This is a genomic window from Cupriavidus sp. 09_S30 (genome assembly GCF_056930435.1).
In genome coordinates this window covers 2,947,726-3,004,156 of the sequence record NZ_JBXOWI010000002.1, presented here as the reverse complement: position 1 = coordinate 3,004,156, position 56,431 = coordinate 2,947,726, and the positions used below count along the sequence as shown (strand labels likewise).

Sequence of the window (56,431 nt, the reverse complement as noted above, 5' to 3'; positions counted from 1 at the left end):
ACGGTCAACCAGATCCTCAAGGATCTGGAGGCCCAGGGTTTGCTGCACCGCGCAAGGGGCTCCATCGAAATCCTGGACATCGCGCAATTGCGCAAGTTCGCCGGGTCACGCTGAGCACGCCGCCGCGCCACGATGCCCGGCAGGCATTTACCTGTAGCATGTGCCGGCGCCTTCACGACGGCGCATCCAATCTAGGGAGAATGCATGATCAGAGGTCGGGTATTGCTCATCGCCGCGATGTCGGCGCCATTGCTCGCGGCCTGCGCGAATGGCGTCAGCGCGGACTACATCCAGGCCCAGGAGCCCAAGCGCATCCATTCGGACGCCAGTGTCAGCGACCTCGTGCTGTGCCTGAAGGCCAGGCTCAAGGAAGACGCCAATGTCGTCGCCTATCCCGAGCCGGGCAAGGTCGATGTCCGCGTCGGCTACGCGGAGAGCGCCGACTACCGTTACTTCTACCTGATCAACCTGCGCCGGGCGCCGCAGGGCACCAATGTCGAGATCCGCAGCTCGGGGGAATGGCGCCCGCTGATGAGCCCGAGCCGCGTGGCGGGCATGGTTGAGGATTGCAAGCCGGGCACGGCGCATTGAGGTGCGTGGGGCGGGGCTGTGCGCCGGCATTTCCCCGCCGGCGGTGAGGACCGGCGCTCAATGCCTGCACCGCGCCGGCCCGCTGGCCCGTGCGGCGTATTGACGGCATGAGACGGATCAAATGATAATACGTCGCATTTGCAATTGTGCGCGTCAAGCGCTTCCTCCGCCAGGGAATGCCATTGTCCGGCCAGCTCCTCCTGCATCCTCCGCTCGTCCCCCGACGTGCGCGCCGCACCCGCGCCAGCGCAAGGGGGAGGGGACTTGCCTGAGCCGCGCCCGTCATGCCGTCCCCACCCCTGCGCGCTCTGGGCCTGTTCGCCTACTACGAAGAGCTGGTGAACACCTGGACCCGCAAGCTGAGCAACCGCCACGAAGCCGAGGACCTGACGCAGGACGCGTTGCTGCGGGTGCTGGAGGCCAAGGCCGTGCCGGCGCAACCGCGCGCCTACCTGCACCAGACCGCGCGCCATATCGCGATCGATGCCTTCCGGCAGCGGGGCGGGCGGGAGTCCCTGCCGCTTGACAGCGTCGATTCGCATCACGCACCCTGCGGGGATCCCGAGGCGGACCTGCACGCCGTGCAGCTTGCTGCGCGGATCGAACAGGCGCTGGCGGAGCTGCCCCTCAAATGCCGGCAGGTCTTCATCTGGCAGCGCCTGGACGGTTGCTCTCAGCAGGAGATCGCCGAACGCCTCGATATCTCGAAGAACATGGTCGAGAAATACATGATCCGCGCGATGCGGCACCTGCGCGACCGGCTTGGGCCGCTCGCACCGCAATGATGGCCTGTCCTGCCGCCGGCCGCCGCGGCGCCCCACCTGCCTGACCGATGTCCGCCACTGACGATTCCCGTGCCGCCGCCGCGCGTTGGTTCGCACGCTCGCGCGACCCCGCCATGAGCTCGCAGGAGCGTGAGGCGCTGGCCGCGTGGCTGGCCGCCAGCGCGCAGCACCGCGCCGAGTATGCGGCGCTGGAGCGGATCTGGCAGGCTGCCGGCGCCATGGACCCGGCGCGTCTGCGCGCGCTGGCCGCACCCTCGGGGGCAGCGGAGGCAGGCATGCCCCTGCCTGCCAGGACGCATGGCCGGTGGCGGGGAGCGCTCGCCGCCGGGTTGGGCGCGCTGGCGCTCGGGGCGGGCTGGGCGCTGTGGCAGCATGGTGCGCCAGGATCCGTCGCCACGCTGGCAGGCACGCAGGCACAGGCCATGCCGGCTTATGAGGCCGGACTCGACACTGCCCCGGGCGAGCGCCGCAGCGTGAGCCTGCCCGACGGGACCCGGATCCAGCTCAATACACGCACCCGCCTAGCCGTGCGCTTCCACGATGGCCGGCGCACGGTGCAGCTGCTCGAAGGCGAGGCCATGTTCGAGGTGGCGCACGACGCCGCGCGTCCCTTCACGGTCGATGCCGGCGCCGGCAGGATCACGGTCACCGGCACCCGTTTCGACGTGCGCCGCGAGGCGGCCGGCGTGGCGGTGGCGGTCGAGTCCGGTTCGGTCAGCGTGCAGGGCCAGGCGGGCCAGGTGGTCGATAGCGAGGCGGCCGCGGCCAGGCGCGCGACGCGCCTGAGCGCGGGGCTGGGCACCCGCATCCGCGCTGACGGAGAGGTAGCGCCGGCCGTGCCGGTGGACCTGTCCACCACGCTCGCCTGGCGCGATGGCAAGCTGGTGTTCAGGGACGAGCCCCTGTCGGCTGTGGCAGCGGAAGTCTCGCGCTACCGCCGCCAGCCGGTGCGTGTGGCCGACGCCGCCACCGGCCGGCTGCGCGTCAGCAGCGTCTTCAATGCCGACGACACGGACGCCCTGCTGGCCGCCCTGCCGCAGTTCCTGCCGGTCGGCGTCAGGCGGCTCGCCGACGGCAGCACAGAAATTTTTTCCCGATAGATTCAGGTTTCTCCCTCGGATTCCGTCTTCTCCACGACCGTGCCCCGTGCAAGCCATGCGGGCCGTCGTGTTCAGACCTGAATCCGATACAAACCTGACGTGATACCGCACCAGCCTTCCCAACCCCTCGCCGCCCGCGGCCTGCCCGCCGCGCCGTGGCGCCGGGTGGTCCTGGCGACCGTGGCCGCCGCCCTGGTCGGCGCCGCCGCGGCGCCCGCAGCGGCCCAGAGCGCCACTGCCGCACCCGTAGCCATCGATATCCGCGCCCAGCCGCTCGCCGACGCGCTGGCACAGCTCGGCCGCCAGACCTCGCTGCAGCTCTTCTTCCCGCCGGCCCTGGTGGCCGGCAAGCAGGCGCCTGCCGTGCGCGGCAGGATGTCCTCCGAGGCGGCCCTGGACGCGCTGCTCAAGGGCAGCGGCATCCAGTACCAGCGCAGCGGCGGGCAGGGCTTCGTGCTGCAACCCGCGCCGCAGGCCGGCACCGCTGCCGGCGCCACCGTGGCCGCAGCGGCCACGGGGCCGGGCTTCGATCCGGCCACAATGCTCGCGCCGGTGGAGGTGACCGCGTCGCGCACGTCCAGCGACCTGGTGCGCCCCACCCGGCAGGTCACCGTGATCGAGCGCGCCGAGTTGGAGGAACTGAAGACCGGCTCGGACAGCCTGGCCACGGTGCTGGCAAAGGTGGTCCCGGGCATGGCCGACTCCAGCCATACCGTGACCGACTTCGGCCAGACGCTGCGCGGGCGCGGCATGCTGGTGCTGCTCGACGGCATCCCGCTGAATACCAACCGCGATTCGGCGCGCAACCTGGCCAATATCGACCCGGCGCTCGTGGAGCGCGTCGAGGTGCTGCGCGGCAGCAGCGCCATCTACGGCAGCGGCGCCACCGGCGGCATCGTGTCCATCACCACGCGGCCCGCGGGCGGCCCGCCGCAGGCGGACACCACGGTGTCGCTGAGTTCGCCGCTGACGCGCCTGCACGCCGACGGCCTGAGCGCCAATGTGCAGCAGCATTTCTCCGGCAGCGAAGGCATCGTCGACTACGCGCTCGACGTGGGCGCGCGCCGGATCGGCAGCAGCTACGACGCGCGCAGCCGGCGCATCGCGCCCGAGCCCAGCCAGGGCGACCTGTTCCAGTCCGACAACTACAACATCGGCGGCAAGCTCGGGCTGCGTTTCGCGCCGGACCAGCGCGTGCAGATCGCGGTCAGCCATTTCAATGCCAAGCAGGACACCAGCTTCGCCTCCGATCCCAGCGTCGCCAGGCTGCCGGCCGGCAGCGTGCCGGCACGCGCCATCGGCGGATTGCAGTTGGCCGACCAGAACCAGATCCGCAACACCCTGGTCAACCTGGAGTACGAACACCGCGACCTGCTGGGCAGCACGCTCTCGGCGCAGTTCTACTACCGCGACTACTACAGCCGCTTCACGCCCTTCGATGCACGCGCCGTGGCCACGCGCGGCGGCAACATCGACCAGGCCATGCAGAACTCGCAGGTCTTCGGCAGCCGCCTGACCATCAAGACGCCCTTGGGCAGCGACAAGCGCACGCGCCTTGTGTGGGGCATGGACTTTGAGCAGGAGCGCAGCGACATGCCGATCGATATCTTCGATCCAAAGGCATACGACGCCAGCGGCGGCCGCGTCTTCAACAAGATCGGCACGCTCACCTACATGCCGCCGATCACCACGCGCAGCCTGGGCGGCTTCGCCCAGCTGCAGCACAAGTTCAACGAACAATGGTCGGCCGAAGGCGGCCTGCGCTACCAGTACGCGCGCGCCAGCTTCGACGACTTCGTGCCCTTGTCGCAATCCAAACTGGCCAATCCCGCTACAGTCAGCGGTGGCTCGGTGGACTACAGCGCGGTGCTCGGCAATATCGGCGTCGCCTACAAGCCGGTCAAGGGACACGAGTTCTATGCCGCCTTCAGCCAGGGCTTCAGCCTGCCGGACATCGGACTGCAGGTGCGCAATGCGCGCGCCGGTTTCAATATCGGTTCGTCCGACCTGCAGCCCGTGAAGACCAACAACTACGAACTCGGCTGGCGCGGCGCCTTCGGCAACACGCTGGCCTCGATGGCGGTCTTCTACACCACCTCCGACCTGGGCGACGTGCAGAGCTTCAACAACGGCCTGATCCTGACCCGTACCGCCGAGCGCATCTTCGGCGTGGAAACTGCCGCCGACTACCTGTCCGACGACGAGCAGTGGGGCGCCGGCGGTACGATCACCTGGATGAGCGGGCGCGAGACGCCGCAGGGCGGCAGCAGTCAGCAGATGAGCGGCTACCGCATTCCGCCGCTGAAGCTGACCGGCTATCTGCAGTACCGCCCCGTGCCCAAGTGGAACAATCGGCTGCAGGCCATCTTCTTCGCCGGCTACGATTACCGCCTGAACGGCGTGGACAGCTTCGGCCGGCGCGAGGTCAGCAGCTACACCACCCTCGACCTGATCAGTAGCTACCAGGTGAGCAAGAAAGACACCGTGACGGTGGGCGTGCAGAACCTGCTCAACCGCGACTACTACCCGCTCTACAGCCAGCTGCTGCGCAACAGCAACAACACCAGCCACCTGCCGGCCGCCGGCATCACGCTGACGGCGATGTACCAGCATCGCTGGTAGGGGCGACGGGCGTCGCCGCCAGTGGACTAGGGATGGATGACAACCTGCGGGCTGATCACAAGCGCAGGGGCGGGCTGGTACATGACGGCAGGCGGCATGGTGGCGTAGCCGCCCTTGCACTTGCGCTTCTCCTTGTACTCACCGTTGCTTTTCCACTTGCGTTCGATCTTGCAAGGGCCGTCCCAGTAGGTTTCCTTGTAGGACCCGCGCTTGTACCTGCCGCCGTAGCCGTCTTTCCAGGAATCGGCGCAAGCGGCGGAGGCGGCGAACAGGAGCGGCAGCGACAGGAGGAACAGGGAAGGCGGCGCGAGCATGCGGGACGGGGAGAATGATGTGATGTCCCCGAGGGTAGCAAATTGCCGGGCCCGGAGCCGTCTCAAAGGGTTACGATTCGTAACGTGTGCTGCGCTGCAACATACGAGGAGGTGATGGAAGCTTTCGCACCGCTTCATCGGGATTGACGACTTTCCACCCGCCAATCCGGGAACTCCCGGATAGGTTCGCCGAGCGCCTGGTGCTATTTATTCTATTTATCATCATAAATAGCCCAGCAAGCGATGCCCACTTCCCTCAAGCCCCGGCTGCCCGCCAGCAAGAGAGTCAAGCGCTCGGACCAGGTGGTGGCCGGCATCAAGCGCTGGATCGTCAAGACGCAGCAGCAGGCTGGCGACAAGCTGCCGCAGGAGGCCGCGCTGATCGAGCAGTTGGGCGTGTCGCGCGGCACCGTGCGCGAGGCGCTGGCGGCGCTGCAGGTGCAGGGCCTGGTCTCCGTCAGCACCGGGCCCAACGGCGGCGCCACCCTCACGCCGCCCAGCTATGAGCGCTGTTTGGACGTGGTGTCCAACTACCTCTATTTCCAGCCCATCGACATCAGGACGCTTTACGCCTTGCGCCGCGCCGTGGAGCCCGAGCTGGCCGCCAACGTGGCCACGCGCCTGACCGATGCGGACCTGGCCGACCTGGAAGCGCTGATCGGCTTGAGCCATCCGGCCCACGGCGGCAGCGCCGACTGGAACGCGCGCCGCGAGGCGGACCTGCTCTTCCATGACCGCCTCGCCGACGCCTGCGACAGCCCCATGCTGGCGCTGTTCTGCCGCTTGCTGAACGACATCATCCGCCGCGTCATCATCGTGCGCCATGCGCAGGATGACTTCGCCCGTTTCGACGAAGACATCGTGCACAGCCACACGGAGCTGATGGACGCCTTCCGCGCACGCGACGCCGGGCGCGCGCGTGAGCTGATGCGCCAGCACATGGAATGCGCCGAGGCGCTGGCGCTGGAAGCCGAGTCGCGCGTGGACCGCGGGAGCCTGCTGATGCAGCCCGAACCCGGCGACTGAGCCACCCGTTTCACCGCGCGGGCAACCGCCCGCCGGACCGTCCCCCGATGCCTGCCGCAGAACCGCCCCAACGTTGACCGACGAGGGCGGCGGGGATCGCTTTTGCCTCAACTTGTGGAGTCCCAACCATGCCTAACCAAGCTGCCCTGTGGTCCCTGAGCGCCGGCGAGATCGCCGCGGCCGTGCGCCGGGGCGATGTGTCCTGCCGCGAGGTCACCGCCAGCGTGCTCGACCATATCCATGACTGCAACCCGCGCATCAACGCGCTCACCGAAGTGCTGGCCGACGAAGCCCTCGCCGCCGCCGATGCCGCCGACCGCGCCCGCGCCAGCGGCGCCGCGCTGGGGCCGCTGCACGGCGTGCCCGTCACCATCAAGATCAACGTGGACCAGGCCGGCCACGCCAGCAGCAACGGCGTGATCCCGCTGCGTGACCACATTGCGCATGAAGATGCGCCGCTGGTGACGCAGTGGCGCCAGGCCGGCGCCATCATCGTCGGGCGCAGCAACACGCCCACCTACTCCTGGCGCTGGTTCACCGACAACGGCCTGCACGGCCGCACGCTCAATCCCTGGGATGCCGCCATCACCCCGGGAGGCTCCAGCGGCGGCGCCGCGGCCGCCGTCGCCACCGGCATGGGCGCGCTCGCACACGGCAACGATATCGGCGGCTCCATCCGCTATCCCGCCTATGCCTGCGGCGTGGTCGGCCTGCGCCCCACCGTGGGCCGCGTGCCGGCCTACAACCCCAGCGCCACCGCCGAGCGCAGCATCACGCCGCAGCTGATGTCGGTGCAGGGGCCGCTGGCGCGCAGCGTGGCCGATGTCCGCCTCGGCTTCCACGCCATGGCCGGCCAGGATGCGCGCGACCCCAACTGGGTGCCGGTGCCGCTGGAACTGCCGCAGCCTCCGGGGCCGATCCGCGTGGCCCTGTTCAAGCACTGCCCTGGCATCCCCGTTGACCCCGCCGTCAGCGCGGCGCTGGACCAGGCCGCCCGCTGGCTGCAGCAGGCCGGCTACGCCGTGGAAGAGGCCGCGCTGCCGGACTTCCTCGAAGCCGCCGCGCTGTGGCGCACGCTCACCACCGACGACGCGCGCCGCAACGTCGTCGCCGGCGTGCACGCGCACGGCGATGAAGGCATCCGCCGCAGCCTGCACAACATGATGGCCGGCATGGCCGAGACCGACCGCGACGGCTTCCTCGACGGCCTGGCGCGCCGCCAGACGCTGGCGCGCAACTGGGCGGTCTTCCTGCAGGACTATCCGCTGGTGCTGATGCCCGTTTCCTGGCAGCGCCCGGTCAAGCAGGACATGGACACCGGCAGCGTGGAAGAAACGCGCGCCCTGGTCGATGCTCAGAGCCCGCTGCTGGCCACCGCCGCGCTCGGCATGCCGGGGCTGTCTGTGCCCACCGGCATGAGCGGCGGCGTGCCCGTGGGCGTGCAACTGATGGCATGGCGCTTCCGCGAAGACCTGCTGTTGCAGGCCGGGCAGGTCATCGAAGACGCCGCGCGCTTCACGCTGTTCACGGCGCGCTGACCAGCGCCGGCCGCCACAGCAAGAGACCACAAAGAGGGAGGAGACATGAACAGCAGTAACAAGCCGGGCGCTGCCCGCATCACGCGCCGTGCCTGGCTGGCCGGTACCGCCGCGCTCTGCGCCGGCGGCATCCTGCCGCGCACCGTGTTCGGCCAGGCGGTGTCGCGCATCATCGTGCCCTTTCCGCCGGGCGGCCCGGCGGACTTCATGGGCCGCCTGCTCGCCGAGAAATTGAAGGACACGCTCGGCCGCACCGTGATCGTCGACAACCGCCCCGGCGCCGGCACCCGCGTCGCCGCCGAGGCGCTCAAGCACGCCCCCGCCGATGGCAGCACCGTGCTGCTGACGCCGGTCGACACCATGGTCATCGCCCCGCTGATCTACAGCAACCTGCGCTACAACCCCGCCACCGACTTCAAGGCCGTCACCGATGTCGCCGGCGTCCAGTTCGGCCTGGCCGTCAACGCCGAGTCGCCCTACAAGACCCTGGCGGACTTCGTCCAGGCCGCCAAGGCCAATCCCAAGGCCCACTCCATCGGCATCAGCACCGTCGGCACGCTGCTCCACTTCCTGGCAGAGGAGTTCGTGGCGCAGGCGCACACCGGCAGCACCATCGCGCCGTATCGCGGCGGCGGCCCGCTCGTCACCGATCTCCTCGGCAAGCAGATTGCCGCCGGCATGGATGCGACCACCACCTTCGTCGAGTACCACCGCGCCGGCAAGCTGCGCGTGTTGGCGGTGGCCGGCGACAAGCGCGCCGATGCCTTGCCCGGCGTGCCGACCTTCGCGGAAGCCGGGTTTCCCAACCTGGTGGCGTCGTCGCGCTATCTGCTCTATGTGCCGGGCGCCACGCCGCAGGCAGCGGTGGGGCAGTGGTACCAGGCCACGCGCAAGGCATTGGCGATGGGAGATGTGCGCGAGAAGCTGGAGCGGACCGGCTATGACCTGCTGGCGGGCGCCTCGGCGGAAGAGGTGGGGCGCTATGTGAACGGCGTGGCGGGGCGGTGGGGGCCGGTCATCAAGGCGTCGGGGTTCAAGGGAGACTGAGCCTCGTCCACTGAATCACTGAAATCTGTCGGTGCCTGCCATGCCATGCGGGCACATCGCGTCGTTGCAAATGCTCGCAATAGCCGTGCTATTGCTGCGCTTTGCGCCTAGCGCTGTATCCCGCACGGCATGTCCTTCACCTCCCATTTCAGTGATTCAGCGGACTAGTCGATTCCCTGGTCGATCCCCTGCGGCAGGCGGCTCGCGCCCGCACGCTCCGTGCGCCGCCTGACGTAGCGCTTCATGAAGTCCACCCAGGCGCGGATCTTCTGCGGCACGTGCCGCGTCGGCGAATAGAGCGCGTAGACGCCCTGCTCGGGGAAGCGGTAGCGCGGCAGCGCGTCGACCAGCGCGCCGCTGGCCAGGTCGTCGCGCACCAGCCATGCCGGCAGCAGCGCAACGCCGCTGCCCTGGCGCGCCAGGGCGCGCAGTACCGAAGCATTGTCCGCGACCAGGCGGGGCTTGGCAGCAGGCCGGAACACCTGCTCGCGGCCCTCGCGGTCCCGCAGCGTCCAGGCCGCAACCCGCTCCAGCCGGCTGTGGCCGAGCTGCGGCAGGCGCGCCAGCGCCTCGGGCGAATCGATGCGCGCGATGCCGGCACGCGCGAGCAGCGCGGGCGCCACCACTGGCCGGACCTCGTAGGTGTCGAGGCAGACGCCGCGGTAGGGCAGGTCCTGGAACTGTTCGAGCCGTCCCAGCCGGATCGCCACGTCGAAGCGCTCGCGCACGAGGTCGACCTGCGCGGTATGGGTTTCCAGCCGCGCCCGCAGCCCCGGGTGTGCCTGCATGAATGCATCCAGCGCGGGGGCGACGACCATCAGCGCGTACTCGACGGTCGACGTCACGCGCAGGGTGCCCTGCATGCCGCCGTGCTCGCCGCGCGCTTCCTCGATCGCCCCTTCGGCTTCGGCAAGCACGCGCAGGCAGCGCTGGTAGAAGCGCTCACCCGCATCGGTCAGTTCGACGCGCCGCGTGGTCCGCGTCAGCAAGGTCACGCCCAGCTCGGCCTCGAGCTGCTTGACATGGAAGCTGACCGCCGCCCGCGCCTGGCCCAGCGCGGCCGCGGCGCCAGTGAACGAGCCCGCCTCGACCACCGCGCGGAATACGTCGAAACGATCCAGGCTCACCATCGCCGTCCCCTTCGATTGGAAAAAATATTCGACCAGTCTAGCCAGATTATCGGGCTTACTGCAGCGAATGCCGGACTCTACACTACGACGTTCGTTCCTGCCCGCCTGCCCGCCGCTGCCATGTCCGATCGTTCGAGAATCGCCACCGTCTATCTGCTGGGCTTCGCCATCGACCTGGCCAATATGTTCGTGATCAACGCCGCCTACCCGGCGCTGCAGCGCGAGCTGGCCGCCTCGGTGGCGCAGCTCGCGTGGATCGGCAATGCGTACATGCTGGGGCTGACCGTGGTGATCCCGCTTGGCGCCTGGCTGGCGCGCCGCTTCGGCGAGCGGCGCGTGCTGCTGGCGTCGCTGCTGCTGTTCGGCGCCGCCAGTGCGGGCGCGGCGGCCGCACCGTCGATCGGCGCGCTGCTGGCCTGGCGGCTCGTCCAGGGACTGGGCGGCGGCCTGCTGATCCCGGTCGGGCAGGCGATGGCCTATCGGGCTTATCCGTCGGAAGCCCGCGCGCGGCTGACCTCGGTGGTGATGATGGTGGCGCTGCTCGTGCCTGCGCTGTCGCCCGCGCTGGGCGGGGTGGCCGCGGACCACGCCTCGTGGCGCTGGATCTTTGCCGGCATGCTGCCGCTTGCCTTGATCACCGGCGCGCTCGCGCTGGCATGGCTGCCCGCCGATGCCGCGGCCGGCGCGCCGCCTGCGCTCGACTGGCCTGGCCTCGGCCTGAGTGTTCTCGCGCTGGCCGCGCTGCTGCTCGGCCTGACCCTGGCCGGCCAGCGCGGTGGCGCCCACCTTGCCGCCGCGCCGCTTGCGCTCGCGCTCATCGCCGGCATTGCCTACCTGCGCCACGCGCGCCGGGTGGCCGCGCCGCTGATCGACCTCGGCCTGCTCGCACAGCCGCTGCTGCGCATGGGCATCGTCATCTATCTGTGCGTGCCGGGTGTCTTCACCGGCGTGAACCTGGTCGCCGCGCTCTACCTGCAGGAGGCGCTCGGCCTGAGCGCGACGCAGACCGGCGCGCTGATGCTGCCCTGGGCGGCCGCGTCCTGCGTCGCTATCGCGGCGGCGCGCCGTGGTTTTCCGGCCTGGGGCGCGAGGCCCTTGTTCGCCTGCGGGATCGCGGTCGACTGCGTGGGCATCGCCTTGCTTGCCACGCCGCTTGCTGCGCACGGCGCAGGCCGGGTGCTCGCCTTCGCCGCGATGGGCTTCGGTGCCAGCCTGTGCACGAGCACCGCGCAAAGCGCCGCCTTCCTCGACGTGCCCGCCGCGCGCATGGGCGACGCGAGCGCGCTGTGGAATATCAACCGCCAGCTGAGTTTCTGTGTCGGCGTGGCGCTGCTCGGCAGCGCGCTGAATTTCCTGCTGCCCGCCGATGCGGCTCGCGCGGCGCCGCTGGCCTACCGCCAGTGCTTACTGCTCGGCGCCTTGCTGACGCTGCTGCCGCTGCCGCTGGTGGTGCGGCGCGCGCCGTCCCGCGCGGCCGCCGGGCGTGTTGCTTCCCATTGACCTCGACCGAGAACGCAAGCAATCACCATGACCCTTTCGAATCCGTTTTTCCAGGAAGTCATCGACGCACACGTCGATATCGAGCAATGGCTGTCCGGCCGCGCCGAGCCCGGGCGGCTCACCGCGTTGCTGGCGCGCTTCTTGCCGCGTTTCTCGATGATCACGCTGCCCGGCGCGGCACTGGATCGCGCCGGCGTCGAAGCGCTGTTCTCGTCGGGGCACGGCAAGCGCCCGGGGCTGCGCATCGAGATCGACGAGCTGCAGGAGATCGCTGCCTGGCCTGGTGGCGCGGCCGTGGGCTACCGCGAGATCCAGGTCGATGGTGCCGGCAGCCGCACCGTGCGGCGCTCCACCGTGGTGTTCGAGCGCGACGGCGCGGGATGCATCGCCTGGCGCCACCTGCACGAGACGGCGGTGGCTGGCGAGCCGGCGTAGGTGAAGCGGGGCGCGGTCGTCCGGGCCCGCTCAGCCCCGCGACGGGGCCGGATTCCCGGCCCGCGCGGTCAACTGTGGTCTACGGCGGTCTACATGCGGTAGCGGATCGTGGCCATCACGCTGCGCGGTGCGCCAGGCATGTTCAGGTTGGCGTTGGAGCCGTGCGCCGAGACGATGTAACCCTGGTTGAAGAGGTTGTAGAGGTTCAGCTGGGCTTCGAAGGGGCCGTGGCGGTACCAGGCCATCATGTCGGCCGTCACGTAGCCCGGGAGCGTGACCGTGTTGGCCGGGTCCGCCATGCGCGCGCCAACCAGGTTCAGGCCGCCGCCGATGCCGAAGCCATGGCCCAGCGCCTTGGTCAGCCACAGGTTGCCGGAGTGGCGCGGGGTCAGGGTCGGGCGCTTGCCTTGGAACGCCGCGGTCGACTTGGTGACTTCCGCGTTCAGATAGGCATAGCCCGCCAGCACCCGCCAGCCGCTGCCGAGTTCGGCGGCGGCCGTCAGTTCCACGCCGTCGGTGCGCTGCTCGCCGATCGGCATCAGCGCTGTGCCGGTGGCATTGGCCACCTTGACGTTGCTACGCTCCAGGCGGAACACCGACACGGTGGTGCTGGCCTTGCCATCGAGCCAGTCGTGCTTGGCACCCACCTCGGTGTTGTTGGTGGTCTCCGGCGCCAGCTCGGCATTGTTCGCTGCCAGTGAGAACGTCTCGCCCGAGGGCTGGAACGAGCGGCTCCAAGACACGTAGTACGACTGTGCCTTGCCCGGCTGCCACACCAGGCCGGCGCGCGGGCTCCAGGCATTGTCGGTGCGCGACAGGCCGGGCTGGTTCGGACGGCGGTCGATCGTCTCCTGCTCGAAGCGGTCGTAGCGCAGCCCGACCAGCGCTTTCCACTGCTCGCTGAAGGTGATCATGTCCTGGGTGTAGAACGCCAAGGTCTTGAAGATGCCGAGGTTGTTCGCCGCCGGCGCGCCCCCGACAGCCAGTGGCAGGGTCGGCAGCACCGGATTGAACAGGTCGACCGTGGCGATGTTGTTCTTCGAGAAGCTCACCAGGTCCTTGTTCTGCTGGCCGAACTCCATGCCGTACAGCAGCTCGTGCTGCATGCCGAAGACGCTGGCCTTCTGCGTCAGGTCGGTCTGGTTGAACCAGCCGTGCTCTTCGCGATAGACGTTGGAGCGGTTCAGCGAGACCGTCTTGCGCAGTTCATCGACGCTGCCGGGCAAGGTGTTGTTGCGGTCGAGCGAGTAGTGGTAGTAGCGGGTGGCGTTGCGGATCGACCACTGGTCGTTGAAGCGGTGGTTGATGGTCGCCGTGCCGGAGTACACGCGGGTCTGCGTGAAATCCACGTCGCGCGCATTGGCCGCACCGTAGTAGGTGGAGGCCGGCACGTCGACCGGGCGGCCCTTGAAGGCCGGGATGCCGAAATCGGTCACGCGGCGGTCTTCCAGGTAGTCGGCCTGCAGCAGCACCGTGGTCTGGGGCGCCACGCGCAGCTCCAGCGATGGCGCGATCGCCTTGCGGTCCAGGAACTGCTGCGAGCGGTAGCTGTTGGCCTTCTCCACCGCGCCCGTCGCGCGAAAGGCGGCGGCGCCGTCGGCGAACACGCGCCCCACGTCGGCCTCGGCGCGCCGGTCCGCCCACATGCCGTAGCTGAGGGCGAAGTCGGTCACGTCCACGCCGGGCTTCTTGGTTACGCGGTTGATCAGCCCGCCTGACGAGCCGCGCCCGTACAGCACGGCTGCCGGGCCCTTGATGACTTCCACGCGGTCGACGTTGGACAGGTCACGGAAGTACAGCGCATCGTCGCGAATGCCGTCGACGAACTGGTCGGCGATGGCCGAGAAGCCGCGGATGGTGACCTGGTCGCGCTGGCCGTCACCCGTGGAGAAGCCCACGCCCGGCACGTTCTTGAGCACATCCTGGATCGAGTTCGCGTGCTGGTCGCGCATGACCTCGGCGGTGACGACGTTCACCGTTTGCGGCACATCACGCAGCGCCGCCTCGCTCTTGGTGGCGCTGACCGTCTTCGGCGGATTGTAGCCCTCGCCCAGTTCGCTGCTGGTGTCGGCCTTGACCCTGACTTCCGGCAGGCTAGAGACGGTTGCGGCCTGGCCGGCCTCCTGGGCATGCGCGATGCCGGCAAGCATCGGCTGGCAGGCGAACGCGGCCAGCACGGCGCGCTGGACGGTGTGGTGATTTAGGCTCATTCCCTGTAATTTTTTGTAATGAAGAAATGCGAAGCATTATCATTTGCGTTTATGGAAAGGTCAACCGGAATCACTTTCGAGGTGTCGTACGGAGCGCGATCGGCGAATGAGTGCGTCGTATGCGACGCAATTCCACGCCATGTCTGCTTGATGAGAGGGCTTGCGTAATCGGCTTGATCAGCCTGGCAGGCAATGCGCGCGGCCCGGATGCTGGATTTTCGACTTGCTGCTCTGCCGCCGGTCGCCTCGGGAGCCCTTGATCACCTTCCGGGTTGCCAGGCGCCAGGTGTGTGCTCCGGGGCGCACGGCGAGCCTGAATGCCAACCAGGCTTCGCTTGCCAGACAGGGAGATTCGTGACGAAGGCAACATACGGGAATCGTTGCCGGGATGAGAATCGGCTCCCGGTCTCCGCCTGCAGATCTTGCAACCGGAGCGACTCAAGCGGCAGCGGCGGCGGCAACGTCCGTCTATGCGGTCAAGGGAGCGAGACCATGAAGCACTTCGGCGCAAAGGCAGCGGCGCTTCTTGCCGGTGCGGCAGTCTGCATGTTCAGCGCTTGCGCCGATATACCTGGGCAGCATGCAGGACGCGAGGTCGTGCAGCCGTCGGGTATGGCGCGGGGCAGCACCCCCTTTTCTCCCGGTGTCAGGGCGGGAACCACCGTTTACGTTTCCGGCCAGGTCGGGGGGGAGGCGGGGCCCGATATCCGATCGCAGGCCACGGCCGCCATGCGGAAAATCGGGGCGATAGTCGAAGCCGCGGGGACCACGACGGCGAACATCGACAAATGCACGGTATTCCTGACGAAGCAGGCGGATTTCGCCGTGATGAACGAGGTATGGCGCAGCGTGTTTCCGCACGATCCGCCGGCACGCACGACGGTGATCGTAGCCGCCCTGGCCCGTCCCGAGTTCCTGATCGAGATTGATTGCAACGCCCACATGTAGGCGGGCTGTAGGCGGGCCGAGGGTAGTCGTCACATTCCGGCAGGACGGCAGAAGCGGTCTCCCGCCGGGTGCAGGGGCGCTTGCATTGCCGCTGCAGCCTGGCCGTTCCGGCGCATTTGGGCTGCCACGCCGGCTACGGGCTGTACTACTACTTCAATGGAGATGCCTTCGCAAGGCGACGACGTGGCTGCACTGGATCAGCAGACTGGCACTAGGCCTGCCGCGCTGATCCGCTGCGGTGCCGGTCCGGCTACCGCAGCGCCGCGCCAGTTGGCGCGGCGTTCTGGATCCTGAGGTTCAGTCGTCTTCATCCTCATGCCAGCGGTGCCATTCGCGCCGACGTTCGCGCCATTCGTGCTCGCGCCACTTCTGTTCCCGCCATTGCCGCCGTTGCCACTCGCGAGCGCGCCAGTCGTCGTAGTAGCCCGGGGCGACCACGACCGGTTGCGGCGCGACATAGACCGGCTCCGGCTCATAGTAGACCGGCGGCGGCGCGGCCACGACCACGCCGGGAATCCCGATGCCGATTCCCACATCCACGCGCGCCATCGCGCCGCTGGACGCGAGAAGGGCGATGCCGGCGACGATGCCGGCTGCCAGATAACGCTTCATGACCATACCCCCTAGAATCTCCGCTCCTGCCTGCTTGCATCTTGTGCGATGGCATGGGGTTTGGGGGATACGCCTCGGCAACATGGGTTACCGAGTGTAACGGATCATTATGAGAACGTGTTCCCGGCCCTGTCGCCGTCAGAACCCTGTCCGGCAAGGCGTCGGCGCCAGGCCGCCGACCGGCGCGCGGAACGAGAACAGTCCCCCGGCGAGCGGCTGCGCCCGCAGTGCCTCGGAGGAGAGGCCCTTGCGCGCGGTCGTGACATAGACGCTGCGGAGGTCGTCGCCGCCGAACGCCAGCTTGGTGATGTTGTCACAGGGAAAGCGGACCACATCGACCAGCACGCCCTGCGGCGACCACCGTTCGATCCTCGCCCCACCGAAGACGGCGATCCAGAGATGGCCATCGGAGTCGACCGCCATCCCGTCCGGATAGCCCTTGCCGGAGAGCCGGACGAAGATCCGCCTGCCCGACAGTGCGCCATCCTGACCCACGTCGAAGGCATAGACCAGGCGCTGCACCGTGTCGGCATGATAGAGCGTGCGCGCATCCGGACTCATGGCGGGCCCGTTGGTGATGACATAGCCGCCGTCGCGGAGCAGGAGCCGGCCGTCGTCGCCGAGCTGGTAGAGCGAGCCGCTCGCGCTGGCTTCGCTGTCATCCATGGTGCCGAACCAGAGTCGGCCGTGCGGGTCGACGAAGCCGTCGTTGATCCGGTTGCCCGGTAGTTGAGGTTCCACCTCGAGCAGCCTGTGGCAATGCCCCGTTTCGGTGTCGAAGCGATAGAGGCCGTCCTGCATGCCGCACAGGAAGACACGCTCGGTCAGCGGAGCGAGGAAGCCGGGCTGGCCGGCGACGGTCCAGGTGTGTGTTTCGCCCGTCGCGGCAGAGAAGCGATGGATGTGCCGGCGCTTGATATCGACGAAGTAGACCGCGTTCGCGGCGGCGTGCCAGACTGGGCCCTCGCCAAGCTCGGCGCCGAGCTGCCACAGGCAGACTGGATGGTTGTCCTTCATAGGCCGAAGTACCCCGCATCGACAAAGTACTCGCGCCCTGAGCAGCGCGCTGCGTCGTCCGACGCCAGGAACAGCGCCATGCGTGCCACGTCCTGCGGCTCGATGCGCGCGGGCAGGCACTGGCTCTCCAGCAACCGCGCCTCGCTCTCCGGCGTCTGCCAGAGCCGCGTCTGGCGCGGGGTGCGCACCGCGCCCGGAACGATGCAGTTGACCCGGATGCCGTCGCGGCCCAGGTCGCGCGCCAGGCCCCGCGTCAGCCCCTCGATGCCGGCCTTCGCGGTCATGTAGACGGAGAGGGTGGGCACGGCGACATGCCATGACGCCGACCCCATGTTAAGGATGACACCCCTCCCCACCGCACGCATGCCGGCCGCGGCGAGCTGCGCGCAGAAGAACTGGTGGCGCAGGTTCACGGCAAGGCAGTTCTCCCAGTAGGCCGGGGTGACGGCCTCTACCTGATGCCGGTCGTCGTTGCCGGCATTGTTGACCAGCACGCCGATGGGGCCGCTGGCATCGGTGATGCTGGCGAACGTGGCGGTGATGGCATCCACGTCGCGCAGGTCGCATCGATGGAAGTCAGTACGCAGCCCTTCGGCCGCGAGCGCTTCCTGCACCTGCTTGGCGTCGTCCTGCGAGACATCGATGAAATGGACGCGCGCGCCCTGGCGGGCGAATGCGCCCACCATTTCGGCGCCGATGCCTCCGCCGCCACCGGTGATGACGACGGTTCTCTCTTTCAAGCTGGGGTAAATCGCATAGGACATCTGGTTCTCCGGAATCTCCAACAAGTGGTGGCGGGAGGGCGCCGGCCCGCGCGGGTGGCAGTGCGGGCTAGGGGCGGACCGGCACCGCCGCATTGCCGTTCACGTAGTCGATCGCAGCCGGCTTGAACCCGATGCGCATCGCGTTGACATGCAGGATCTCGCCCGGCTTGAGCGGGATGACTTCGCCGCCATAGACGTTCCAGCTTGGCGGCACCGGCCGCTTATCGCCGACCTTGGCAAAACCCTTGCCGAGCAGCTCGCCGGCCAGGCGTTCGTAGTCCCAGCTCTGCACCACGTGGGTGGCGTCCGTGGACGACCCCGCGGTCCGCTCGATCCAGTAGCCGATGGAGGCGCCGGGCGTGGCGCAGGCGATCTGCACGCCGTCCGCACCCTTGCCGGCTCGGCGCACTTCGGGCATCGCCGTCGCGGGCGGCTCACTGCCGCCTTGCCACATCTGCTTGAGCATCTCGCGCTCGGGAATGGCGCCCATGTCGCCGACCTTGGCCGTCCACGCGTGGAAGGCATGCCTGAGCTCGTCGAGCTTGTCCTTGTACTTCGGGTCGTCGGCCAGGTTGTGCTGCTCCCACGGATCCTGTTCGGCGTCATAGAGCTCTTCCACCGGCTTGGTCTTGAACCAGGCGGCGGCCGCAGGCTCGAGCTTGCCCGCGGCCTTCAGCTCCAGGAACTCGCGCATCATCGGCAGCATCAGGCGGAACTTCAGGTTCTGGTAGTACGGTTTGTCCGGCATGTAGTTGTACAGATAGCGGTAGCGCGCGTCGCGCACCATGCGGACCCGGTCGTATTCCGTATCCATGCGGTCGCGCGCGGCGAAAACGTACTGCCGTGGCGAGCCTGCGCGCTGCCCGCCAAGGAAGGCCTGGCCCTGCATATAGGGCGGCACCGGCACGCCCGCCAGCGACAGCACGGTCGGCGCCAGGTCGACCCCGCTCACCAGTTCATCGCTGCGGCTGCCCGCGCGCATGGCACCGGGAAAGCGCACGATGAGCGGCACGCGCGTGCCGCGCTCCAGGATCTCGCGCTTCATCCAGGGCAGGTTGCCGCCGTTGTCGGCGAAGAAGAAGATGATGGTGTTGTCGTAGAGGCCGTCGTCCTTGAGCATGCGGATCAGCTCGCCGACCTGGCGGTCCATCAGCTCGATATTGGTGTACATGCGGGCGATATCGCCGCGCACGGTGGCCGTGTCGGGATACATCGGCGGCACGGGAACCTGGGCGGGATCCGCCAGCAGCGGGTCCTTGCGCAAGGCCACCATGGACTCGTGGGTCAGGAAGAAGTTGAAGACCGAGAAGAAGGGCTTGCCCCTGGGGCGGTTGCGGAAGGAGGCGGCCGGGCCGTTCTCGTCCCAGACCGTCACCGGGGCTTCGAACTGGTAGTCCTGCTTCTGGTTGTTGGTGGTGTAGTAGCCCGCCTTGCGCAGGTATTCCGGGAAGGCCTTGACCTGTTCCGGCAGCACGACGGAGTAGGTGGCGGGAATGCCGTCCGGGCGCGTCGGAGCACTACGGCCGGGCGTCTGTATCTCTCCCGGTCCGGTGCGCATATGGTGCGTGCCCACCGAGGTCGGGTACATGCCGGTGATCATGGCGGCACGCGCCGGCGCGCATACCCCTGCAGTTTGGTAGGCGTGGGTGTAGAGCACGCCCTCCCTGGCCAGCTGGTCGATATTGGGCGTCTTTGCCTCACGATCGCCGTAGGCACCGATGAAGGTCGTGATGTCTTCGACCGTGATCCAGAGGATGTTCGGCTGCGGCTGCGGCTGCGGCTGCGGCTGGGCATGGAGCAGCCCTGCCTGCACGGCCAGCATCAATATGGCGCCGCGCATGAGCTGGCGAATCGTGCCGGCCAGGTGGGTGCGCGGATTTCTTTTGCGATTGTGTCGGTTCATGCTGCATCTCCATTCCTGGCGCAGTCCGTCGCGCCGTGGCCGGGCACTCGCGCCCATGTTGCGAGGCCCACCGCCGTCGGCAGGGCGCACCGGCCCTGCGTGCTTCCGCCAAGGCATCATTCCCCGCCTTGCCCCGGCTTGCCGCGCTCCAGCGTCACGCGGTCGAACTCCGGCGCCGCCGTCGTGATGCCGCGCTCGAATGCCTCGGCATGCTGCTGCAGCCGCTGCAGGATCTCGGGCTCGCTCGCAGCCTTGTCGAACTTCTCGCCGGGATCGCGGCCCAGGTTGTACAGCGTCGGCTTGGCCATTTTGGCTTGCAGGCCGCCCTCCGGATTGCGCCCGCTGACGTCGTAGAAGTTCACCTTCCAGTCGCCCTCGCGCCAGGCCTGCAGGCGGCCGCGGTAGTAGTAGGGCAGCACTTGGCGCGGGCTCGGTGCCTGCTGGCGCAGCGTCTTCTCCAGGTCCATGCCGTCGATGGCGGCGTCGGGCAGCTTCGCCTTCGCCAGCGCGGCGAAGGTGGGCAGGAAATCATAGGTCGCGCCGATGCCGTCCACCACCGCAGGGCGGATGGTGCCCGGCCACCAGAACAGGGCCGGCACGCGCGAGCCGCCCTCATAGGTCGACGCCTTGCCGTCGCGCAGCATGCCGGCCGATCCCACCAGCTCCTCGTACAGGATCCAGGGGCCGTTGTCGCTGACGAAGACCACCAGCGTGTTCTTGGCGTCGGGACTGCGCCGCACCGCCTCCAGCACCCGCCCCACGCTGTGGTCGAGCTCGGCGATGGCGTCGCCCACCGGGCCGCCCTTGCTGCTGCCGACGAACTCGGGGGCCGGCATATGCGGCAGGTGGGGCTTCTCGTAGCCCACCCAGGCCAGGTAGGGCTGGTCGCGCTTGTGGCCGATGAAGTCGACCACCTGGTCGGTTAACCGCTTGTTGTAGGTGGGCTGCTCGACCGGCCGCTCGACCACCCGGTCGCGGTAGTCGGTCTTGCCATTGGCCTCGACCCGCTCGCTGGCGATCAGCGGTGAGTTCCAGTAGCTGTTCTTCGGATCGCGGAAGGCCGCGACCGCTTGCCGGTAGTAGAGCGCGAACAGTTCCTTGGGCGACTCGCCCTTGGCGAAGCGCTGGCGCAGTTCCTTGATGCTGACGCCGCCGGGGATGCCGGCGAAATACGCGTCGTTCGACATCGGCATGCCCCACCAGGTATCGAAGCCGTGCCGCGTCGGATAGGCGCGCGGGGCGTCGCCCAGATGCCATTTGCCGAACAGGGCAGTGGCGTAGCCGGCGTCGTGCAGCAGGCTGGCGACGGTGGTCTCGCGGTCGGGGAAGCCGTAGGGATCGCCTTCCACCTGCACGCTGTTGAGGGCGCCGTACAGGCCGGAACGGGTCTCAACCCGCCCGGTCAGCATGGCGCCGCGGCTGGGCGAGCAGACCGGGGAGCTGACGTAGAAGTTGGTCCAGCGCTGGCCTTCGGCGGCCATCCGGTCCAGGTTGGGTGTGCGGAAGACGGGATGGCCGTAGCTGCCGAGATCGCCCCAGCCGAGGTCATCGGCGATCAGCAGGATGATGTTGGGGCGGGTGCTTGGGCGGGAGTGCGGGCTGCTGTCTGGCGCCGCCTGCGCCTGGGACAGCGGCACGGCGAGTGCCAGGGCTGCCATGGCGTGCAGCGCCCGCCGGTGCAAAACGTGCCTCGCCTGCACTGCGGTCCTGACTTCGGGGCCTGCCGTCTGCGCTCGCTTTTCCACCGCGGCGCCTCTTCCGATTCCGCCATCTTTCATCTGCATCCTCTCTTGTCTGCCCGGTGTCGGCGGTGCGCATGCCGCGCGCCTTGCCGGAAGGCCTGTCATCGCGGGGGACGCCCCGCCCGTTCGAATACTCGTGATCTGTCAGCGCGCCGGCACGGAGGGCGATTCCGCTTGCCGCGCCTGCGCTTCCCGCCGCTGCCGCATGGACTGCCATGTGTCCTGGTCCATCACCAGCCGGAAGCCCAGGTGTGACATGCTGGAATAGGGGTCGGCGCCTCGCCTCGCGCTCGGGCGATAGCTCAGGCAGTAGTCCTGGTTGCAGAGGAAGGAGCCGCCGCGGATCACGCGCCTGGGCGCGTGCACGGGCATGCCGGGCTCCGAGGGATCCCAGCTGTCGGCCGGGCCCTGTGGATCGACTGCCACCGTGCCGGCCGCGGCTTCCCGCTTGAACTGGTCGGCGCGGTACCAGTCGGCCACCCACTGCCAGGCGTTTCCGGTCATGTCGAAGAGCCCGTAGCCGTTGGCGGGGAAGGTCCCCGCGGCGCTCGTGCCGAGCGCGCCGCCAGCCTTGGGGCTCACTACGGGAAAGGGTTGTGCTTGCTGTCCTTGCCAGACATTGGCCATCTGCTTGCCGCCGGGCGTGAACTGATCGCCCCAGGCATAGGTGGCCTGCTCCAGCCCGCCGCGCGCGGCGAATTCCCATTCGGCCTCGGTCGGCAGCCGCTTGCCGGCCCACTTGGCATAGGCCTGCGCATCCTCGTACGAGACCTGCACCACGGGATGATCGTCCTTGCCGTCGATGGAACTGCCGGGACCGTCCGGATGGCGCCAGTCCGCGCCGGGGACATAGCGCCACCAGCGCGAGTAGTCCTGCAGCGGCACCGGCCGATCGGTGCCGGCGAAGACCAGTCCGCCGGGCACCAGCGCGCTGTCGGGCGGACGAGGCGTACCCGGCGGCACCTGCACCTTGATGGTGTCCCAGTCGGGCTTCTTCTCGGCGGTGGTGAGGTAGCCGGTCGCCGCCACGAAGGCGCGAAACTCGGCGTTGGTCACGTGATGGCGGTCCATCCAGAAGCCATGTACGCGGGTCTGGTGCGCCGGCCGTTCGTTTTCCTGCGCGAGCTGGTGGTCGCTGCCCATCAGGAATGCGCCGCCCGGTATCCACGCCATGTCTTGCGGGCCGGTCGAGCCATCACCGACGATGATCCGGGGAGCCGCGGGCAAGGCCGATTGCTTGCTCGCGCCCGCGCGAACGCTCGTGACAACAGCGATGGCAACCGAGGCGATGATGACCACGGCGATCCATAGGGAAGCGCGACGCAAGGGCCGCGCCACGGATTCGGGTGGACGCACCAGGCTCACGTTCGCTGTGGCACCTGACCCGTTTCGCTTCTTGACATGCTTCATGCTGATCTCCGGCGGCCAGCCAGGGTGGCTGGCCGGGCGGTTTCAAGCGCTTTTAGAACTTGTGGCGGATGCCAGCCGCCACGCCCGTCTGGCTGTTTTTTCCCTCGCCAAGGAACGCACCGTTGGCGAAACCGATTGCCGGGGAATCCAGGTTCAATCCGGAATTGCGTGCGTAGCCGACCGTCAGGTAGACATCGGTACGCTTGGAGAAGGCGTAGTCGGCGATGAAGTTCAACTGCCACGGATTCACCGGATTGACGTCCGGCTGCACGGCAGTTGTCTTCAGCGTCTTGCGGTCGTCGTAGTAGTAACCCAGCGTCAGCGTCAGGGCGGGAGTCGCGCTGTAATTGACACCGGTCCACCAGAAGTTGTCGCGCACCAAGGTATTGCCGGCGGCGTCCTTGTTCTGTGCCCAGCGATAGCCGGCCATCCACTTGGTCCGACCCACCTCATAGCTTGCGGCCAAGGCCAGCTTCTTTGACGTGCCCGTGTTTCCCGGTATGACCGCAGGATTCCATTGGTCGTAGGTGGCCGCGAGCCCAAGGCCTGCGCCCAGGTACATCAGGCCGGCCCCGTAGGCCGTATTGTCCCTGGGGTGGCCGGGTGTTTCGCCCGCGCCTCCCCCGGCAACGGGGGTCAGGCCGAACTTGCTCAGTCCTGCGCCAAAGCTGTAGTGCGCCTTCGCCGTGAACGCGCCTGCGACTGCCGTGTACTTCACGGCATTGTCCAGGCCTCCGCCGCTGGCCGTTCCGCCGAGCAAGGCCACCGATGGCTCGAACAGCGGGGCGAACTTGGCCGGCATGAAGTTCCCCAGCGTTTCATACATGCTGGTGTTCTGCCGGCCGAGCGTGATCTGGCCAAGCCGGTCGCTTTGCAGGCCGACGAACGCCAACCTGCCGAACATGGTTCCCGCCCGCGTTATTTGCCCGGAATCGGCCGCAAAACCGCTCTCCAGGACAAACAATGCCTTCAGGCCCGTCCCCAGGTCTTCAACGCCGCGTATCCCCCAACGTGAGCCCGACATGCCGCCGGCCGCCTCCAGGGAGAACTTGTTGGCCCCCGGTTGCCGTGTCACGGCACCGGTGATGGGATTGATCACCGGCGCGCTCGGCGCCTGGTTGTTGACATACTCGACGGGCACGTCGACGACGCCGTAGATCGTCACGCTCGACTGCGCATAGGCCATGCCCGAGCAAGCTGCAGCGAATATCACGGCCGACCTGCCGGCCAGGTGCATCTTCTTTTTCACGCTTCTCCTCCTCCTTCTTCTTTTTTGTGTGTCCCGTCCATCTGTGCAGTGGGACTCCTGTTTCGATTCACCTTGGCCCGTTCTTCCCTGCATCGCGGGTGCGCGCATGCGGCTCGCCGGACCAGCGTCGCGATCGGCGACCTGGGGCTCCCCAGGTCCCTCGACAGGGTGAATTCCTCCTTTCCGCGCGCCGGGCGGTGCGCTGCCCCATCACCGGCAGTGGGAGCATCAGCGCCCGAAATCCCTGCCCTCGAGGTTGGCGTCGCCGCGCAGTACCAGGTCCCCCGCGGAACGCCCGACGGCCAGGCGGTACAGGCCGGAATCGATGCGCCAGCACGCCGCGCCTGTCTGAAAGCGCGCAAGCAGGCGCGCATCGGCGCGCACGCTGACGCGGGCAGACTCGCCCGGCTGGAGGGCGACGCGCTGGAATCCGAGCAAGCGCATGCGGCGCTCGCCGGCCGCATCCGTCAGGTAGACCTGGGGGACGTCGGCGCCTTCGCGCGGCCCCGTATTGGTCACGGTGAATGTCGCGGTGACGGTCTCGCCGGCGCTGACCTGGAGATCCCCGTAGGCGAAGTCGGTGTAGCTCAGCCCATGGCCGAAGCTGAACAGCGGCCGCTGGCCGGTCCTGGCAAACCAGCGGTAGCCCACTTCGGCGCCTTCGTGGTAATGCACCTGGATGGGGGTTCCCAGTGGCACGTCGGCGCCGGGCAGTGCCGGATGCGGTGTCTGTTCGACGCCGGCCGGGAACGTGACGGGCAGGCGGCCGGAGGGATTGACGTCGCCTGCCAGCACTTCCGTGATGGCCTGCGCCCCTGCCTGGCCCGGAAACCAGGCCTGGACAATGGCACGCACCTTGCCGTGCCAGGGCATCGCCACGGGGTTGCCCGTCTGCAGGACCACGATCACGTTCCGATGGGCGCTGGCAAGCGCGTCGATCAAGGCGTCCTGGCCGAAGGGCAGCGTCATGTCGGGACTGTCGAAACGTTCCGCCTCGTGCCGGATGGCATGCACGATCACCACGTCGGCCCGTTTTGCCGCGGCCACCGCCGAGGCGATATGGGCACCGTTGTCGAACTCGATGACGGCATCGGGCAGCCGCTTGCGCAGCGCCGCCAGCGGGGCGGGCCCGAACAGTCGCATGGTGGTGGGCCCCAGCAGGGGATGGCTGCACGATGGCAGCTGCGCGGCGTATCCGCCCTGGGGCATGACCTGGCTCGAGCCATCGCCGGACAGCACGCCGACCTGCGCATAGCCTCCGATCACGGCGATTCTCTGCGTGCCCGCGGCCAGCGGCAGCGCCCCCTCTTCGTTCTTCAGCAGCACGATGCCCTGTCGGGCCGCTTCCAGTGCAACCGTGTGGTGCGTAGCGAAGTCGACAGGCTCGGCCGGTGCCTGCTGGTCGATGCCCGCCGCGTAGTAGGAGCGCAGCATGCGCCGGACCATCTCGCTGATGCGCGCCTTGGGCACCTTGCCTGCCTCGTAGGCCTGTCGCAGCGGTTCGTTGAACCACTCCTGCGCGTCGAGTTGGGCGCCGGAATGCTGGTCGAGGCCGTGCAAGGCGAACTCCCAGCCGTAGACTGCCAGCCAGTCGGACATGATCCAGCCCTGGAATCCCATCGCGTCCTTGACCGTCTCCTGCAGGATGGCGCGGTTGCCGCAGGCATAGGCGCCATTGACCAGGTTGTAGGCGCCCATCAAGGCACCCGGCTGGCTCATCTCGATGGCGAGCTGGAAGGCAAGGAGGTCGCTCTCGCGGTGCGCGGCAGGATCGATGACGGCATCGAGGAAGAACTTGTTCGTTTCGCTGGCATTGAGCGACACGTGCTTGAGCACGGCGATCACGCCTTCCTCCTGCGTGCCGTTGACCATCGCCGCGCCCATCAGGCCGGAAAGCAGCGGATCCTCGGAGATGTACTCGAAGTTACGGCCGTTGCGCACATCCCGCACGAGGTTGATGCCGCCACCCAGTGCCACGTTGAAGTCCCGCGCGCGCGCCTCCTTGCCGACGCGGCTGCCGATGTCACGGGCCAGCGCCGGGTTGAAGGTGGCGCCGAGGGCAAGCCCTGCGGGAAAGGCCGTGGCGACATCGCCCGGCCCGTCCGTATGGCGCAGCCCGAGGCTGGCGTCCGCCATCTTCAGCGCCGGGATGCCGAGACGCGGCACCCCTTGCGTGTAGCCGGCGACGACGGGCAGGTCGGGCGGCACGCGCGGCTCGCGCTCGCTTCTGCCGAATACCCGCACCATCAGGCTGTACAGCATGGAGAAGCGCTCGTCGTCGGTCATGCGCGCCTCGGTCTCGCGGGCACGTTCGTCCGGGTCCGTGTGCTGGGGGGTGGGCGAAGCGGTCGAGAGGACGGCCGCTACGGCGTCCGTAGCGGGAACGGGGCGATCAAGCATCTTTGTCTCCGTGCGTGCGGGTGCTGCGTCACTAGCCATGGCGAGGCTGCGGCCAGGCAAGCGCGGGCTACCTTTAAAATTATCCGAGTGGATAATTTATCAACGGCGATCCGCGTGTGTCAAGCGCTTGTCAAGCGCGACTGGGCGGCGCCGGCTCAGTACAATGCCCAGCGCGGCCGAGCTGCAAGCAGGGGCTGGCTGTGAAGTTCGAGGTGAACCTTCCGAGGAAAATGGAGATGAGCACTGCCAGGCAGGCACAACAGGAGCGAAGCGAACAGACACGCGCCGAGATACTTGGCATCGCGCTCGAGCAGTTCTCGACGCGTGGCTTCGACGCAGTGAGCCTGCGCGAAATCGCGGACACGGCAGGCGTCAATCACGCCATGATCCGCTACTACTTCGGCAGCAAGGAGAATCTCTGGCGCGAGAGCGTGGCGTACTTGTTCGGCCGCTTCGCGGAAGAGAACGCGCCGCCACAGCCCGGCCCGGCCGGCTTTTCGCTGGATGCGGTGAAGGAATACATCCGCAGCTACGTCCGCTACTGCGCGCGCCACCCCGAGCACGCGCGCCTGATGATGCAGGAAGCCAACCGCGACTCGGAGCGGCTGAAGTGGATGGCGCAGACCTTCATCCGCCCGCGCCATGATCTGACGGTGCCGCTGATCAAGGAAGTCCGCGCCTTGGCCGGGGGGCTCGAACGCATCGATCCCGTGATGCTGCTGTACATGGTCACCGCCATCGCGCAGGTGCCGTATCTGCTCACCGCGGAGATGAAGTACGCCCACGGCATCAACGCGATGCGCGACAAGGCGATCGAGGCCCATTGCGACGCGGTGCTGGCGTTTATCTTCCGCTAGGAATCCCCTGCTTCTGAGCAGTCATCGTCGCTTGCGGACCCGTAGCGCCGCTCGGATCTGAATTTCCATCTTGACATTCGGCTTGTCTGGTGCAAAAGTTATCCGATCGGATAATTTATGCGGCAAGGCCCTGCGCCTACCGGCCCGCACCCTACAAAAAAGTGGAGACGACAACCGATGCGGCTGATCTACATCGACATCGACACCTTGCGCCCCGACCACCTCGGGTGCTACGGCTACCATCGCAATACCAGCCCGAACATCGACAAGCTGGCTGCCCAGAGCGTGCTGTTCCGCAACGTCCATGCCTCGGACACGCCATGCCTGCCCAGCCGCACCGCCTTGCTGACCGGCCGCTTCGGCATTCACAACGGCGTCGTCAACCATGGCGGTGTCGACGCCGATCCGGTGATCGGCGGCCCCGATCGGAAGTTCTGGTCGCAGCTCCATTTCGACAGCTTCCCGTTCCGCCTGCAGCAGGCCGGATTGAAGACGGTCAGCGTCAGTTCGTTCGCACACCGGCACTCGGCATTCCACTGGTATGCCGGCTTCGATGAAGCCTACAACGTCGGCAAGTTCGGGCGGGAGACGGCGGATGAGGTCCACGCGCTCGCGTCGGACTGGCTGGCCAGGCATGGCAAGGAGGACAACTGGTTCCTGCATGTGCATATGTGGGATCCGCACACGCCCTACCGCGCGGCGCCGGAGTACGGTGAGCCTTTCGCGGACGAGCCCTTGCCGCCATGGCTGACGGAAGCGGTACGCGCGGACCACTGGCAGAAGTGCGGTCCCCACAGCGCGCAGGAATGCACCGGCTTCGCACCGAATGAGGCGGCCCGCGCCTGGTACCCGCGCCAGCCGCAGAACATTCCTGATATGGCGGCGGTCCGTGCCATGTTCGATGGCTACGACGCCGGCGTGATGGTCGCGGACGAGTACGTGGGCAAGCTGCTGGCGCAGCTCGCGGCACTGGGTATCGCGGACGATACCGCGGTCCTGTTGTCCTCCGACCATGGCGAGACCCTCGGCGAGCTGGGCATCTACGGCGACCACCAGACGGCGGACCAGTTCACCACGAACGTGCCGCTGCTCCTCAAATGGCCGGGCATCGAGGCCGGGCGCGAGTATCGCGCCTTCCACTACCAGATCGATGTCACGGCCACCATCCTCGAACTGCTGGGGCAGCCTGCTCCCGCTAGCTGGGATGGCGTGTCGTTCGCGCAGAGCCTGAAGGCCGGGGAAGACGAAGGGCGCGACCACCTCATCGTTTCGCAAGGGGCATGGACCTGCCAGCGCGGCGTCCGCTTCGGGAACTGGATGATGATCTGCACCCTGCACGATGGATACCATCTGTTCGACGACATCCTGTTGTTCGACCTGGACGCCGATCCGCACGAGCAGCGCAATTTTGCCGGCGATCGGCCCGATATCGTGGAGACGGGCATGGGCCTGCTCAAAGCCTGGGAGGCGGAGATGCTCCCCACGGCGGCGCGCGGCAGGGATCCGCTCGTCAACGTCGTGAGCGAGGGTGGGCCCTACCACATCCGCGGCAAGCTGCAGGCCTACGTGGAGCGCCTGAAGGCAACCGGAAGAGAGGACAAGGCCGAGGCGCTTGCCCTGAAGTACGCGGACGACCTGCAGCGGCCCGCCGAGCCGAGCAAGCCGCCCTTTCCCATCCGCAACCTTCGTCTTGTCTGAGCCCTGAGACGCCGACGCGCGCCGACTCGCGTTCAGCCTGATGGCACGCGGCGCGTGCCATGGCGAAGAGCGCGTTGCTGCAGGGTAAGGACACGAGCAGACCACACGAATATCGGGAAAGTGATGACCGGACTCTCAAATGCATCTCCGTCACCCGGGACGCTGGCCGCCGCGCAGGCCCCGGCGCGTGGCGGCGTTCTTTCGCTGCGACAGAAGATCGGCTTCGGGATCGGCGATTTCGCCTTCAATCTCTACTGGCAGGCGACCACGCTGTACCTGCTCTACTACTACACGGACGTGCAGGGGCTTTCCCCGGTGACGGCCGGCTGGGTGTTCGGCGGGGCGATGCTCTGGGACGCGCTCTGCGATCCCATCGCGGGCTATATCGCCAACCGCACGCGAACGCGCTGGGGGCGCTATCGGCCCTACCTGCTGTTCGGCTGCATTCCGCTGGCGCTCAGCTTCACGGCAATGTTCATCCCCAACGACCTGCAGGGCGCCAGCCTGCTGGCCTTCGTCATCGCCACCCACACGCTGTTCAGGACGATCTACACGGTGCTGTCCATGCCGTACAACTCGCTGATGGCGATGCTGACCGACGACAGCCGGGAGCGCGGCAGCCTGGCCGCCTACCGGATGATCAGCGCCACCACGGCGGGCGTGCTGGTTGCGCTGGCGACCTTGAAGCTGGTCCACTTGTTTGGCGGCGCCGACGCGAAGAAGGGGTTCCTGCTGGTGACCCTGCTGTACGCCACGCTATCCATCCCGGTCTTCCTGCTGACCTTTCTTTCGACCAAGGAGCGCGCGGTGCCTGACACGCACAGGCTGACCTTGCGGGAGGCGGTCATGGTGGTCACCAGGAACCGGGCTTTCATGCTGGTCTTCGGCATCACCATCGCGCAGATGGCGTCCGTGACCTTTCTTTCCAAGACGCTTCCCTATGTGTTCAAGTACGGCGTGGGCAGGGAAGACCTGATCGGGACGGCACTCGGACTGATAGCCGTGCAAGTGTTCATCGCGATTCCGTTCTGGGCCTGGGTCATGCGCCGGACCTCCAAGCGCATGGTCTCCTTGGCGGGCGCATGCATCGCGGTCTTCAGCTTCTGCCTGCTCGGCGCCATGGGAATGCCGAGCGTGGCGGCGCTGCTGACACTGCTCGCCTTCGTCGGCTTTGCCAATGCGGCCGCATCGCTCTCGCTCTGGGCCATGATTCCCGATACCGTCGAGTATGGCGAATGGGCCACCGGCGTGCGCGGGGAAGGCGTCATATTCGGCGTCGTCTCCTTCGCACACAAGGCCGCGCTTGCGCTGGCGGTCGGGGTGGTCGGCCACCTGCTCGATGCGATAGGCTTCGTCGCCAACCACGTACAAGGGCAGCGAACGATCGAAGGCCTGTGGTCCATGCTGTGGAAAGGGCCGTTGCTGTTCTCGGCGGTGGCCGCAGTGCTCGCCTTCCTGTATCCGATCTCCTCCGAGGTGCACGGGAGAATCCTGGCCAGCCTGCGCCAGCGCCGTTCCGGCGCCGGGCAGGGGCATCTATAGACGGTCATCGGACGTTCACATCACGCCGGCAGGCCCCAGCGATCTTCCCGAAGGCTGCGGGCCCACCATTCAGGCAGCCACCTCGCCCGAGATCTGCACCCGCCGGACTTCGTACACGTACATGATGATCAGCGAAACCCAGACGATGCCGTAGAGCAGCATGAAGCAGCTCGAGCGGATCTGGAGCCGGTCGAGCAGGGCGCCGAACAGCAGCGGCAGCAGGAAGCCGCCGAGGCCGCCGGCCAGGCCGACGATGCCGGTGACGACGCCCATGTTCTCTGGAAAATCATCTGCCACGTACTTGAAGGTGGACGCCATGCCGAAGGCGAACACCATGCCAAGCACGAACAGCAGCGCGGTAAACCCCCAGATCGGCAGGTGGATGTGCCAGTCCAGCGTGCCGTTGATCGTGCGGATCGATAGTGTGGTGTCGGGGTAGGAAAGCAGGAACAGGCAGATCCAGGCGACCCAGAGGCACCACCATGTGGTGGCATGCGCGCCGAAGCGGTCGGCCAGCACGCCGCCCACAGCGCGGAGCACGGAGCCCGGCAGCGAGAAGCCTGCAGCGAGCGCCGATGCCAGTGCAAGCGTCAGGCCGAACTCCGCCTTGAAATACTGCGGGATCCACAGCGAGAGCGCGGTAAAGCCGCCAAAGGTGATGGAGTAGTACTGGCAGTACTTCCACACCTTGGGATTGCGCAGCACACGGAACTGCGCAGCCAGGCCGCTGCCTTTCTTGCCTGCGCCGGGATCTGGTGCGGAGGCGAGCCAGAACACGACCGCCGTGGCCAGCAGCGCGACAGCGTAGATGCGCGGGACGGCACGCCAGCCGTAGTGGTTCAGCAGCACCGGCGTCAAGAACAGGTTGACCGCGGCGCCGGAGGTGCCGGCGCCGAAGAACCCCATGGCGAAGCCCCGCCGCTCGGGCGGGAAGAAGCGCGCGACGTAGGGTGTGCCGACGGCAAAGGAGGCGCCCACCAGGCCGAGGAACAGGCCGATCAGCATGAATTGCCACAGCGCAGTCGCGTAGCTGACGATATAGACGGGTATCGCGCAGCCCAGCAGCAGCACCGTCATCACGATGCGCCCGCCGAAGCGATCGGTCCACAAGCCCAGCGGCAGGCGGAAGACCGCACCCGTGAGCACGGGGGTTGATGACAGCAGGCCGAACTCGAAGGCGTTCAGCCCCAGTTCTTCGCGGATCGGGATGCCGAGCACGCCGAACATCATCCAGACCACGAAGCACACCATGAATGCAAAAGTGCTGCCGAACAGCACGGAATAGGCCTTGGCTTGCGCAGGCATGGCTCTCCCTCCCGGTCTTCTTCTTCATTCTTGCGCCGGCGGCCGCCGGCGTCGGCTACTGCACGAGCGGCGATTCGGCGCCCTGGATCTCAATGCCCTCGATGCGCGCCTGGCCTACCAGCCATTGCAGGTACTGCGCCGTCGCACGGCGCTTGCTCGCCTCCTGCAGCCAGGCGGCAATGCGCTCCTGAACCGTCTCGAATGGCTGCAGCATGCCATCGTTCCGGCGTCCAGTGAGGACGATATGAAAGCCGTGGCGGCTGTGTATGAGGCGTTCGCCAAGTTGGTGAGGCGGCATGGCGAACACCGCCTGCTCGAATTCCGGGACCGTGTCGCCGCGGCCGATCTCACCCAGGCGACCGCCGTCGCGCGCCGAGGGGCAATTCGAGTACTGGCTGGCGAACTCGCCAAAGTGCTCGGCGCCGGCTGCATGCAGTTGCTGCAGGATGTCCCCGGCGTGCGCACGCAGGCGCTGCGGGTCCACGCGTGGGGTGATCTGGAACAGGATGTGGCTGGCCTCCACCCGCTCGCCGACGCGGAAGCGCTCCTGGTTCTGCGCGTAGTAGCGCCGGCAGGCCGCCTCGTCGGCCTCGGGCGTCTTCACCTCCGCGGCCAGTACCGCCTGCACACCCGCCTCCGGGTCGCCGCCAGCGGCGGAACCCGTGAGCCCCAGTGCGTCGGCGCGTTGGCGCAGCAGTTCGCGCAGCACCAGCTCGCGGCCGGCGCTGTGCAGCGGATCCTCCATCCCGCTGTGGCGCGCTGCCTCGGCCTGCAAGCGCGCCTCGTCGATGACAATGCCGTTGACGGAAATCATGTCAGCCTCGTGCTCAGTCTGCATCAGCGGGAACGCACGAGCTGCCACGCCCGGCCGAGGTAGGCGACCGAGGCGAAACCGCTCCATACGTGCACCAGCCGGGTGAACGGAAAGATCAGGAACAGCGTCATGCCCAAGACCATGTGGACCTGGTAGACCATAGGAACGGCGGCGGCGATCTCGGCCGTGCCGCCACGGAAGGTGGCGATGCGCTGTGCCCATTCGCCCAGCATCAGCATCACGGCGCCATCCTTGTGCTGCATCGAGGTCAGGATGGAGAGCAGGCCGAGCGCCAGCACGATGAGGATCCACACGAGCGTCAGCCAGTCCGAGAATTTGGAGGTGGCGGCGATGCGCGGCTCGGAGATCCGGCGGTAGATCAGCAGCAGCAGCCCGGCCAGGCACATCAGACCGAGTGCGGCACCGACCACGATGGCCATCATCTGCTTGTACTCCGTGCTGACGCCCAAGGCGTGGTAGAGCGCGGGCGGCGTCAGCAGGCCGAACAGGTGGGTGAAGAACAGCGCGATGATGCCGATGTGGAACAGGTTGCTGCCCCAACGCAGCGTGCCGCGCTTGAGCAGCTGGCTGGAATCGCTCTTCCAGGTGTACTGTGCGCGCTCAAAGCGCGCCAGGCTGCCCAGCAGAAAGACTGCCATCGCGATGTACGGATAGATGGCAAAGAGGAAGTGGTGTGCGTAGGTGGCCATCGTCCGGTCCTCCCAAAGGCTGGCATAGGCTGGCTGGCGTGCGGCGGGTTCAGTGCCGCGCAGGGCCGGCGGTGCGGTTACCCGGCCGGCTTTCATAGAAGTGGACCGGCTGTTCGGCCGCCGCGTGCGTGCGCAGGGCAGGCTCGCCGGTCACTGCCTCGGGCCCGAAATGCACGGCACCCTCTTCCAGCTCGCCGTGCACGGGATCTGGCAGCGGTTCCGGTTCCACCGCGGTCAGGCGGCGCAACACGGTGAAGACGCAGGCGTAGGGGCTGCCTGACTCGGCCAGCTTATCGCCCAGGCGCGCCAGCACATGGATCGCTTCACCGAGCAGCGTCGCGGCGTCCTCCGGCGGGATCTGGCCGAGGAACTCCAGGAACAGCGGCACATAGTCGGGCAGTTCGCTCGCCTGGACCACGAGGCCGTGCCGCAGGTATTCCTCGCGCAGGTCGACCATGGCCTGGCCGCGCTCGCGCGAGTCGCCGTGCACATGCTCGAACAGGTGCAGTGAATGCGTGGGCCGGTTGTCGAAGGTGGCCACATAGCGCTCCTGCAGGGCGATGAGATCTGCGGCGCTGCCTTCCAGCCAGTCGAGCAGCGGGGCCAGCGCGGTGTGCACGTCAGGGGCAAGCGTCGAGCGCAGCGCCGGCAGCGCCGCAACCAGGTCTGCTTCCGGGTAGAGCAGAAGCGATGAGAGCACGGAGAAGAGCCGTGGCTGCGTGGGCGACGCGGGCGACGGTTCGCCTGCCTGTGCCGTCTCGTCCATGATGGACTCGTTGGCTGTCGTTCTCTGGGACATTGTCAGTTCCTCCTGCGAATCGGTTCGTCTTGGAAGGAATCCACCTCAGGTGCCGCGCGGGGGCTGCGCGCTTCCCTGTACCTGCATGAACACCACCGGCCGTTCGCGGCCGCTCGTTTTCTTGCCGAACAGCCCGCGCGGCGCTTCCGCCGGCGCGCATCCATCGCCGAAGGTAAAGCCGCAGCCACCCTTGATGTCGAAGGCGTTCTCGGCGTATTCACGGTGCGTGGTCGGGATGACGAAGCGATCCTCGTAATTGGCGATGGCCAGGTAGCGGTACATGTCTTCCACCTGCGCCACGCTCAAGCCGACCTGTTGCAGGATCGCCGGCCGCTCCTCGCGATCGACGGTGCGTGCACGCATGAAGGCGCGCATCGCCAGCAGCCGCTCCAGTGCCAGCGCCACTGGCGCCTCATCGCCGGCGGTCAGCATATTGGCCAGGTAGCGCAAGGGGATGCGCAAGGACTTGACGTCCGGAATCTCCCCGAAGGCGCCGACGTGGCCACTGTTTGCCGCAGACTGGATCGGCGACAGCGGCGGCACGTACCACACCATCGGCAGCGTGCGGTACTCGGGATGCAGGGGGAAGGCGATCTTCCACTCGACCGCCATCTTGTAGGTGGGCGAGCGTCGCGCCGCCTCGAGCCAGGCGTCCGGCACACCGTCGGCGCGCGCCTGGGCGATCACCTTGGGGTCCGACGGGTCCAGGAAGACGTCGAGCTGCGCCTCGTACAGACCCTTCTCGTCGGGCACGCTGGCGGCCTCGGCGATGCGGTCTGCGTCGTACAGCAGCACACCCAGGTAGCGGATGCGGCCGACGCAGGTCTCCGAGCAGACGGTCGGCTGGCCGGCCTCGATGCGCGGATAGCAGAAGATGCATTTCTCCGCCTTGCCGCTCTGCCAGTTGTAGTAGATCTTCTTGTACGGGCAGCCCGACACGCACATGCGCCAGCCGCGGCACTTGTCCTGGTCGACCAGCACCACGCCGTCCTCCTCGCGCTTGTAGATGGAGCCTGAGGGGCAGCTGGCAACGCAGCTCGGGTTCAGGCAGTGCTCGCACAGGCGCGGCAGGTACATCATGAAGGTGTTCTCGAACTGGCCGTAGATGTCCTTCTGCACGTCCTCGAAGTTATAGTCCTGCGAGCGCTTGGCGAACTCGCCGCCAAGGATCTCCTCCCAGTTCGGGCCCCACTCGATCTTCTCCATGCGCTGGCCCGTGATCAGGCTGCGCGGGCGTGCAGTGGGCGCGGCTTCCAGTTCCGGTGCGCTCTGCAGATGCTCGTAGTCGAAGGTGAAGGGCTCGTAGTAGTCGTCGATCTCCGGCAGGTTGGGATTGGCGAAGATGTGCGACAGCAGCTTCCACTTGCCGCCCTGGCGCGGCTCGATGCTGCCGTCCGCCCGGCGTCGCCAGCCCCCCTGCCAGCGGGCCTGGTTTTCCCAGTCCTTGGGGTAGCCGATGCCGGGCTTGGTCTCGACGTTGTTGAACCAGACGTACTCCATGCCCGCCCGCGAGGTCCAGACGTTCTTGCAGGTGACCGAACAAGTATGGCAGCCGATGCACTTGTCCAGGTTCAACACCATGGCGATCTGTGCGCGCACTTTCATCGTAGGCTCCCTCGGTTCAGGAATGCGACGCGGAACGGCCGGCGGCAGGCCCGTCGAGCCAGTCCACCTTGGCCATCTTGCGCACGATGACGAACTCATCGCGATTCGAGCCGACCGTGCCGTAGTAGTTGAGCCCATAGGAGAGCTGCGCATAGCCGCCGATCATATGGGTGGGCTTGAGCACCGCGCGCGTCACCGAGTTATGGATGCCGCCGCGCGCACCGGTGATCTCGGATCCTGGCATGTTCACGATCTTCTCCTGCGCGTGGTACATCAGCGTGGCGCCCTCGGGAATGCGCTGGCTCACCACGGCCCGCGCGACCAGTGCACCGTTGACGTTGAACGCTTCGATCCAGTCGTTGTCGACGATGCCCGCCTTGGCCGCATCCTTCTCCGAGATCCACATGATGGGCCCGCCGCGCGACAGCGTAAGCATGATCAGGTTGTCGGTGTAGGTGGAGTGGATGCCCCATTTCTGGTGCGGCGTGATGAAGTTGAGCACCACGTGCTTCCGGTCCTTGCCATGGCCCGCGTCCAGCATCGGCTGCACCGACTTGGTATCCACCGGCGGGCGGTAGACGCAGAGCGCCTCGCCGAACGCGCGCATCCAGGGGTGGTCCTGGTAGAGCTGCTGCCTGCCCGACAGTGTGCGCCATGGAATCAGCTCGTGCACATTGGTGTAGCCGGCGTTATAGCTGACATGCTCGCTCTCGACCCCGCTCCAGGTCGGCGAGGAGATGATCTTGCGCGGTTGCGCCTGCAGGTCGCGGTAGCGGATCTTCTCGTGCTCGCGCGGGCGCGCCAGGTGGGTGTGGTCGCGGCCGGTGAAGGCGGACAAGGCCGACCAGGCCTTGACCGCGACCTCGCCATTGGTCTCGGGCGCCAGGGTCAGGATGGCCTCGGCCGCATCGATATCGGTATCCAGCCGCGGCAAGGCGGGCTCCGCGCTGCCGTCCCCGGTTCCTTCCGCCGCATAGTTCAGTTGCGTCAGCAGGTCGCACTCGCTCTGTGCTGGCCAGGAGATACCCTTGCCGCCGACGCCAAGCTGGCGCGTGAGCGGCCCGAGCGCGGTGAACTGGCGGTACAGCGCGGGGTAATCGCGCTTGATCGTCACCATGGATGGCATGGTCTTGCCCGGCACCATCTCCACCTCGCCGCGCTTCCAGTCCCGCACCGAGAAGGGATCGCCCAGCTCGGCCGGGGTATCGTGCTGCAGCGGCACCAGCACCAGGTCCTCGCTGGCCGGCAGTTCGGTCGCCGCAATCTTTGAGAAGGCGGCGGCGATCCCCTTGTAGATCTCCCAGTCGCTGCGCGACTCCCACACCGGATCGACCGCGGCCGACAAGGGGTGGATGAAGGGGTGCATGTCCGAGGTGTTGAGGTCGTTCTTCTCGTACCAGGTCGCCGTGGGCAGGACGACGTCCGAGTACACGCACGTCGTCGACATGCGGAAGTCCAGTGTGACCAGCAGGTCCAGCTTGCCGCGCGGTGCCTCCGGGTGCCACGTGACCTCTTGCGGGATTTCCTGCCCGGTCTCGCCCAGGTCCTTGCCCTGCACGCCATGCTGGGTGCCCAGCAGGTGCTTGAGGAAGTATTCGTGCCCCTTGCCGGAGGAGCCGAGCAGATTGGAACGCCAGACAAAGAGGTTGCGCGGCCAGTTGTCGGGATGGTCGGGATCCTCGCAGGACATCTGCAGCCGGCCGTCGTGAAGTGCCTGCAAGGCATAGGCGGCGGGTTCCTGCCCCGCAGCGCGCGCGGCGCGCGCGATCTCCAGGGGGTTGGTCTGCAGCTGCGGCGCCGAAGGCAGCCAGCCCATCCGCTCGGCCCGCACATTGAAGTCGATCAGCGTTCCCTGGAACTGCTCCGGATCGGCCAGCGGCGAGAGAATCTCCGACACCTTCAGCTTTTCGTAGCGCCACTGGTCGGTGTGCGCATAGAAGAACGAGGTGCCATTCATGTGGCGGGGCGGCCGGTACCAGTCCAGCCCGAAGGCCACTGTGGTCCAGCCGGTTTGCGGCCGCAGCTTCTCCTGGCCCACGTAGTGGCACCAGCCGCCGCCGGACTGGCCCACGCAGCCGCACATCACGACCAGGTTGATGATGCCGCGGTACGCCATGTCCATGTGGTACCAGTGGTTCAAGCCCGCACCCAGGATCACCATCGAGCGGCCGCGCGTCTTGTCGGCGTTGGCGGCGAACTGGCGCGCCACGGTGATCACGTCCTCGCGCTTGACCCCGGTGATGCGCTCCTGCCAGGCCGGCGTGTAGGGCACGTCGTCGTCATAGGAGGTCGCCACATGGCTTCCGCCCAGCCCGCGGTCCAGGCCGTAGTTGGCCATCAGCAGGTCATAGACGGTTGCGACCAGCACTTCTCCTTCCACGGTCTGCACGCGCTTGGCCGGCAGGTTGCGCTCCAGCACCTCGTCGTGCTCGCTGCCCTGGAAATAGTCGTGCTGGCGTCCGCCGAAGTAGGGGAAGGCCACGGGCACCACCGCATCGTGGCTGTCGACGAGCGTCAGCTTCAAGCGCAGCGGCTCGCCGTCGGCATCGCGTGCATCGAGGTTCCAGCGGCCCTTGTCCGCGCCTTCCTGCTGGCCCCAGCGGAAGCCCACCGAGCCGGGCGGCGCCACCAGGCGTCCGCTGGGCTCGTCATACGCCACCGTCTTCCACTGCGGGTTGTTGTCCTGGCCGAGCCGGTCCGGCAGGTCGGAAGCGCGCAGCATGCGGTCCGGCACATAGCGGTCGCCCTGGCGCGTCAGCCGCACGAGGAAGGGCATGTCCGAATACTGCCGGCAGTACTCGCGGAAGTATTCGCTGGCCCCCTCCAGGTGGAATTCCTTGAGGATCACGTGCCCCATCGCAAGCGCCAGCGCGGCATCGGTGCCTTGCTTGGGGTGGAGCCAGATGTCCCCGAACTTCGCGCCCTCGGCATAGTCGGGGAAGATCGATACGATCTTCGTGCCGCGGTAGCGCGACTCGACCATGAAGTGGGCGTCCGGCGTGCGCGTTTGCGGCACGTTGGAGCCCCACATGATGATGAAGCTGGAGTTGTACCAATCCGCCGATTCGGCGACATCGGTCTGCTCGCCCCAGGTCTGGGGGCTGGACGGCGGCAAGTCGCAGTACCAGTCGTAGAAGCTCAGGATGGTGCCGCCCAGCAGCGACAGGTAGCGGCTGCCGGCGGCGAAGGACACCATGGACATCGCCGGAATCGGCGAAAAGCCGACAACCCGGTCCGGTCCGTGGCGCTTGATGGTGTAGACGTTGGCGGCGGCGACCAGCTCGTTGACCTCGTCCCAGCTCGCGCGCACGAAGCCGCCGAGGCCGCGCCGTGTCTTGTAGTCGTCCGCCATGCCCGGCGTGGACTGGATGTACTCCCAGGCCGCCAGCGGTGACATCGTCTTGCGCGCCTCGCGCCAGACCCGCGCCAGCCGGCCGCGGATCAGCGGGTATTTGATCCGGTTGGCACTGTACAGGTACCAGGAATAGCTCGCGCCGCGCGAGCAGCCGCGGGGCTCATGATTGGGCATGTCCGGGCGGGTGCGCGGATAGTCCGTCTGCTGCGTCTCCCAGGTGACGATGCCGCCCTTGACGTAGATCTTCCAGGAGCAGGAGCCCGTGCAATTCACGCCGTGGGTGGAGCGGACGATCTTGTCGTGCGCCCAGCGGTCGCGATAGGAATCCTCCCAGGTCCGGTCCTCTTTGACCACGCTGCCGTGGCCATCCGCAAAGGACGCTTCCTCGCGCCGAAAAAATTTGAGTCGATCGATGAAGTGGCTCACGGCTCCCCCCTGCAGCAGCGTCGGTTGTCAGCGCATGGTTTCCTGGCTGCGGCAGGCATGACGACAAGCCCCCGCGAGGCACGCACCTGATCCAGGCGAAACCATGTCATAACGTGATATAAAACTTTCGGATCGCGGATAAATACTACATAAGGCACATGGGAGATTATTGACCTGGATCAATTTGCATGAAGCCGCAGGGGACGACCGCTGCTGCGAAGGGAAGGTCGAAAGACAGGGAGGCGCAATGTGTGCCACCGATGCTGCGCGCGGACCGCTTGTGCAGCGCGTCATTTGCCGCGGCCCTCGTGGATATTGGCGCCCCGCATGAAGGCCGGAAGACGCCCCCCCCCCCCCCCCAACACCCTTGGTGACATAGGCGCCCTCGATGAAGACGCTGTCGTCGAACCGGCGGTGCATGATCTGGATGACGCGGCCGCCGGCTCACGCTCTGTTCCGGGTGGAACCCCGAGTGACGAGAACGCTTTCGTATAATAGGGGCTCCGCGATCCGGCCACATCCGGCCGCTTGATCGTCTGCATTCGGGTCAGCACGCCGCACGCCAGACAGGCCCGACGGCTGCGCCAGTAGCGGCAGCGTCGCATGGCCTCTTGACCCAACCTCGTGGAAGCGGACCGCCCTTGATGCGGCAGTCGCTTCCGGTGTTCTTCTCCGGTGCCTTGGCCGCCCGGCATCCCGATTGCCATTTCCCTGCGTTCCGCCATGCGGCGAGACGCATGGCGAAACAGATGGCAAGCGGCGAGCCCCACGCTCGATTGCCGCCCGGCCACACCGTCCATTAGACGTTTCCGCTATGAGCAGACTCCGCAGGCTCGCGCTGAGCGTATTCCTGATCTCACTCTTCCAGCTGGTGCCGGCAGTGATGCCGGCAGCCTTTGCCGTCGATGCGGCATCCGCCCCCGATGCGCCGCAGGCACCGCCCCTGACGCACGCCGAAGCGGTGGCCGAGCTGAAGCGCCTGCAGACCGAGCAGGACCGCATCAAGCAGGTGGCATCGACCACCACCAACGGCACCAAGCTTGACGGGTTCGACGACACCATCAAGCAGCTGTCCACCGACCTCGACAAGCTGACCGCCGCGCTGACACCACAGCGCGCGCAACTGCAGGCAAAGCTCGATGTGCTCGGGCCGCCTCCCGCAGCCGGAACCACGCCGGAGACAGCCGCCGTGGCGCAACAGCGGGCAGACCTCAACGCGCGCAAGGTACAACTGGACAGCGAACTCAAGCAGGCTGCCGACGGCAAGGACAACATCGCCAACCTGGAAGGCCAGCTTGCCAAGCTGCAGCGCAGCCACCTGAAGAACCAGCTCGTCCTGCGTTCGGAAAGCATCCTGAATCCGCGCTTCTGGGGGCCCTTGTTCAATCCTTCCGCCGAGGACCGGGCAAGGCTGGGCGGATTCGTGGACCGGGTCGCGCCGATGCTGCAGTCGGCGTGGGAGCCTGGCCAGCGCGCCGTCACCGTGTTGCTCCTGCTTGCGGGCCTTGCCGTGTGGGTGTTCGGCCGCCGGCTCGCCGAGCGGGCCCTGGCGTGGTACTGCCTGACCCGGCTGCCTGAAACCCGCCTGCGGCGCAGCGCACTGGCGCTGGCCACGACGCTGAACACCGTGGTCATGACGGCGCTTGCCGTGAACATCGTGTGCCTCGCGTTCACCGGCCAGTACGACGTGCCTTCGGATCTGCAGGACCTGCTCGGCGAGCTGGCCAAGCTGATGCTGACCAGCGCGCTGATCGCGGGTCTGGGCCGCGCGCTGCTGTGCACGCGCCATCCGTCGTGGCGGCTGCCGGCGCTGGCCGATCCGGTGGCGCGGGCGCTCAAGCCATTTCCGGCCACGCTGGCCGGCCTGCTGTTGCTGGCCGGCACGCTGGAGCAGCTGAACCGGACAGCCGATACCAGCGTGCCATTCACGCTGCTGGGGCGGGGGCTGGTCTCGCTGGTGGTGGTGCTGACTATCGGCACGGCGCTGCTGCGGGCGAACCGCGTGCGCTCGGCGCTGGTTGCGGCGGGCGAGCAGCCCGAGGCGCGTGCCACGCTGGCCGGCCTGATCCACGCCGCCGTGACGATCACGGTGCTCGCCTCGTTCGTTGCGCTGCTGATCGGCTATATCAGCATTGCGCGCTTCCTGACCTATGAGTTGGTCTGGTTCGACATCGTGCTGTGCACGCTGTACCTGCTGACACGGCTGACGCGCGACGGCTGCGAAAGCCTGTTCTCGCCGCAACACACCAGCGGCCGTGTGATCAAGCAGCTGTTCGGCGTCGGCGACAGCCGCCTGGAGCAGGCCTCGACGCTGCTGTCCGGGCTCGGTGCCAGCCTGCTGCTGGTGGTGGCGGTGATCGCACTGCTCACCGGCGGTTTCGGCACCACGCCCAGCGACCTGCTCAACAGCCTGTTGACCGTGTTCGGCGGCGAGCGCTTGCGCAGCTTCAACATCATGCCCGATCGCATCATCAACGCGGTGATCGCGTTGGGCGTCGGCATCTGGCTGTTGCGCACGGTGCGGCGCTGGCTCGATGCGGAGCTGCTGCCCAAGGTCTGCATGGAGGCTGGCCTGCGCGTTTCGCTGGTCACGCTGTTCAGCAATATCGGCTACGTGCTGCTGGTGCTGCTGGTGCTGTCGCTGCTGGGCGTCCGATGGCAGAACCTGGCCTGGATCGTCAGTGCGCTGTCGGTGGGCATCGGCTTCGGCCTGCAGGAGATCGTCAAGAACTTCGTGTCAGGCCTGATCCTGCTGACCGAGCGCCCGGTCAAGGTCGGCGACATGGTCAGCATCGGTACGGTGGAAGGCGATATCCGCCGCATCAACGTCCGCGCCACGGAGATCCAGCTGGGCGACCGTTCCACCGTGATCGTGCCCAATTCGCAGCTGATCTCGCAGAACCTGCGCAATGTGACGATGAGCAACAGCACCCAGGGGGTGGCAACGCTGCAGCTGACCTTTCCGCTCAACATCGATCCCGAAGAGGTGCGCGACCTGCTGCTCGACGCCTATCTGGACAACGAGGCAATCCTTGACCATCCGCTGCCTTCAGTCACGTTCAGCCAGCTCGCGCCGAATGGCATCACGCTGAGCGTGACAGGCTACGTGGCCAGCCCGCGCATCGCCGCCGCGACCAAGAGCGACCTGCTGTTCGAGATCCTGAAGCGGCTGCGCGCGGCCGACATCTCACTGTCCGTGCCGCAGACGCTGCGCGTGGAGAGTCTGCCCTCGCCGGGCGCGGAAGGCGCGGATAGGCCGATGCAGGCGGTGAACTGATGTACTGTTCCGTTGTTGACTGATAACGGCTGCGCGTAGCTCCGGCCCCTGGTGGGCACGATCGGGTTCCCGAGGCAAGCGGCGCACTGGCCCGATGCCGACCTTGGAGACCCGCCATGCACCTGACCGCCCACCAGCTCGCCGAATTTCAAGCCTTTGCCGAGCAGCTTGCCGACGCCTCGGCCGCCGCCATCCAGCCCTTCTTCCGGACGGAGATCGAGGTGGAGGACAAGCGCGGCCGGAAGTTCGACCCGGTCACCGTAGCGGACCGGGCCGCAGAGCGGGCCATGCGCGCGTTGATCCGCGAGCGCTATCCGACGCATGGCATTCTCGGAGAAGAAGAGGAAGCGGTCACCGGGAGCAGCGCGCTGACCTGGGTGCTGGATCCCATCGACGGAACGAAGGCGTTCATCACCGGGCTGCCCCTCTGGGGCACCTTGATTGCCCTCAACGATGGCCGGCGCCCTGTGCTGGGAGTGATGAACCAGCCGTTCACCGGCGAACGCTACGTCGGCACCCGGATTGGCGCCTGGCGCAATGGCGAGCCGATCAGGACGCGTTCCTGCCCCGGCCTGTCTTCGGCGCGATTGATGTCCACCAGTCCGGACATGTTCGACACCCCCCGGACCCAGGCAGCCTTCCAGGCGGTCTCCGCCGGCGCCCAGCTAGTGCGCTTCGGCGGCGATTGCTATGCCTACTGCATGCTGGCATCGGGGTTCGTCGACGTGGTCATCGAGGCCGCGCTGCAGCCCTATGACATACAAGCGCTGATCCCGATCATCGAAGGCGCCGGCGGCGTCATCACCTCCTGGGATGGCGGCTCGGCGCAGAACGGCGGCGCCGTCGTGGCGTGCGGCGATCCCGCGCTGCACGCGCAACTCATCGATATGCTTCGTCACGCGGTTTGACCGAAACCGCCCGTCCCTCGATCACCTGGGCTTTTGCGAAGGCGCCAGCAGGCGCGCCATAGTCAGGCCGCCATCGCGGGCCTGATCAGGCTGAGGCTGGGCGCAGCCCGCTGGACCGTGCCGGCGAGCCGCCCCGCGGCCGGCGCCGCCGCACCCTCCAGCGACGGCGGAAAATCCGCCGCGCGCAGCCATTGCGCCAGGAACCCGCCGAGAGAGTCGAGTAGCACATCCGAACTCAGACCCTGAGCGCCGCCCAAGGCGGGGCTCAGCACCAGCGTGGTCTGCTCGTGCTGGAAGACCTGCAGGCGCCGGGGCATATCGGCCGGCTTCAGGATCGCGTCGGTCCCCTGCACGTCCGGGAAGCCGAACGCGCGCAGGTAGTCGCGCTCGAGGCGCTCGCCCAGGCACAGCACCACGCGCGGCTTGTGCTTCCGGCGCAGGGCCTCGATAAAGCGGAAGCGCGCGCCATGGCGGCACAGGCGAAAGAACTCCGGCTTGGAACGCAGCACCGTTTGATCGCTGAACACCTTGGTCCAGGGCTGCGTGGCATCCAGGCGCTCGGGCAGCGGGAAGAGATTCAGCTTGAATTCCCAGCCGCCCGGCGCATAGAGATAGTGGTTGAAGTACGCCTGCGCATCGATCGGGCTGCGCCCTGGCGGCAAGGCCGTGGCCCGCGCCGCCGCCATGATCCGCGCGATGCGCATATGCGTCTGCCAGCGCGGCAGCACGTCGGCATGGCGGCGGCGGAACGCCGCATCCCAGGCCCCGGGCAGCCACCGTGGCCGCAAGGCCATCGGCAACGGCACGCCGCTGTACAGCGGCGCGGCGTCGCACACCCACACTGCGGCCCCCGGATTGCCCCCCTCCATTCCCGCGAACGACCCGAACGCGAGATCCAGTTCTTCACGGCTCAGCGCCGCGACCCCGTTCTGCTGCATACCATCCGACCTCTGAACCATGACCCTGGATCGCGCGCCGTTGGCCGGCGCGTCGTCCTTGTTATCGCTGCGCTCGGGAGGCTGCGTGGCGCCCCCCGGCGTCATGCGGCTTCCCTTCCCGGGGACAGGCGGACCATGCCGTGTGATCGGGCATCCCGGCACAGAAGGACGGGCTGCCACCACGCAAGCAAGGGGCCCGACGGGATCCCCGCGCCAATGTCGACCCGGGCGGAAACGGGCTTCATGACGGATTACGCATGAGTCGATCCTTCCACCAGGTGCCGGCAGGTGAGTGCCCTTCGAGGATGCAACCCTCGGCCTGCGCGGCTTGACCGTGCGTCTCAGTTTTTGTTGCGGCTTCCTCGAAAATTTCGCGCGCAGGCTCTTGACAATGCAGGCTTGTCTGCATAGCGTCGAGTCTCGTTCACCGTTTCCGGCAGAACCTGCCTCATGGCTTACCATCCGAGCTGGCCCAGCCACCCCCACGCGGTCGCGGACGGTATCGCCTACAGCCACTTCGACGTCGCCGGCGAACCGGCAGACAAGCAGTTGCTGGCGTGGCGAGAGCGGGTGGGGCATGTCATCGATATCGTGCCGTTGCGCGAGCAGCTCGTGCAGCCCTTCCGCGGCGCGATCGCCCGCTTCGATGCCGGGGAGTTCGTCTTTACCGATTGCATCACGGACCAGGTGCGGCTCGAGCGCTCCATCGCCCGCATTTCCCGCGACAACGTCCGTAGCTTCGTTTTCCACGTGTTTCTGACGGGTGGCACCGAGCCGCTGGTGGCGCGCCCCGCCAGGCGCGCCAGTCCGTTCAGTATGGGAGGCATCCTGGCGCTCGACATGGACCAGCCTGTCCAGATGTTGCGCCATGCCTGCCGGGTCATCACATTCTTCGTGCCTGGCGCGGTATTGCAGGACATGCTGGTCGACCCGGCCACCATCCACTGCCGCGCTATTGGGCCTGAGAACCCGATCGCCCGGCTGATCATCGAGCGCGCCGCAACGCTGGCGGGCCGCATCCGGCACATGAATGCGATCGACGCGCGGCATGCCTTGCACGCGATCGTGCAGTTGCTGGGGGAGGCGTACGGCAGGCAGGCGGGCCTGCTCGGCAATGCCCGCGCCGCCGAACGCGCCGTGATGCTCGACCGCGTGCTGCGGCATATCCGCACCAACCTGCACGATGCCGACCTGTCGCCGGAACGTGTGCTCGAGGCACTGGGCCTGCCGCGTCCTTCGGTCTACCGGCTGTTCGAGCACGAGGGCGGGATTGCCAGCTACATTCGCAAGATCCGCCTGCGCAGCGCGGCGAACGAACTCGTCCAGTTCCCGCAGATCCCGGTCAAGGACATTGCCTACGCCAGCGGGTTCAAGACGGCATCGGATTTCACGCGGGCGTTTCGCCGTGCCTATGACATGGCACCGCAAGATCTGCGTATGGCCAAGGTCTGAGCGTCGGCGCGGCCCCGGCGCGTGTGCGGGCCTCAATCGCGCGCCGGCGTGCCTGACCAGCTCACGTTGGTCACGATCGTGCTGATGGCCGCCAGTACCTCCGCCAATACCTGCCTGACGGGAATCCTCCGCTACTTGGCGCTGCGCGAGCGCCCACGCTCGCCATGGTGGAAAATGTATCCGGATGCATTGCGATCGCCGTGATCGCGCCCGCGTTCGTCCCCGGCAAGCCGGCCAAGCTGCTCGCACTGGCCGTGACGCTGCTGGCGGCGATGCGCCCGCCGTTGCTGCCGACCGCCATCATCGGGGTTGCCGCCACGGGATGCCTGCGGCACATGATTGGATAACAAGAGACTATGGACAAGCTGCACCTCACCACGAAGGACCATTGGATCGAGACGGGCCACGGAAGCGGCCTCGGAAGCGGACGCGAAAGCGGCCACGCACGCATCTTCGCGCGTAGCTGGCAGGCGCACGACGCCGCCGCCGCAGGGCAGCCACCCATCCTACTGATTCACGATTCGCTCGGCTGCGTCCGGCTATGGGGCACGTTCCCCGCCACGCTGGCGGAGCACACCGGGCGCCGCGTCATTGCCTACGACCGGCTCGGATTCGGCCAGTCCGATGCCCGTGCGGACAAGCTGGGCCCCGGCTTCGTCCAGGCGGAGTCCCAGCACGTGCTGCCGCGGCTGCGCGAACAACTGGGCTTCGACCGCTTTATCGCGATGGGCCACAGTGTCGGCGGCGGCATGGCGGTGTACTGCGCGGCCGCCTATGCCGACGCCTGCGATGCGCTGATCACCGAATCCGCCCAGGCCTTCGTGGAAGACAAGACGCTGGCCGGCATCCGCGACGCCAAGGAGCAGTTCAGCCAGGCCGACCAGTTCCAACGCCTGCAGCGCTACCACGGCGACAAGACCCAGTGGGTGCTGGACGCCTGGATCGGCACCTGGTTGGGGTCGGCCTTCGCGGACTGGTCGCTGGAGGAAACGCTGCCGCAGGTGAAGTGCCCGACCTTGGCCATCCACGGCAGCGACGACGAGTACGGCTCCAACGTGCACCCCGAAATGATCGCCCGCCTCGCCGGCGGTTCCGCGCAGATGGAGATCATGCAGGGGGCGCGGCATGTGCCGCACCGCGAGCAGGAACAGCACGTGGCACAGCGCATCGCGGCCTTCCTCGATGCCGTGCCGGGCCACTGACGCCAGCCTCTGCCCTCGCGCGTCGGCTCAGTACCCCGCCGCGCGGTCCACCTGATTCAACAGCGGCCGCCCGTCGCGTGCCCGGCGCAGGTTCTCGATGCACTGCTGCGCCACCAGCTCGTAGGACGGATCGCAGGCGATATGCGGCGTGGCCTCGATACGCGGATGGTTCCACACCGGATCGCCGGCCTCGGGCGGCTCCTTGGAAAAGACATCCAGTGCCGCGCCAGCCAGGTGGCCTTCGTCGAGCAGGGCGATCAGGTCGGGCTCGATCACATGCTCGCCGCGGCCCACGTTGATGAAGAAGGCGCCGGCAGGTAGCTGAGACAGCGTCCGCCGGTTCAGCAGGCCGTGGGTTTGCGGCGTCAGCGGCAGCGTGCAGACCAGGATGTCGCTCTGCGCCAGCAGGGCGGGCAGGCCGTCGTCGCCGGTGAAGTCCGCCACGCCAGGGAGGTTCTTGCCGCTGCGGCTCCAGCCGGCCACGGGGTAGCCGATGGCAGCGAAGGTACGCGCCACCGCGCTGCCGATCTCGCCCATTCCCAGCACGCCCACGCGGCACTGCGACAGCGGGCGGCCCGGATGGCGTTTCCACTCGCCGCGGCGCTGCTGCTCCGCATAGGGGCCGAGCGCGCGCACGTGACGCAGCGCGGTGGCCAGCACATAGTGGGCAATGCCCGTCTGCTGGCCGGGGTCCACCACGCGCGTGACCGGCATGGCGGCCGGCAGGTCCGGCGCGGCCAGCAGCTTGTCGACGCCGGCGGCGGCCGCGCACACCAGCCTCAGGTTTCGGAAGGCGGGCACGACGCCGGGACGCAGGCCCCAGGCAAGGAGGGCTTCGACCTGGTCGGCGGGCGCATTCTCGCGCCCCGTCCAGACCGGGATGTCCGGCGCTGCCTTGCGCAGTGCGTCGGTGATGGGGGGCGCCATGAAGGATGGCAGGTGAACGAGGATGGCCATGTCTGTTGCGCTCTCTGATGCTGTGTGATGGGGGCGTTTGGGTTGTGCGGGCAGGCGGATCAGTTGCGGAAGTCCGGCTGGATGCGGTCCAGGCGGCGCAGCAGGCCCGGCCACGCGAGGCCCGAACCCTTGCCCTTGGTGGCCTGGCGCGCCTGCTGGCCCACGTCGGCGCTGGCGGATTCCGGTACCGTCGTCAACGTCGAGCCGCCGCTTTGCGCCAGGATCTGGATGCGGCAGGCCGACTCCAGCGTGTACATCGTCAGGAAGGCATCGGCCACCGTGCGCCCGCAGGTCAGCAGGCCGTGGTTGCGCAGGATCATCTGCTTGCCGCTGCCCAGGTCGGCCACCAGCCGCACCTTCTCGTCCTCGCGCAGCGCCACGCCCTCGTAGTCGTGATAGGCCAGGCCCATGCGCGCGAACATCGCCTGCTGCGAGAGCGGCAGCAGGCCTTCCTGCTGGGCCGACACCGCCACGCCGTGCGCCGTATGGGTATGCATCACGCAGCCGATCTCCGGGCGCGCCTCGTGCACCGCGCTGTGGATGATGAAGCCGGCCGGGTTCACGTCATACGCCGTCTCCAGCACGGGCCGGCCCTCGTGGTCCACCTTGACCAGGCTGGACGCCGTGATCTCGTCGAACAGCATGCCGTAGGGATTGATCAGGAACTGGTCGGGCGCATCCGGCACGCGCGCCGAGATATGCGTGAAGATCAGGTCGTCCCAGCCGAAATGGGCCACCAGCCGGTAGGCCGCCGCCAGATCGACGCGCATCTGCCATTCAGCATCGGAGACGCGGTCCCTTACCGACGCCTCTGCCGCTTCCCTTGTCGATTCCTCTGTCGATTCCACGCCTTGCATCTGTGCCATTTGTCTCTCTCCGAGGTCCACCGTATATCGTGAAGTTGGGGCATTCTGCGCCGCGGCTTGTGCGAAAGTCTGTTAAGTACTGGACAATCTCGTATCTACCGGCAGGAGAGGAACGTGAAGGGGGAAGGCAAGCGTGACGTGAAAGGCGAGGGAAGGGGTGCGGAGCCGGACAAGGCCTTGCCGCGCGGCGTGCTGGCCACCGGCTGGTTGCGCAATGCCCCCGTCCGCGTGCTGGATGCCGTGGCGAAAGCCGCACGCCGGGAGCGCTTCGCCAACGGCGAGATGATCTTCGCGCGCGGCGATCCGCCGACCAATTTCTATATGGTGCTGTCGGGCCGCGCGCGCATGAGCCGCGTCAGCGCGGGCGGGCGCGAAGCGGTCTACGCGGTGGTCGGCCGCGGCCAGTGGTTCGGCGAGATCTCGCTGCTGGACGGCAAGCCGCGCACGCACGATGGCTTCGCGGTGGGCAGCACCGAGTTGCTGGCGCTGGGCTGGCGCGATTTCCAGCGCATTCTGGCGGCCCACCCCGAGGGCATGCAGTTGATCATGCGCCAGATCTGCGCGCGGCTGCGGATGGCCTTCGACCAAGCGGAGAGCGCACAGCAGGCGCCGGTCGACGCCCGCATGGCGGAGCGTTTGCTCGAGCTGGCGGACAGCACCGAGCGCGTGGTGCGCATCTCGGCCGAGGACCTGGGCGACATGGTCAACCGCTCGCGCCAGACTGTGGCCAAGTATCTGCAGGCATGGGAGGACGCCGGCTGGATACGGCGGCGCTATCGGGAGGTCGAGCTGCTGCAGCCGGAGGCGCTCAGGCGGCTGGCACAGACCGGGTCGCCGCGGTAGATCCAAGGGGGGGCGAGCGTGCCGCCCTCGGCCTCATTGCGGCCGCTCCCTTCAGTGCACGCGGTTAGGCCTGCGCAGCGTCGACATACACCTCGTGCCACAGGCTGACCTTGCCCTCGGCGTCGAACCGTAGCAGCAACATGGCCTCGAACTGATCCAGCGCGCCGTGCGTTCGCTGCACGGCCGCGCGCATCGCGAGCACCACGCCCGCCTCGTCGGCAATCGTGTGCATCAACTCGTAGTCGATGGAAGCGATGGTGCGCTTGAACCCTTCCAGGAAGGCCAGGTAGTTGTCGTAGTTCGCGTCGTAGCGCCGCCCGTTCGCGAACACCGTGAAGCGCGGGGCGAAGCGTTGCGCGATCAGGGCTTCGGAAAGTGTGGCGTCGTGCCGGAGATGCCTGCGGTTCCAGTCGAGCAGCGCGTGAGCGAGCTGGATGTTTCGTTCTGCTGCGGGTGTCATCGGCGGGGTGTTCCTGGTTGGGGAGGGCATGGGTATCCGTGTCATCGATCGCGAGGCTTGATGCTGCGGGCGGCGCCGCCTACGGGCGCCGGATCGCGAAGCGTCCGTCTGCATCCACCGACGGCAGTACGAACTGACCGCGTCGAGCGCGTGGCCGCCAGGTTACGCATGTTACAGGGAACGCGGTTGGCGCATCGGTGATGACCGCCTATGCTGCGCAGCACGATCCCATCCACTACAAGACAAACAAACGCCATGACCTACTCATCGCAACGTCGAACCTTGCTGCTGGCCGCCGCGACGGCGCCGCTCGCGCTGACCCTGAACGCGTGCGCGTCGCCGCAGGCGAATGCCGCCTCCGTGGGTTCGGCGACGTCCCTCGAGGCGCTCGAACGTGCCGCCGGCGGCCGCCTCGGCGTGTACGCGCTCGACACCGCGACCGGCCGGCGCGTGCAGCATCGCGCCGACGAGCGGTTCCCGTTCTGCAGCACGTTCAAGGCCATGCTGATCGCGGCGGTGCTCGCGCAGGCCTCCGAGCGTCCGGCGCTGTTCGCGCAGCGCGTGAGGTACCGGCAGACTGATCTCTTGGCGTGGTCACCGGTGACGGAGAAATACGTCGGCGCGGGCATGACGGTCGGCGAGCTGTGCGAGGCGACGGCCCAATACAGCGACAACACTGCCGCGAACCTGCTGCTGAAGCTGGTCGGCGGGCCGTCGGCGTTGACCGCGTTCATGCGCTCGATCGGCGACGATACCTTCCGGCTCGACCGTTGGGAACCCGAACTGAATACCGCGCTGCCGGGCGACGCGCGCGATACGACGACGCCCGCCGCGATGGCGGCAAGCCTGCGCGTGCTGGCACTTGGCGACGCATTGCCGGCGCCGCAGCGCGCGCAGTATGTGGAATGGCTGCACGGCAACAAGACCGGCGACAAGCGAATCCGCGCGGGCGTGCCGGCCGGGTGGCGGGTCGGCGACAAGACCGGCACCGGCGACTACGGGACGCTCAACGACATCGGCGTGCTCTGGCCGCCCGCGCGCGGGCCGATCGTGCTGACGGTCTATTACACGCAGGCGCGCCCCGACGCGAAGAGAAACGACGACGTGATCGCGGCGGCGACGCGCATTGCGATCGCGGCGCTCGGTTGAGCAAGGCGTGATGCAAGGCCGTGCCGCATGCGTGGCGTGTGTGCCGAAGCGTTGCGAGATCAACCACTTACGTCACGCATGCTCAGGATATCCAGGAAATTGCCCTGGCCGTGCTGAAGCAGGTAGGCGCCTTGCCCTGACGGCGAGCGTTGCAGACGTCCGCCTGGATGCCGCACGTAGATCGGGCCGGCCTGCCGGCCACGGCAACCGTACTCGACCCGTGCGCGGAATCGACCTCTACCATTACCGATGAAATCACCGCTTCCTACCCCGGGGCCAGCCACGATGGCAGCGTGTCGGCGTCCCACTGCCGCTGCCATCTTGGCCTTGGCATGCCTGACGGCCGCGCCGGCGGCCAAGGCAGACGATGGGGGCCAGGACTACTGCTTTCCCCAACACCAGCTCGCGCTTGGCGGCCTGCACTATCGTGATCCGAAAGCAACGGTGGATCGCTTGCTGGGGCGGTCGATCATGAGCCAATCCCAGATCGTCCCCGGGACGGCGGGCGCCTATCGGGTGACGAGGCGGCGCTACCGCGATCTATGGCTGGATCTGAAGGATTCCACGCAGGAAGTCGAAACGCTGACGGCCACGGGACCCCGCGCCGAAATGCCGAACGGTGTGCGGGTCGGCTCCACGTTGACGGACGTCTCCCGACGATTGCGCGTTGACATCAAGCGGCAACTGTCCGAGGACCTGATCTGGACCCCTCCCTTGTGCGAACAGGGTCCATACGACCGGATCTTTGTCGGCCCCTTGTTCTACTTCAAGCATGATCGGGGCGAGGTCCGGCTTCACATGATCAAGATTCAGCGCATCTGAGTCGGGCGCGCTCTGCGCATTCGAGCCAGGCGTAGCGCCATAGCCCAACTTCGTCGCGGCGCCTAATCCCGCCGGCCGCCGGCCAATGCCTGCAACTGCCCCGCCGTCACCGTGGCGCCGCCGCACACGATCACGGCCACGCTGGCCGCCTCCGCGAGCGCGGGGGAGGCATGGTCCAGCGCAGCCAACGCAGCGCCGCAGGCGGGCTCGACGAGCAGGCGATGCGTATCCAGGAAGCGTAGCGCCGCCGCCACCGCTTCGCCGTCTGAGACCACCACGTTGTGGATCGGATGCCGCCCGCGCCAGGCGAGCGCGGCATCGCAGGGCTGGCGGGCGCCCAGCGAAGTGGCCACGCTGGTGATGCGCGGCAGCGCCACCGGCCGGCCTTCGGCGACCGAGCGGGCGTAGCAGTCCGCTCCTTCGGTCTCCACAGCGATGACCGGCACATCGGACCAGCCGTTGCGCCACAGCCCCTCCAGCACGCCACACAGCAGCCCGCCGCCCCCCACGGCCAGCACCACCGCGCCCGGCTTCGGCCCTGCCGCCGCCATTTCGTCCACCATGGTCGCGTGGCCTTGCCACAGCAGCGGATCATCGAACGGATGCACGAATGCATCGCGCGGGCCCACCAGCGATTGCGCCAGCTCGTTCGCTTCCGCCCATGCCGAGCCATGCACGCGCAACTCCGCGCCTTCCAGGCGGATGCGTTCGCGGGCCCAGAAGGGCGTGCTTTCCGGCACCACTACCGTCACGGGGACACCCAGTTCCCGGCCGCAATATGCCACCGCGAGGCCGGCGTTGCCGCCCGACGAAGACACGAAGCGCCGCGCCTCCGCCGCCAGCCGCGCTTCGCAGACGGCTCCCACGCCACGCAGCTTGAAGGAACCGGAAGGCTGCAATGCCTCCAGCTTGAGCCAGACGGGTTTGCCCAGCCTTTGCGAGAGGTCCTGGGAGCGGAGGAAGGGCGTGGCGATATGGAGCGGCATCGGATGGAATACGGTGCGGCGGGCGGCGGCCTCGCCGGGAGGACGGAAGGGCAAGAGAACCGGGTGGCATGGTGGCCGGTGAGAAACCATCGTACGCCGCTATGTCGCTGTGGTGCTTGTCGCCGCCGCTTTTGGCGCGCAGTGTTATCCAGCGCCAGCCGGGCGAATATGCGGGGCAGGACGCGTTGGGCCCCGCCTCTGCCGGTCGATGCCGGGGCGCCGCTGAATCATCAACTACACACGGAAAAACGCGGAAGGACGGGGCAAGCAAGCATGCGCAACATCGAGATGCGCCACCTGCGCTACTTCGTGGCGGTGGCCGAGGCCGGCAGCGTGGTGGCCGGGGCCAGGGCGGTCGGCATCGTGCAGCCGGCGCTGTCGCGGCAGATCCGGGAGCTGGAAGCGGCCATCGGCACGCCACTGCTGCTGCGCCGGCCCAAAGGCGTGGAGCTGACCGCCGCCGGCACCAGCTTCCTGCGCGACGCCAGGCAATTGCTGGCCGAACTGCAGGCAAGCCGCGAGCGCGCAGTCCGCAGCGCCGCCGGGCAACTCGGGGAGCTGCGCCTGGGCGTGCTGCCCAACTATCTGACGCTGCCGGTGGTGGCCACGCTGCTGCACCGCTTCCGCGCGGCCTGCCCCGACGTCAAGGTGGCGGTGGAGCCGATGCTTTCGGCCGAGCAGGCCGCGGCCATTGACAGTGGCCAGCTTGACGGCGGCATCCTGGCCTGGCGCGGCGAAGCCGCGCCGCACCTGGCCGGCGTCGTGCTGCTGAGCGACCGCTTCGTGGTGGCGATGCCGGCCGGGACCGCCATGCAGGGACGCCGCAGCAAGGCCCCCGCCCGGCTGGCCGACCTGGCTGAGCAGCCGTGCATCTGGTTCGATCCGCACCGCTCCGCGGCCCATCACCGCTTCCTGACGGCGCAATGCCAGCGCGCCGGCTTTGCGCCCCGCATCGCGCAGACGGGCACCGATATCCCCACCCTGATCGGCCTGGTTGCCGCCGGCATGGGCTATGCCTTCGTGCCGCAGAGCCTGCGGGCGGTGTGTCCGCCGACGGTGCGGCTCGTGGCGCTGGACGAGCTGGCGGAATCCTTCGACGTGGAGTTCGCCTTCCGCGAGGATGCCGTCAATCCGGTCGTGCCGCGCTTCGTGGCGGTGCTGCGGGAGTACGCGGCGGTGCGGTCTGGTCAGGCATAGCCCGCAAGGCTAGTCCGTTGCCACCGGCATGGCGGCAAAGGGGATAGGTGGCCGTTGCGCGCACCCCAACTCCCAGGCGTCGGCATCGGCAGCCACGTAAGGAGGCGGTGCGCAGTGCGCTACCTTGCCCGCCGGACGGTGGCGGGCAAGGCCGTCTTTCCGCTGTACCGCGTCACCGCAGACGGCAACATCGAGCAGCGGGGAGATCTGCTGCCGGTTGCCAGGGTGGCGGGGGCTGGCGGGGCTTTCGTGTGTGGTCAGCCGGCTTGCGATAGGGTGAACCGGTATGGAGGGTCGCTCGCCATGCAGCGCTCGATTTCCTGGCGCAACGTCGAGGACAGCCTATTGCCCTTCCTGCGCCCAGCGCTCCACCAGATCCGCGGGAATCGCCTGGAACACTTCGTGGAAGCGCTTCCCGGTCAGTGTCTCGGCCTGCCTGAGCAGGAGCGCTACCGGGCTACTGGGCTCATGTATTTCGAACCATCGGCGAGCTGCGCGGATGCCGGCCAAGGCAGCATCGCGATCAGGCGGCATTGCGGCTGGAGGATGCTCGGCTGCGGTCTCGGGCGGCAGTGCGTCTGCAGTGTCGCGGCCGCTGGTTTCAACCGGGCTGGCTGCGTGCAGGCCGTCATGCGGTGCGCCTTCCGGCTCGGCGGCATGCATTGCGCTGGCGGGCTCGGTTGCTTCCGCTACCAGGCCGAGGAGCCTTAGCAATGGGCTCAGGTCGGGGCGGTCGCTTGGCAGGTTGGCAGTGGCCCACCGGTCGATGGCAGACGCCAATGTGGCGGCTACGTCCAATGCCAGCAAAGCCGGGCTGTGCTGATGGCGGCTATCCTGCAATTGCAGTCGCACCGATTCCAGCGCCAGGGCATCCGCAGGGCGCGGGACGCTGAGCGCTCGCTCCACGTCTCGAACCTGCAAGCGTAGCGCCGCGTTTCCCGTGATCGGCAACTCCCGTATGTCCTGCATCAACGCTTCGGGATCGGCCAGCGCGGCGAGCGCATTGGCACGCATGGCAGGATCGGGTTCGCCGTCGACCGTCAACTGCGGATGGATCGCATCCGGCCACGTTTCCAGCAGCCGCACCAGCGCTGCAAGGCCATCTCGCAGGCCAGCCGCATGATCCAGGCGTGTCCGGCAGCGCAGCAGGAGTACCAAGACGCGGATGTCGCGCGTACGCAGCAGCAGGCGCCGGCAGTCGCGTTCCAATTCGGCCCAGTTGACTGCCTCCGGCGCGCTGACGAAGTCGCCGTATTGCGCATCGGGCCTGGGGGTTGCCTTCGCTAGCAGCAGGATGAACTCGGGATCGTATTCCAGATCGTCGCCACACGGCTTGTCCGGGGAAATGGGCGCCAGCAGTTCCGGGAAGGGGAAACCGGGCTCCGGTGCCCGCTTGGGTTTGGATTTGGTTGCCATGGTCAGTGTGTCACGTATCGCTCCGGCGCAAACACCATGCCGGCAATGGCGCGGCCGCGCTCGGGCTCGCCCAGCCAGGTGGACCATCCCAGGCGCTCCTCTGCACCCAGGATGGCAGGGGGTGCCGAGTCGGGGGTCAGCCGTAGTTCGACTTCCCAGACGAACTCGTAGCCGACGAAGGCGCGCACCCATTCGACGAGGATGGGAAGTTCCCGCCCATTCGGCGTGAACCTCAGGTATTGCTGCAGTTGCAGCGGCCCGATCACCAGGCGGAACTTGTGCTGCCGGTCGGGTACCATCTCGCCAAGCACCGCGCCTTGAGCCAATAGGCTTGGCGCACCGGGGCGCCCGATCCGACTGTGCTCGGCCGGATCGATGGGAATCCAGTGCGGCACGTACTCTTCAAGCCCGACGCAGACGCCGAAGAAGTGCGAGAGCGTGGCGGCGATGCCATCGGGATTGCGCGCCTCGCGCACCGCGTGCGCACTGGCGGCCAAGCGGGCG

The 56,431-nt window shown here is 67.6% G+C and carries 46 protein-coding genes and 1 pseudogene (2 of these 47 running past the window's edge); 23 read left to right on the top strand and 24 right to left on the bottom strand.

Annotated features, from left to right (window positions below; all coding sequences use genetic code 11):
• From AC1Z3O_RS33655 to AC1Z3O_RS33635, 5 genes are all read left to right on the top strand, one after another.
• A protein-coding gene (locus tag AC1Z3O_RS33655; RefSeq protein ID WP_483521447.1) for a Crp/Fnr family transcriptional regulator crosses the window boundary here: on the top strand, nucleotides 1-114 show its 3' end. Its footprint begins 591 nt before the window's first position; 114 of the gene's 705 nt are visible here — the last part of the coding sequence; its start codon lies beyond the left edge, outside the window; the stop codon is at nucleotides 112-114.
• A gap of 90 nt (nucleotides 115-204) precedes the next feature.
• Entirely contained in the window at nucleotides 205-591 is a 387-nt protein-coding gene (locus AC1Z3O_RS33650) for a hypothetical protein (RefSeq protein WP_483521445.1), read from the top strand.
• 284 nt (nucleotides 592-875) lie between these two features.
• Entirely contained in the window at nucleotides 876-1,376 is a 501-nt protein-coding gene (locus AC1Z3O_RS33645; protein ID WP_483521443.1) for a sigma-70 family RNA polymerase sigma factor, read from the top strand.
• 47 nt (nucleotides 1,377-1,423) lie between these two features.
• A complete protein-coding gene (locus AC1Z3O_RS33640; RefSeq protein ID WP_483521441.1) occupies nucleotides 1,424-2,476 on the top strand; it encodes a FecR family protein in 1,053 nt (350 codons plus the stop codon).
• Nucleotides 2,477-2,641: 165 nt separating this feature from the next.
• A complete protein-coding gene (locus AC1Z3O_RS33635; RefSeq protein ID WP_483522130.1) occupies nucleotides 2,642-5,098 on the top strand; it encodes a TonB-dependent receptor in 2,457 nt (818 codons plus the stop codon).
• Nucleotides 5,099-5,124: 26 nt separating this feature from the next.
• On the opposite strand, the gene AC1Z3O_RS33630 is transcribed toward AC1Z3O_RS33635, so the two are convergent.
• Nucleotides 5,125-5,412 (bottom strand): hypothetical protein, encoded by a 288-nt coding sequence (locus AC1Z3O_RS33630; RefSeq protein WP_483521440.1) that lies wholly within the window; start codon nucleotides 5,410-5,412, stop codon nucleotides 5,125-5,127.
• Between the two features lie 243 nt (nucleotides 5,413-5,655).
• On the opposite strand from AC1Z3O_RS33630, the gene AC1Z3O_RS33625 reads away from it, so the two are divergent.
• The 3 genes from AC1Z3O_RS33625 to AC1Z3O_RS33615 all read left to right on the top strand — a co-directional run bounded on the left by AC1Z3O_RS33625 (nucleotide 5,656) and on the right by AC1Z3O_RS33615 (nucleotide 9,023).
• A complete protein-coding gene (locus AC1Z3O_RS33625; protein ID WP_483521438.1) occupies nucleotides 5,656-6,438 on the top strand; it encodes a FadR/GntR family transcriptional regulator in 783 nt (260 codons plus the stop codon).
• Nucleotides 6,439-6,566: 128 nt separating this feature from the next.
• A complete protein-coding gene (locus AC1Z3O_RS33620) occupies nucleotides 6,567-7,976 on the top strand; it encodes an amidase family protein (protein ID WP_483521437.1) in 1,410 nt (469 codons plus the stop codon).
• A gap of 45 nt (nucleotides 7,977-8,021) precedes the next feature.
• The gene (locus AC1Z3O_RS33615) at nucleotides 8,022-9,023 is read left to right on the top strand and encodes a Bug family tripartite tricarboxylate transporter substrate binding protein (RefSeq protein ID WP_483521435.1); all 1,002 of its coding nucleotides are present in this window, start codon (nucleotides 8,022-8,024) and stop codon (nucleotides 9,021-9,023) included.
• A gap of 164 nt (nucleotides 9,024-9,187) precedes the next feature.
• Here AC1Z3O_RS33615 and AC1Z3O_RS33610 read toward each other — a convergent pair whose 3' ends face one another.
• The gene (locus tag AC1Z3O_RS33610; protein ID WP_483521433.1) at nucleotides 9,188-10,153 is read right to left on the bottom strand and encodes a LysR family transcriptional regulator; all 966 of its coding nucleotides are present in this window, start codon (nucleotides 10,151-10,153) and stop codon (nucleotides 9,188-9,190) included.
• A gap of 120 nt (nucleotides 10,154-10,273) precedes the next feature.
• On the opposite strand from AC1Z3O_RS33610, the gene AC1Z3O_RS33605 reads away from it, so the two are divergent.
• The gene (locus AC1Z3O_RS33605; RefSeq protein WP_483521431.1) at nucleotides 10,274-11,653 is read left to right on the top strand and encodes an MFS transporter; all 1,380 of its coding nucleotides are present in this window, start codon (nucleotides 10,274-10,276) and stop codon (nucleotides 11,651-11,653) included.
• 27 nt (nucleotides 11,654-11,680) lie between these two features.
• Nucleotides 11,681-12,088 carry a DUF4440 domain-containing protein gene (locus AC1Z3O_RS33600; protein ID WP_483521429.1) on the top strand — a complete coding sequence of 136 codons (408 nt, stop codon included), beginning with the start codon at nucleotides 11,681-11,683 and terminating at the stop codon, nucleotides 12,086-12,088.
• Nucleotides 12,089-12,177: 89 nt separating this feature from the next.
• Here AC1Z3O_RS33600 and AC1Z3O_RS33595 read toward each other — a convergent pair whose 3' ends face one another.
• On the bottom strand, nucleotides 12,178-14,298 hold the full coding sequence (locus AC1Z3O_RS33595) for a TonB-dependent receptor (protein WP_483521427.1): 2,121 nt from the start codon (nucleotides 14,296-14,298) through the stop codon (nucleotides 12,178-12,180).
• Between the two features lie 492 nt (nucleotides 14,299-14,790).
• Between AC1Z3O_RS33595 and AC1Z3O_RS33590 the strand changes: the two genes are divergently transcribed.
• Nucleotides 14,791-15,246: a RidA family protein gene (locus AC1Z3O_RS33590; protein WP_483521425.1), complete on the top strand. Its 456-nt coding sequence runs from the start codon at nucleotides 14,791-14,793 to the stop codon at nucleotides 15,244-15,246.
• A gap of 297 nt (nucleotides 15,247-15,543) precedes the next feature.
• Here the strand turns inward: AC1Z3O_RS33590 and AC1Z3O_RS33585 are convergent, their stop codons facing one another.
• From AC1Z3O_RS33585 to AC1Z3O_RS33550, 8 genes are all read right to left on the bottom strand, one after another.
• Entirely contained in the window at nucleotides 15,544-15,858 is a 315-nt protein-coding gene (locus AC1Z3O_RS33585) for a hypothetical protein (RefSeq protein ID WP_483521423.1), read from the bottom strand.
• 138 nt (nucleotides 15,859-15,996) lie between these two features.
• Nucleotides 15,997-16,875, bottom strand: a complete 879-nt coding sequence (locus AC1Z3O_RS33580) for an SMP-30/gluconolactonase/LRE family protein (protein ID WP_483521421.1) — start codon at nucleotides 16,873-16,875, stop codon at nucleotides 15,997-15,999.
• Entirely contained in the window at nucleotides 16,872-17,639 is a 768-nt protein-coding gene (locus tag AC1Z3O_RS33575; RefSeq protein WP_483521419.1) for an SDR family NAD(P)-dependent oxidoreductase, read from the bottom strand. The genes AC1Z3O_RS33580 and AC1Z3O_RS33575 overlap by 4 nt, the downstream gene beginning before the upstream one ends.
• 67 nt (nucleotides 17,640-17,706) lie before the next feature.
• Nucleotides 17,707-19,542, bottom strand: a complete 1,836-nt coding sequence (locus AC1Z3O_RS33570) for a sulfatase family protein (protein WP_483521418.1) — start codon at nucleotides 19,540-19,542, stop codon at nucleotides 17,707-17,709.
• 116 nt (nucleotides 19,543-19,658) lie between these two features.
• Complete coding sequence (locus tag AC1Z3O_RS33565; RefSeq protein WP_483521416.1) at nucleotides 19,659-21,200, bottom strand: sulfatase-like hydrolase/transferase; 1,542 nt, start codon at nucleotides 21,198-21,200, stop codon at nucleotides 19,659-19,661.
• A 228-nt stretch (nucleotides 21,201-21,428) separates the two neighbouring features.
• Nucleotides 21,429-22,694, bottom strand: a complete 1,266-nt coding sequence (locus AC1Z3O_RS33560; RefSeq protein WP_483521414.1) for a formylglycine-generating enzyme family protein — start codon at nucleotides 22,692-22,694, stop codon at nucleotides 21,429-21,431.
• Between the two features lie 52 nt (nucleotides 22,695-22,746).
• The gene (locus AC1Z3O_RS33555) at nucleotides 22,747-23,931 is read right to left on the bottom strand and encodes a porin (protein ID WP_483522129.1); all 1,185 of its coding nucleotides are present in this window, start codon (nucleotides 23,929-23,931) and stop codon (nucleotides 22,747-22,749) included.
• 240 nt (nucleotides 23,932-24,171) lie between these two features.
• Entirely contained in the window at nucleotides 24,172-26,343 is a 2,172-nt protein-coding gene (locus tag AC1Z3O_RS33550; protein WP_483521412.1) for a beta-glucosidase, read from the bottom strand.
• 236 nt (nucleotides 26,344-26,579) lie between these two features.
• On the opposite strand from AC1Z3O_RS33550, the gene AC1Z3O_RS33545 reads away from it, so the two are divergent.
• The 3 genes from AC1Z3O_RS33545 (at nucleotide 26,580) to AC1Z3O_RS33535 (ending at nucleotide 30,440) form a co-directional block, all read left to right on the top strand.
• Nucleotides 26,580-27,200: a TetR/AcrR family transcriptional regulator gene (locus tag AC1Z3O_RS33545; protein WP_483521411.1), complete on the top strand. Its 621-nt coding sequence runs from the start codon at nucleotides 26,580-26,582 to the stop codon at nucleotides 27,198-27,200.
• 177 nt (nucleotides 27,201-27,377) lie between these two features.
• Entirely contained in the window at nucleotides 27,378-28,898 is a 1,521-nt protein-coding gene (locus AC1Z3O_RS33540) for a sulfatase family protein (protein WP_483521409.1), read from the top strand.
• Between the two features lie 123 nt (nucleotides 28,899-29,021).
• Complete coding sequence (locus AC1Z3O_RS33535; protein WP_483521407.1) at nucleotides 29,022-30,440, top strand: MFS transporter; 1,419 nt, start codon at nucleotides 29,022-29,024, stop codon at nucleotides 30,438-30,440.
• Between the two features lie 69 nt (nucleotides 30,441-30,509).
• Here the strand turns inward: AC1Z3O_RS33535 and AC1Z3O_RS33530 are convergent, their stop codons facing one another.
• The 6 genes from AC1Z3O_RS33530 to AC1Z3O_RS33505 form a co-directional block, all read right to left on the bottom strand.
• Complete coding sequence (locus AC1Z3O_RS33530; RefSeq protein WP_483521405.1) at nucleotides 30,510-31,745, bottom strand: MFS transporter; 1,236 nt, start codon at nucleotides 31,743-31,745, stop codon at nucleotides 30,510-30,512.
• 55 nt (nucleotides 31,746-31,800) lie between these two features.
• Entirely contained in the window at nucleotides 31,801-32,559 is a 759-nt protein-coding gene (locus tag AC1Z3O_RS33525; protein ID WP_483521403.1) for a peptidylprolyl isomerase, read from the bottom strand.
• Nucleotides 32,560-32,582: 23 nt separating this feature from the next.
• Nucleotides 32,583-33,269, bottom strand: a complete 687-nt coding sequence (gene narI / locus AC1Z3O_RS33520) for a respiratory nitrate reductase subunit gamma (RefSeq protein WP_483521401.1) — start codon at nucleotides 33,267-33,269, stop codon at nucleotides 32,583-32,585.
• A gap of 49 nt (nucleotides 33,270-33,318) precedes the next feature.
• A complete protein-coding gene (gene narJ / locus AC1Z3O_RS33515; protein WP_483522127.1) occupies nucleotides 33,319-34,035 on the bottom strand; it encodes a nitrate reductase molybdenum cofactor assembly chaperone in 717 nt (238 codons plus the stop codon).
• A 78-nt stretch (nucleotides 34,036-34,113) separates the two neighbouring features.
• On the bottom strand, nucleotides 34,114-35,673 hold the full coding sequence (gene narH, locus AC1Z3O_RS33510) for a nitrate reductase subunit beta (protein ID WP_483521399.1): 1,560 nt from the start codon (nucleotides 35,671-35,673) through the stop codon (nucleotides 34,114-34,116).
• 16 nt (nucleotides 35,674-35,689) lie between these two features.
• Nucleotides 35,690-39,454 carry a nitrate reductase subunit alpha gene (locus AC1Z3O_RS33505; protein ID WP_483521397.1) on the bottom strand — a complete coding sequence of 1,255 codons (3,765 nt, stop codon included), beginning with the start codon at nucleotides 39,452-39,454 and terminating at the stop codon, nucleotides 35,690-35,692.
• A gap of 814 nt (nucleotides 39,455-40,268) precedes the next feature.
• Here AC1Z3O_RS33505 and AC1Z3O_RS33500 point away from each other — a divergent pair.
• Together AC1Z3O_RS33500 and hisN are read left to right on the top strand one after the other, a co-directional pair.
• A complete protein-coding gene (locus tag AC1Z3O_RS33500; protein WP_483521396.1) occupies nucleotides 40,269-42,731 on the top strand; it encodes a DUF3772 domain-containing protein in 2,463 nt (820 codons plus the stop codon).
• 116 nt (nucleotides 42,732-42,847) lie between these two features.
• Nucleotides 42,848-43,639: a histidinol-phosphatase gene (gene hisN, locus AC1Z3O_RS33495; RefSeq protein WP_483521394.1), complete on the top strand. Its 792-nt coding sequence runs from the start codon at nucleotides 42,848-42,850 to the stop codon at nucleotides 43,637-43,639.
• A 62-nt stretch (nucleotides 43,640-43,701) separates the two neighbouring features.
• On the opposite strand, the gene AC1Z3O_RS33490 is transcribed toward hisN, so the two are convergent.
• Nucleotides 43,702-44,682: a transcriptional regulator gene (locus AC1Z3O_RS33490; protein WP_483521393.1), complete on the bottom strand. Its 981-nt coding sequence runs from the start codon at nucleotides 44,680-44,682 to the stop codon at nucleotides 43,702-43,704.
• A gap of 345 nt (nucleotides 44,683-45,027) precedes the next feature.
• Between AC1Z3O_RS33490 and AC1Z3O_RS33485 the strand changes: the two genes are divergently transcribed.
• From AC1Z3O_RS33485 to AC1Z3O_RS33475, 3 genes and pseudogenes are all read left to right on the top strand, one after another.
• Nucleotides 45,028-46,029, top strand: a complete 1,002-nt coding sequence (locus AC1Z3O_RS33485; protein ID WP_483521391.1) for a helix-turn-helix domain-containing protein — start codon at nucleotides 45,028-45,030, stop codon at nucleotides 46,027-46,029.
• Between the two features lie 48 nt (nucleotides 46,030-46,077).
• Nucleotides 46,078-46,376, top strand: a pseudogene (locus AC1Z3O_RS33480) (AzlD family protein).
• A gap of 9 nt (nucleotides 46,377-46,385) precedes the next feature.
• Nucleotides 46,386-47,231, top strand: a complete 846-nt coding sequence (locus tag AC1Z3O_RS33475) for an alpha/beta fold hydrolase (RefSeq protein WP_483521389.1) — start codon at nucleotides 46,386-46,388, stop codon at nucleotides 47,229-47,231.
• Between the two features lie 27 nt (nucleotides 47,232-47,258).
• Here the strand turns inward: AC1Z3O_RS33475 and AC1Z3O_RS33470 are convergent, their stop codons facing one another.
• Together AC1Z3O_RS33470 and AC1Z3O_RS33465 are read right to left on the bottom strand one after the other, a co-directional pair.
• Nucleotides 47,259-48,188: a 2-hydroxyacid dehydrogenase gene (locus tag AC1Z3O_RS33470; RefSeq protein ID WP_483521387.1), complete on the bottom strand. Its 930-nt coding sequence runs from the start codon at nucleotides 48,186-48,188 to the stop codon at nucleotides 47,259-47,261.
• Between the two features lie 59 nt (nucleotides 48,189-48,247).
• Nucleotides 48,248-49,054 (bottom strand): class II aldolase/adducin family protein, encoded by an 807-nt coding sequence (locus tag AC1Z3O_RS33465; protein WP_483521386.1) that lies wholly within the window; start codon nucleotides 49,052-49,054, stop codon nucleotides 48,248-48,250.
• 114 nt (nucleotides 49,055-49,168) lie between these two features.
• Between AC1Z3O_RS33465 and AC1Z3O_RS33460 the strand changes: the two genes are divergently transcribed.
• Nucleotides 49,169-49,897 carry a Crp/Fnr family transcriptional regulator gene (locus tag AC1Z3O_RS33460; protein ID WP_483521384.1) on the top strand — a complete coding sequence of 243 codons (729 nt, stop codon included), beginning with the start codon at nucleotides 49,169-49,171 and terminating at the stop codon, nucleotides 49,895-49,897.
• 64 nt (nucleotides 49,898-49,961) lie between these two features.
• On the opposite strand, the gene AC1Z3O_RS33455 is transcribed toward AC1Z3O_RS33460, so the two are convergent.
• Nucleotides 49,962-50,357: a nuclear transport factor 2 family protein gene (locus AC1Z3O_RS33455; RefSeq protein ID WP_483521382.1), complete on the bottom strand. Its 396-nt coding sequence runs from the start codon at nucleotides 50,355-50,357 to the stop codon at nucleotides 49,962-49,964.
• Nucleotides 50,358-50,612: 255 nt separating this feature from the next.
• Between AC1Z3O_RS33455 and blaPEN-bcc the strand changes: the two genes are divergently transcribed.
• Nucleotides 50,613-51,506: a PEN family class A beta-lactamase, Bcc-type gene (blaPEN-bcc, locus tag AC1Z3O_RS33450; RefSeq protein ID WP_483521380.1), complete on the top strand. Its 894-nt coding sequence runs from the start codon at nucleotides 50,613-50,615 to the stop codon at nucleotides 51,504-51,506.
• 327 nt (nucleotides 51,507-51,833) lie between these two features.
• Nucleotides 51,834-52,328 (top strand): hypothetical protein, encoded by a 495-nt coding sequence (locus AC1Z3O_RS33445; RefSeq protein WP_483521378.1) that lies wholly within the window; start codon nucleotides 51,834-51,836, stop codon nucleotides 52,326-52,328.
• A 62-nt stretch (nucleotides 52,329-52,390) separates the two neighbouring features.
• Here the strand turns inward: AC1Z3O_RS33445 and AC1Z3O_RS33440 are convergent, their stop codons facing one another.
• The gene (locus AC1Z3O_RS33440; protein WP_483522126.1) at nucleotides 52,391-53,314 is read right to left on the bottom strand and encodes a pyridoxal-phosphate dependent enzyme; all 924 of its coding nucleotides are present in this window, start codon (nucleotides 53,312-53,314) and stop codon (nucleotides 52,391-52,393) included.
• 273 nt (nucleotides 53,315-53,587) lie between these two features.
• Between AC1Z3O_RS33440 and AC1Z3O_RS33435 the strand changes: the two genes are divergently transcribed.
• The gene (locus AC1Z3O_RS33435) at nucleotides 53,588-54,511 is read left to right on the top strand and encodes a LysR family transcriptional regulator (protein WP_483521376.1); all 924 of its coding nucleotides are present in this window, start codon (nucleotides 53,588-53,590) and stop codon (nucleotides 54,509-54,511) included.
• A 342-nt stretch (nucleotides 54,512-54,853) separates the two neighbouring features.
• Here AC1Z3O_RS33435 and tssA read toward each other — a convergent pair whose 3' ends face one another.
• Nucleotides 54,854-55,927, bottom strand: a complete 1,074-nt coding sequence (tssA, locus tag AC1Z3O_RS33430; RefSeq protein WP_483521374.1) for a type VI secretion system protein TssA — start codon at nucleotides 55,925-55,927, stop codon at nucleotides 54,854-54,856.
• Between the two features lie 2 nt (nucleotides 55,928-55,929).
• On the bottom strand, nucleotides 55,930-56,431 hold the final stretch of the coding sequence (tssG, locus tag AC1Z3O_RS33425) for a type VI secretion system baseplate subunit TssG (RefSeq protein WP_483521372.1). It continues 539 nt past the right edge of the window; only the last 502 of its 1,041 coding nucleotides appear in the window; its start codon lies beyond the right edge, outside the window; the stop codon is at nucleotides 55,930-55,932.

What these genes read in the sequence shown, in the direction of transcription:
- AC1Z3O_RS33555 (WP_483522129.1), bottom strand. Translation starts at nt 23,931, where the DNA reads ATGCACCTGGCCGGCAGGTCGGCCGTGATATTCGCTGCAGCTTGCTCG.
- AC1Z3O_RS33455 (WP_483521382.1), bottom strand. Translation starts at nt 50,357, where the DNA reads ATGACACCCGCAGCAGAACGAAACATCCAGCTCGCTCACGCGCTGCTC.
- AC1Z3O_RS33465 (WP_483521386.1), bottom strand. Translation starts at nt 49,054, where the DNA reads ATGGCACAGATGCAAGGCGTGGAATCGACAGAGGAATCGACAAGGGAA.
- AC1Z3O_RS33535 (WP_483521407.1), top strand. Translation starts at nt 29,022, where the DNA reads ATGACCGGACTCTCAAATGCATCTCCGTCACCCGGGACGCTGGCCGCC.
- AC1Z3O_RS33590 (WP_483521425.1), top strand. Translation starts at nt 14,791, where the DNA reads ATGAAGCACTTCGGCGCAAAGGCAGCGGCGCTTCTTGCCGGTGCGGCA.
- AC1Z3O_RS33595 (WP_483521427.1), bottom strand. Translation starts at nt 14,298, where the DNA reads ATGAGCCTAAATCACCACACCGTCCAGCGCGCCGTGCTGGCCGCGTTC.
- AC1Z3O_RS33605 (WP_483521431.1), top strand. Translation starts at nt 10,274, where the DNA reads ATGTCCGATCGTTCGAGAATCGCCACCGTCTATCTGCTGGGCTTCGCC.
- AC1Z3O_RS33435 (WP_483521376.1), top strand. Translation starts at nt 53,588, where the DNA reads ATGCGCAACATCGAGATGCGCCACCTGCGCTACTTCGTGGCGGTGGCC.
- AC1Z3O_RS33530 (WP_483521405.1), bottom strand. Translation starts at nt 31,745, where the DNA reads ATGCCTGCGCAAGCCAAGGCCTATTCCGTGCTGTTCGGCAGCACTTTT.
- blaPEN-bcc (WP_483521380.1), top strand. Translation starts at nt 50,613, where the DNA reads ATGACCTACTCATCGCAACGTCGAACCTTGCTGCTGGCCGCCGCGACG.
- AC1Z3O_RS33620 (WP_483521437.1), top strand. Translation starts at nt 6,567, where the DNA reads ATGCCTAACCAAGCTGCCCTGTGGTCCCTGAGCGCCGGCGAGATCGCC.
- AC1Z3O_RS33490 (WP_483521393.1), bottom strand. Translation starts at nt 44,682, where the DNA reads ATGACGCCGGGGGGCGCCACGCAGCCTCCCGAGCGCAGCGATAACAAG.
- tssA (WP_483521374.1), bottom strand. Translation starts at nt 55,927, where the DNA reads ATGGCAACCAAATCCAAACCCAAGCGGGCACCGGAGCCCGGTTTCCCC.
- AC1Z3O_RS33540 (WP_483521409.1), top strand. Translation starts at nt 27,378, where the DNA reads ATGCGGCTGATCTACATCGACATCGACACCTTGCGCCCCGACCACCTC.
- AC1Z3O_RS33610 (WP_483521433.1), bottom strand. Translation starts at nt 10,153, where the DNA reads ATGGTGAGCCTGGATCGTTTCGACGTATTCCGCGCGGTGGTCGAGGCG.
- AC1Z3O_RS33575 (WP_483521419.1), bottom strand. Translation starts at nt 17,639, where the DNA reads ATGTCCTATGCGATTTACCCCAGCTTGAAAGAGAGAACCGTCGTCATC.
- AC1Z3O_RS33585 (WP_483521423.1), bottom strand. Translation starts at nt 15,858, where the DNA reads ATGAAGCGTTATCTGGCAGCCGGCATCGTCGCCGGCATCGCCCTTCTC.
- narJ (WP_483522127.1), bottom strand. Translation starts at nt 34,035, where the DNA reads ATGGACGAGACGGCACAGGCAGGCGAACCGTCGCCCGCGTCGCCCACG.
- AC1Z3O_RS33645 (WP_483521443.1), top strand. Translation starts at nt 876, where the DNA reads ATGCCGTCCCCACCCCTGCGCGCTCTGGGCCTGTTCGCCTACTACGAA.
- AC1Z3O_RS33545 (WP_483521411.1), top strand. Translation starts at nt 26,580, where the DNA reads ATGAGCACTGCCAGGCAGGCACAACAGGAGCGAAGCGAACAGACACGC.
- AC1Z3O_RS33600 (WP_483521429.1), top strand. Translation starts at nt 11,681, where the DNA reads ATGACCCTTTCGAATCCGTTTTTCCAGGAAGTCATCGACGCACACGTC.
- AC1Z3O_RS33565 (WP_483521416.1), bottom strand. Translation starts at nt 21,200, where the DNA reads ATGGCAGCCCTGGCACTCGCCGTGCCGCTGTCCCAGGCGCAGGCGGCG.
- narI (WP_483521401.1), bottom strand. Translation starts at nt 33,269, where the DNA reads ATGGCCACCTACGCACACCACTTCCTCTTTGCCATCTATCCGTACATC.
- AC1Z3O_RS33485 (WP_483521391.1), top strand. Translation starts at nt 45,028, where the DNA reads ATGGCTTACCATCCGAGCTGGCCCAGCCACCCCCACGCGGTCGCGGAC.
- AC1Z3O_RS33615 (WP_483521435.1), top strand. Translation starts at nt 8,022, where the DNA reads ATGAACAGCAGTAACAAGCCGGGCGCTGCCCGCATCACGCGCCGTGCC.
- AC1Z3O_RS33475 (WP_483521389.1), top strand. Translation starts at nt 46,386, where the DNA reads ATGGACAAGCTGCACCTCACCACGAAGGACCATTGGATCGAGACGGGC.
- AC1Z3O_RS33550 (WP_483521412.1), bottom strand. Translation starts at nt 26,343, where the DNA reads ATGCTTGATCGCCCCGTTCCCGCTACGGACGCCGTAGCGGCCGTCCTC.
- AC1Z3O_RS33625 (WP_483521438.1), top strand. Translation starts at nt 5,656, where the DNA reads ATGCCCACTTCCCTCAAGCCCCGGCTGCCCGCCAGCAAGAGAGTCAAG.
- AC1Z3O_RS33580 (WP_483521421.1), bottom strand. Translation starts at nt 16,875, where the DNA reads ATGAAGGACAACCATCCAGTCTGCCTGTGGCAGCTCGGCGCCGAGCTT.
- AC1Z3O_RS33560 (WP_483521414.1), bottom strand. Translation starts at nt 22,694, where the DNA reads ATGAAGCATGTCAAGAAGCGAAACGGGTCAGGTGCCACAGCGAACGTG.
- AC1Z3O_RS33630 (WP_483521440.1), bottom strand. Translation starts at nt 5,412, where the DNA reads ATGCTCGCGCCGCCTTCCCTGTTCCTCCTGTCGCTGCCGCTCCTGTTC.
- AC1Z3O_RS33525 (WP_483521403.1), bottom strand. Translation starts at nt 32,559, where the DNA reads ATGATTTCCGTCAACGGCATTGTCATCGACGAGGCGCGCTTGCAGGCC.
- hisN (WP_483521394.1), top strand. Translation starts at nt 42,848, where the DNA reads ATGCACCTGACCGCCCACCAGCTCGCCGAATTTCAAGCCTTTGCCGAG.
- AC1Z3O_RS33500 (WP_483521396.1), top strand. Translation starts at nt 40,269, where the DNA reads ATGAGCAGACTCCGCAGGCTCGCGCTGAGCGTATTCCTGATCTCACTC.
- AC1Z3O_RS33640 (WP_483521441.1), top strand. Translation starts at nt 1,424, where the DNA reads ATGTCCGCCACTGACGATTCCCGTGCCGCCGCCGCGCGTTGGTTCGCA.
- AC1Z3O_RS33440 (WP_483522126.1), bottom strand. Translation starts at nt 53,314, where the DNA reads ATGCCGCTCCATATCGCCACGCCCTTCCTCCGCTCCCAGGACCTCTCG.
- AC1Z3O_RS33570 (WP_483521418.1), bottom strand. Translation starts at nt 19,542, where the DNA reads ATGAACCGACACAATCGCAAAAGAAATCCGCGCACCCACCTGGCCGGC.
- AC1Z3O_RS33470 (WP_483521387.1), bottom strand. Translation starts at nt 48,188, where the DNA reads ATGGCCATCCTCGTTCACCTGCCATCCTTCATGGCGCCCCCCATCACC.
- AC1Z3O_RS33650 (WP_483521445.1), top strand. Translation starts at nt 205, where the DNA reads ATGATCAGAGGTCGGGTATTGCTCATCGCCGCGATGTCGGCGCCATTG.
- narH (WP_483521399.1), bottom strand. Translation starts at nt 35,673, where the DNA reads ATGAAAGTGCGCGCACAGATCGCCATGGTGTTGAACCTGGACAAGTGC.